At 33.7% G+C, this 57671-nt stretch carries 64 protein-coding genes and 1 other RNA gene (1 of these 65 running past the window's edge); 35 read left to right on the top strand and 30 right to left on the bottom strand.

What is annotated here, in order from left to right; all coding sequences use genetic code 11:
• The 4 genes in view from HGK31_RS10720 to HGK31_RS10705 are tightly spaced (at most 3 nt apart) and all read right to left on the bottom strand, a layout consistent with a single transcriptional unit that may run on beyond the window.
• On the bottom strand, positions 1-197 hold the beginning of the coding sequence (locus HGK31_RS10720) for a GNAT family N-acetyltransferase (protein ID WP_191859828.1). 373 nt of this gene lie to the left of the window's left edge; only the first 197 of its 570 coding nucleotides appear in the window; the start codon lies at positions 195-197; the stop codon falls past the left edge of the window.
• Between the two features lie 3 nt (positions 198-200).
• Positions 201-629 (bottom strand): DUF4268 domain-containing protein, encoded by a 429-nt coding sequence (locus HGK31_RS10715; protein WP_191859826.1) that lies wholly within the window; start codon positions 627-629, stop codon positions 201-203.
• A 3-nt stretch (positions 630-632) separates the two neighbouring features.
• A complete protein-coding gene (locus HGK31_RS10710; RefSeq protein ID WP_104735978.1) occupies positions 633-1304 on the bottom strand; it encodes a ZIP family metal transporter in 672 nt (223 codons plus the stop codon).
• A gap of 2 nt (positions 1305-1306) precedes the next feature.
• Positions 1307-2038, bottom strand: coding sequence for a class I SAM-dependent methyltransferase (locus tag HGK31_RS10705; protein ID WP_191859824.1), 732 nt, complete (start codon positions 2036-2038; stop codon positions 1307-1309).
• Between the two features lie 93 nt (positions 2039-2131).
• Between HGK31_RS10705 and HGK31_RS10700 the strand changes: the two genes are divergently transcribed.
• A complete protein-coding gene (locus HGK31_RS10700) occupies positions 2132-3289 on the top strand; it encodes a THUMP domain-containing class I SAM-dependent RNA methyltransferase (protein ID WP_191859822.1) in 1158 nt (385 codons plus the stop codon).
• 152 nt (positions 3290-3441) lie between these two features.
• Here the strand turns inward: HGK31_RS10700 and HGK31_RS10695 are convergent, their stop codons facing one another.
• From HGK31_RS10695 to rlmD, 5 genes are all read right to left on the bottom strand, one after another.
• The gene (locus tag HGK31_RS10695; RefSeq protein WP_191859821.1) at positions 3442-4014 is read right to left on the bottom strand and encodes a hypothetical protein; all 573 of its coding nucleotides are present in this window, start codon (positions 4012-4014) and stop codon (positions 3442-3444) included.
• Between the two features lie 683 nt (positions 4015-4697).
• Positions 4698-4925, bottom strand: coding sequence for a hypothetical protein (locus HGK31_RS14740; protein WP_394368042.1), 228 nt, complete (start codon positions 4923-4925; stop codon positions 4698-4700).
• 87 nt (positions 4926-5012) lie between these two features.
• Positions 5013-5744: a DUF6048 family protein gene (locus HGK31_RS10690; protein ID WP_191859819.1), complete on the bottom strand. Its 732-nt coding sequence runs from the start codon at positions 5742-5744 to the stop codon at positions 5013-5015.
• Positions 5716-6255 carry a DUF6452 family protein gene (locus HGK31_RS10685; RefSeq protein WP_162919981.1) on the bottom strand — a complete coding sequence of 180 codons (540 nt, stop codon included), beginning with the start codon at positions 6253-6255 and terminating at the stop codon, positions 5716-5718. The genes HGK31_RS10690 and HGK31_RS10685 overlap by 29 nt, the downstream gene beginning before the upstream one ends.
• Before the next feature lie 5 nt (positions 6256-6260).
• Positions 6261-7670, bottom strand: coding sequence for a 23S rRNA (uracil(1939)-C(5))-methyltransferase RlmD (gene rlmD, locus HGK31_RS10680; RefSeq protein WP_191859817.1), 1410 nt, complete (start codon positions 7668-7670; stop codon positions 6261-6263).
• 117 nt (positions 7671-7787) lie between these two features.
• On the opposite strand from rlmD, the gene HGK31_RS10675 reads away from it, so the two are divergent.
• The 4 genes from HGK31_RS10675 to rocD all read left to right on the top strand — a co-directional run bounded on the left by HGK31_RS10675 (position 7788) and on the right by rocD (position 10642).
• On the top strand, positions 7788-8297 hold the full coding sequence (locus HGK31_RS10675; RefSeq protein WP_191859816.1) for a hypothetical protein: 510 nt from the start codon (positions 7788-7790) through the stop codon (positions 8295-8297).
• The gene (locus HGK31_RS10670; RefSeq protein ID WP_191859814.1) at positions 8298-8849 is read left to right on the top strand and encodes an RNA polymerase sigma factor; all 552 of its coding nucleotides are present in this window, start codon (positions 8298-8300) and stop codon (positions 8847-8849) included.
• Positions 8839-9225, top strand: a complete 387-nt coding sequence (locus tag HGK31_RS10665; protein ID WP_191859812.1) for a DUF6768 family protein — start codon at positions 8839-8841, stop codon at positions 9223-9225. The genes HGK31_RS10670 and HGK31_RS10665 overlap by 11 nt, the downstream gene beginning before the upstream one ends.
• Before the next feature lie 136 nt (positions 9226-9361).
• Entirely contained in the window at positions 9362-10642 is a 1281-nt protein-coding gene (gene rocD / locus HGK31_RS10660) for an ornithine--oxo-acid transaminase (protein ID WP_191859810.1), read from the top strand.
• Between the two features lie 83 nt (positions 10643-10725).
• On the opposite strand, the gene HGK31_RS10655 is transcribed toward rocD, so the two are convergent.
• The 4 genes from HGK31_RS10655 to HGK31_RS10640 form a co-directional block, all read right to left on the bottom strand.
• Entirely contained in the window at positions 10726-11058 is a 333-nt protein-coding gene (locus tag HGK31_RS10655) for a CCC motif membrane protein (RefSeq protein WP_104735963.1), read from the bottom strand.
• A gap of 5 nt (positions 11059-11063) precedes the next feature.
• Positions 11064-11285, bottom strand: a complete 222-nt coding sequence (locus HGK31_RS10650; RefSeq protein ID WP_394368041.1) for a DUF2752 domain-containing protein — start codon at positions 11283-11285, stop codon at positions 11064-11066.
• Between the two features lie 116 nt (positions 11286-11401).
• On the bottom strand, positions 11402-13183 hold the full coding sequence (locus HGK31_RS10645; RefSeq protein WP_191859806.1) for a T9SS type A sorting domain-containing protein: 1782 nt from the start codon (positions 13181-13183) through the stop codon (positions 11402-11404).
• A gap of 34 nt (positions 13184-13217) precedes the next feature.
• Entirely contained in the window at positions 13218-14234 is a 1017-nt protein-coding gene (locus HGK31_RS10640; protein WP_191859804.1) for a tail fiber domain-containing protein, read from the bottom strand.
• Between the two features lie 197 nt (positions 14235-14431).
• Here HGK31_RS10640 and HGK31_RS10635 point away from each other — a divergent pair, with 197 nt between their 5' ends.
• Positions 14432-14632, top strand: coding sequence for a hypothetical protein (locus HGK31_RS10635; protein ID WP_191859802.1), 201 nt, complete (start codon positions 14432-14434; stop codon positions 14630-14632).
• On the top strand, positions 14622-15176 hold the full coding sequence (locus HGK31_RS10630; protein ID WP_191859800.1) for a Smr/MutS family protein: 555 nt from the start codon (positions 14622-14624) through the stop codon (positions 15174-15176). Before HGK31_RS10635 ends, HGK31_RS10630 begins: the two co-directional genes overlap by 11 nt.
• 3 nt (positions 15177-15179) lie before the next feature.
• Here HGK31_RS10630 and HGK31_RS10625 read toward each other — a convergent pair whose 3' ends face one another.
• Positions 15180-16160: a hypothetical protein gene (locus HGK31_RS10625; RefSeq protein ID WP_233451076.1), complete on the bottom strand. Its 981-nt coding sequence runs from the start codon at positions 16158-16160 to the stop codon at positions 15180-15182.
• A 136-nt stretch (positions 16161-16296) separates the two neighbouring features.
• On the opposite strand from HGK31_RS10625, the gene HGK31_RS10620 reads away from it, so the two are divergent.
• Positions 16297-17436 (top strand): cysteine desulfurase family protein, encoded by a 1140-nt coding sequence (locus tag HGK31_RS10620; RefSeq protein WP_191859798.1) that lies wholly within the window; start codon positions 16297-16299, stop codon positions 17434-17436.
• A 27-nt stretch (positions 17437-17463) separates the two neighbouring features.
• Positions 17464-18330 (top strand): receptor L domain-containing protein, encoded by an 867-nt coding sequence (locus HGK31_RS10615; RefSeq protein ID WP_191859796.1) that lies wholly within the window; start codon positions 17464-17466, stop codon positions 18328-18330.
• Position 18331: 1 nt separating this feature from the next.
• Here the strand turns inward: HGK31_RS10615 and HGK31_RS10610 are convergent, their stop codons facing one another.
• Both HGK31_RS10610 and HGK31_RS10605 read right to left on the bottom strand, forming a co-directional pair.
• On the bottom strand, positions 18332-20848 hold the full coding sequence (locus HGK31_RS10610) for a TonB-dependent receptor (protein WP_191859794.1): 2517 nt from the start codon (positions 20846-20848) through the stop codon (positions 18332-18334).
• Positions 20802-22493, bottom strand: a complete 1692-nt coding sequence (locus tag HGK31_RS10605; protein WP_191859792.1) for a M23 family metallopeptidase — start codon at positions 22491-22493, stop codon at positions 20802-20804. The genes HGK31_RS10610 and HGK31_RS10605 overlap by 47 nt, the downstream gene beginning before the upstream one ends.
• A 176-nt stretch (positions 22494-22669) precedes the next feature.
• Here HGK31_RS10605 and HGK31_RS10600 point away from each other — a divergent pair, with 176 nt between their 5' ends.
• The 4 genes from HGK31_RS10600 to rny all read left to right on the top strand — a co-directional run bounded on the left by HGK31_RS10600 (position 22670) and on the right by rny (position 25055).
• Positions 22670-22960 carry a hypothetical protein gene (locus HGK31_RS10600; protein WP_104735955.1) on the top strand — a complete coding sequence of 97 codons (291 nt, stop codon included), beginning with the start codon at positions 22670-22672 and terminating at the stop codon, positions 22958-22960.
• Between the two features lie 14 nt (positions 22961-22974).
• Complete coding sequence (locus tag HGK31_RS10595) at positions 22975-23268, top strand: cell division protein ZapA (RefSeq protein WP_104736149.1); 294 nt, start codon at positions 22975-22977, stop codon at positions 23266-23268.
• Between the two features lie 53 nt (positions 23269-23321).
• A non-coding RNA gene (gene ssrS, locus HGK31_RS10590) (6S RNA) lies at positions 23322-23428 on the top strand.
• Positions 23429-23480: 52 nt separating this feature from the next.
• Positions 23481-25055, top strand: coding sequence for a ribonuclease Y (gene rny / locus HGK31_RS10585; protein ID WP_104735954.1), 1575 nt, complete (start codon positions 23481-23483; stop codon positions 25053-25055).
• 60 nt (positions 25056-25115) lie between these two features.
• Here the strand turns inward: rny and xerD are convergent, their stop codons facing one another.
• Positions 25116-26012, bottom strand: coding sequence for a site-specific tyrosine recombinase XerD (xerD, locus tag HGK31_RS10580; RefSeq protein WP_191859791.1), 897 nt, complete (start codon positions 26010-26012; stop codon positions 25116-25118).
• Positions 26013-26228: 216 nt separating this feature from the next.
• Here xerD and HGK31_RS10575 point away from each other — a divergent pair, with 216 nt between their 5' ends.
• The 8 genes from HGK31_RS10575 (at position 26229) to HGK31_RS10540 (ending at position 31148) form a co-directional block, all read left to right on the top strand.
• Positions 26229-26816 carry a porin family protein gene (locus tag HGK31_RS10575; RefSeq protein ID WP_191859789.1) on the top strand — a complete coding sequence of 196 codons (588 nt, stop codon included), beginning with the start codon at positions 26229-26231 and terminating at the stop codon, positions 26814-26816.
• 109 nt (positions 26817-26925) lie between these two features.
• On the top strand, positions 26926-27471 hold the full coding sequence (locus HGK31_RS10570; RefSeq protein WP_104735951.1) for a hypothetical protein: 546 nt from the start codon (positions 26926-26928) through the stop codon (positions 27469-27471).
• Positions 27472-27546: 75 nt separating this feature from the next.
• Positions 27547-28074 (top strand): outer membrane beta-barrel protein, encoded by a 528-nt coding sequence (locus tag HGK31_RS10565; RefSeq protein ID WP_191859787.1) that lies wholly within the window; start codon positions 27547-27549, stop codon positions 28072-28074.
• Between the two features lie 65 nt (positions 28075-28139).
• The gene (gene aroQ, locus HGK31_RS10560) at positions 28140-28559 is read left to right on the top strand and encodes a type II 3-dehydroquinate dehydratase (RefSeq protein ID WP_191859785.1); all 420 of its coding nucleotides are present in this window, start codon (positions 28140-28142) and stop codon (positions 28557-28559) included.
• Positions 28560-28683: 124 nt separating this feature from the next.
• Positions 28684-29265: an RNA polymerase sigma factor gene (locus HGK31_RS10555; RefSeq protein ID WP_104735948.1), complete on the top strand. Its 582-nt coding sequence runs from the start codon at positions 28684-28686 to the stop codon at positions 29263-29265.
• Between the two features lie 2 nt (positions 29266-29267).
• Entirely contained in the window at positions 29268-29447 is a 180-nt protein-coding gene (locus tag HGK31_RS10550) for a hypothetical protein (RefSeq protein ID WP_104735947.1), read from the top strand.
• A gap of 22 nt (positions 29448-29469) precedes the next feature.
• Positions 29470-30279 (top strand): mechanosensitive ion channel family protein, encoded by an 810-nt coding sequence (locus HGK31_RS10545; RefSeq protein WP_191859783.1) that lies wholly within the window; start codon positions 29470-29472, stop codon positions 30277-30279.
• A gap of 386 nt (positions 30280-30665) precedes the next feature.
• Positions 30666-31148 carry an outer membrane beta-barrel protein gene (locus tag HGK31_RS10540; protein WP_191859782.1) on the top strand — a complete coding sequence of 161 codons (483 nt, stop codon included), beginning with the start codon at positions 30666-30668 and terminating at the stop codon, positions 31146-31148.
• A gap of 56 nt (positions 31149-31204) precedes the next feature.
• On the opposite strand, the gene lpdA is transcribed toward HGK31_RS10540, so the two are convergent.
• From lpdA to msrB, 3 genes are all read right to left on the bottom strand, one after another.
• Entirely contained in the window at positions 31205-32581 is a 1377-nt protein-coding gene (lpdA, locus tag HGK31_RS10535) for a dihydrolipoyl dehydrogenase (protein ID WP_104735943.1), read from the bottom strand.
• Positions 32582-32659: 78 nt separating this feature from the next.
• Positions 32660-33214 (bottom strand): DUF1572 family protein, encoded by a 555-nt coding sequence (locus HGK31_RS10530; RefSeq protein WP_191859780.1) that lies wholly within the window; start codon positions 33212-33214, stop codon positions 32660-32662.
• Positions 33215-33290: 76 nt separating this feature from the next.
• Positions 33291-33770, bottom strand: a complete 480-nt coding sequence (msrB, locus tag HGK31_RS10525) for a peptide-methionine (R)-S-oxide reductase MsrB (RefSeq protein ID WP_104735940.1) — start codon at positions 33768-33770, stop codon at positions 33291-33293.
• A 242-nt stretch (positions 33771-34012) separates the two neighbouring features.
• Here msrB and HGK31_RS10520 point away from each other — a divergent pair, with 242 nt between their 5' ends.
• The 3 genes from HGK31_RS10520 to HGK31_RS10510 are packed head-to-tail and all read left to right on the top strand — an operon-like array spanning position 34013 to position 36740.
• Complete coding sequence (locus tag HGK31_RS10520; protein WP_104735939.1) at positions 34013-34843, top strand: M48 family metallopeptidase; 831 nt, start codon at positions 34013-34015, stop codon at positions 34841-34843.
• Positions 34844-34899: 56 nt separating this feature from the next.
• Complete coding sequence (locus HGK31_RS10515) at positions 34900-36255, top strand: MFS transporter (protein ID WP_191859779.1); 1356 nt, start codon at positions 34900-34902, stop codon at positions 36253-36255.
• A gap of 29 nt (positions 36256-36284) precedes the next feature.
• A complete protein-coding gene (locus HGK31_RS10510) occupies positions 36285-36740 on the top strand; it encodes a hypothetical protein (protein WP_191859777.1) in 456 nt (151 codons plus the stop codon).
• 92 nt (positions 36741-36832) lie between these two features.
• Here the strand turns inward: HGK31_RS10510 and HGK31_RS10505 are convergent, their stop codons facing one another.
• The 4 genes from HGK31_RS10505 to HGK31_RS10490 are packed head-to-tail and all read right to left on the bottom strand — an operon-like array spanning position 36833 to position 39784.
• Complete coding sequence (locus HGK31_RS10505; protein ID WP_191859775.1) at positions 36833-37558, bottom strand: head GIN domain-containing protein; 726 nt, start codon at positions 37556-37558, stop codon at positions 36833-36835.
• A gap of 22 nt (positions 37559-37580) precedes the next feature.
• On the bottom strand, positions 37581-38675 hold the full coding sequence (locus HGK31_RS10500; protein WP_191859773.1) for a hypothetical protein: 1095 nt from the start codon (positions 38673-38675) through the stop codon (positions 37581-37583).
• Positions 38653-39210, bottom strand: a complete 558-nt coding sequence (locus HGK31_RS10495) for a hypothetical protein (RefSeq protein ID WP_223115337.1) — start codon at positions 39208-39210, stop codon at positions 38653-38655. Before HGK31_RS10495 ends, HGK31_RS10500 begins: the two co-directional genes overlap by 23 nt.
• 10 nt (positions 39211-39220) lie before the next feature.
• Positions 39221-39784 (bottom strand): RNA polymerase sigma factor, encoded by a 564-nt coding sequence (locus HGK31_RS10490; protein WP_191859771.1) that lies wholly within the window; start codon positions 39782-39784, stop codon positions 39221-39223.
• 227 nt (positions 39785-40011) lie between these two features.
• On the opposite strand from HGK31_RS10490, the gene lon reads away from it, so the two are divergent.
• The 8 genes from lon to HGK31_RS10450 all read left to right on the top strand — a co-directional run bounded on the left by lon (position 40012) and on the right by HGK31_RS10450 (position 49128).
• Positions 40012-42462, top strand: coding sequence for an endopeptidase La (gene lon / locus HGK31_RS10485; protein WP_191859769.1), 2451 nt, complete (start codon positions 40012-40014; stop codon positions 42460-42462).
• Positions 42463-42569: 107 nt separating this feature from the next.
• Positions 42570-43589, top strand: coding sequence for a type IX secretion system protein PorQ (porQ, locus tag HGK31_RS10480; protein WP_104735932.1), 1020 nt, complete (start codon positions 42570-42572; stop codon positions 43587-43589).
• Entirely contained in the window at positions 43590-44285 is a 696-nt protein-coding gene (cmk, locus tag HGK31_RS10475; protein WP_191859768.1) for a (d)CMP kinase, read from the top strand.
• A gap of 177 nt (positions 44286-44462) precedes the next feature.
• Complete coding sequence (gene rpsA / locus HGK31_RS10470; RefSeq protein WP_191859766.1) at positions 44463-46313, top strand: 30S ribosomal protein S1; 1851 nt, start codon at positions 44463-44465, stop codon at positions 46311-46313.
• A gap of 97 nt (positions 46314-46410) precedes the next feature.
• Entirely contained in the window at positions 46411-46950 is a 540-nt protein-coding gene (gene pyrR / locus HGK31_RS10465) for a bifunctional pyr operon transcriptional regulator/uracil phosphoribosyltransferase PyrR (RefSeq protein WP_191859765.1), read from the top strand.
• A gap of 4 nt (positions 46951-46954) precedes the next feature.
• Entirely contained in the window at positions 46955-47884 is a 930-nt protein-coding gene (locus HGK31_RS10460) for an aspartate carbamoyltransferase catalytic subunit (protein WP_191859763.1), read from the top strand.
• A gap of 4 nt (positions 47885-47888) precedes the next feature.
• Complete coding sequence (locus HGK31_RS10455) at positions 47889-48221, top strand: ribonuclease Z (protein WP_104735927.1); 333 nt, start codon at positions 47889-47891, stop codon at positions 48219-48221.
• 1 nt (position 48222) lies between these two features.
• A complete protein-coding gene (locus tag HGK31_RS10450; protein ID WP_191859761.1) occupies positions 48223-49128 on the top strand; it encodes a ribonuclease Z in 906 nt (301 codons plus the stop codon).
• Here the strand turns inward: HGK31_RS10450 and HGK31_RS10445 are convergent.
• Positions 49118-49534: a hypothetical protein gene (locus HGK31_RS10445; RefSeq protein ID WP_191859760.1), complete on the bottom strand. Its 417-nt coding sequence runs from the start codon at positions 49532-49534 to the stop codon at positions 49118-49120. The genes HGK31_RS10450 and HGK31_RS10445 overlap by 11 nt on opposite strands.
• 92 nt (positions 49535-49626) lie before the next feature.
• Here HGK31_RS10445 and pdxH point away from each other — a divergent pair, with 92 nt between their 5' ends.
• Both pdxH and HGK31_RS10435 read left to right on the top strand, forming a co-directional pair.
• Positions 49627-50274, top strand: a complete 648-nt coding sequence (pdxH, locus tag HGK31_RS10440) for a pyridoxamine 5'-phosphate oxidase (RefSeq protein WP_191859758.1) — start codon at positions 49627-49629, stop codon at positions 50272-50274.
• 165 nt (positions 50275-50439) lie between these two features.
• On the top strand, positions 50440-50934 hold the full coding sequence (locus HGK31_RS10435; protein WP_230401641.1) for a CAP domain-containing protein: 495 nt from the start codon (positions 50440-50442) through the stop codon (positions 50932-50934).
• Positions 50935-51171: 237 nt separating this feature from the next.
• Here the strand turns inward: HGK31_RS10435 and HGK31_RS10430 are convergent, their stop codons facing one another.
• Positions 51172-51564, bottom strand: a complete 393-nt coding sequence (locus HGK31_RS10430; protein WP_191859756.1) for a hypothetical protein — start codon at positions 51562-51564, stop codon at positions 51172-51174.
• 286 nt (positions 51565-51850) lie between these two features.
• Here HGK31_RS10430 and HGK31_RS10425 point away from each other — a divergent pair, with 286 nt between their 5' ends.
• Positions 51851-52363: a fasciclin domain-containing protein gene (locus tag HGK31_RS10425; protein WP_191859754.1), complete on the top strand. Its 513-nt coding sequence runs from the start codon at positions 51851-51853 to the stop codon at positions 52361-52363.
• A 183-nt stretch (positions 52364-52546) separates the two neighbouring features.
• Here HGK31_RS10425 and HGK31_RS10420 read toward each other — a convergent pair whose 3' ends face one another.
• The 4 genes from HGK31_RS10420 to HGK31_RS10405 form a co-directional block, all read right to left on the bottom strand.
• Entirely contained in the window at positions 52547-53275 is a 729-nt protein-coding gene (locus HGK31_RS10420; RefSeq protein ID WP_191859752.1) for a hypothetical protein, read from the bottom strand.
• A gap of 258 nt (positions 53276-53533) precedes the next feature.
• Complete coding sequence (locus tag HGK31_RS10415; protein WP_191859750.1) at positions 53534-55447, bottom strand: OmpA family protein; 1914 nt, start codon at positions 55445-55447, stop codon at positions 53534-53536.
• 12 nt (positions 55448-55459) lie between these two features.
• Positions 55460-56389 (bottom strand): PorP/SprF family type IX secretion system membrane protein, encoded by a 930-nt coding sequence (locus HGK31_RS10410; protein WP_191859748.1) that lies wholly within the window; start codon positions 56387-56389, stop codon positions 55460-55462.
• Positions 56390-56400: 11 nt separating this feature from the next.
• Positions 56401-57671: gliding motility-associated C-terminal domain-containing protein (locus tag HGK31_RS10405; protein WP_191859746.1), on the bottom strand; the 1271-nt coding region annotated here is incomplete at its 5' end.

Raw genomic sequence — 57671 nt, 5'->3', positions numbered from 1 at the left:
TGATTGTTACGAATCAGCTCTAAACTGTCCTCAAGGCTTTGATGCCTTTTGGAATCCATATGCGCCATAACCCGATCATCTGTTTTCAGAAAGAACAAATCTTCAGCATCACGCGCTTGAAAATCACGAAAAAGGAGTCTCTCGCTTTCCAATTCGGGAAACGCTTCAAAAACCGATGCATTAATTTCCGTAGGCATAAATTATGATTTTATAACATCTTGATATTCCTCAAAAAAGGCCTCAAACAGATTCATGGTTTCATTAAAAAATACCATCACCTGTTGCCAACTATTTTTATTGTGAATACTCACGTTGTCCTCCAGTGGCACATAAATACGTGATATTTCTTTGCCGTTTTCCAAATAATAGGTTTCCTTAAATAGGGCAGTGGGTAGGTAATCAGCTTTAAGAATACTTTTAAGTGCCAGTAGTTTTTCCCAATAATTAATACGGTTTTCCAAATCACTTTCTACATCCAAAGCCACCAAAGCCTCTTTGGTATCAAAATGAAACTTAAAACTAAAGCCCTTTATTTTGGTATTGTATAACAGCCACTTTCTCGGGAATGATTTTCCAAAGCTTATCCAAAACGTTTCACGTAATTTCCGACTTTCTTCTTTACTAAACATGATTTAGATAAAATAGGCAATAATGATCGCTGATATAATGGTTAGAATTTTGGTTAAATTAAATTTATGTCCTTCACTGCTTTCAAATAGTATGGTTGTAGAGATATGCAAAAAGATACCAATCACAATGGCCGAAATCTCATTGTAGTAATCTTTTATAAAACCAATGGAATCTGACATATAAACACCCAGAGGCGTCATCAATGCAAATAAGATTAAAAACAAGGCTATTTTAAGCTTTGATAGTTGCGATTGCATAAAAAACGTTGCCAATATAATAGCAACAGGAAGCTTATGTACTATAATACCATACACCAAATTGTCATGCGCTTCAATAGGAATGCCTTCTAAAATGGCATGAATACTCAAACTAATGAATAATACCCAAGGGAAAATAGTTTTAGACTTATCCAGATGCATATGCCCATGTTCGGCACCTTTTGAGAAAAACTCCAGAATAATTTGGAACAAAATACCCATCATGATAAAAATACCCACGTTGGAATCCTTGTGTTCGTAAACTTCCGGTAAAAAACTAAATACTGTAATGGATAATAAAAAGGCACCACTAAAGGCTAATAACAATTTTAAATGCCTAACATCTGAAGGCTTTAAAACAAGCACCACAAAAAAGCCTAAAAGCACCGAAATAATGGGTAGTAAGTAATTGAGCATGCTTATTTAAAAATCATGATTAGGCGTTCAGAAGTTTTCCTGTCAAACTTACGCAATTTATAATCGCCAAAAACATCCAGCAAATAAACGTTTGCTTGCTCAAATAAAGCTTCAAAGTCATCTAGTGTAAAGGCTCTCACACGTTCTTGAAAATGAAATGCTTCACCATCATGTATAAATGAAATATCCTTAATAATATAGCTGTTTTCAACAGTTCGCTTCAGATTAAAATCAATGCCATCAACCGTTTTAGTTTCGTTTGGTACCAGGTTGTCAATAACAAAATCCGTATTCATAAAATCAATCACGCCAAATCCAAAAGGTTTCAAATTGGCTTGAATAGCCTGAATAGTCTTCAAATTATCTACTTCGTTTTCAAAATACCCAAAACTGGTAAACAAATTAAAAACCGCATCAAAGCGTTTACCAAACGGTTTGCACATGTCATGAACCTGAAAGTGTAAGCTCTCATTCTCATATTGTTTGGCGTGAGCTATACTGTTTTCAGACAAGTCAACACCAGTAACATCATAACCTAATGAATTGAGATACACCGAGTGACGCCCTTTACCACAAGCCAAATCCATGATAGAGCCCTGTTCAGGAATGTTCAGGTATTCCGTAAGATTGTCCATAAACAATTGCGCCTCTTCATAATCCCTATCTTTATAAAGAATGTGATAAAAAGGTGTGTCAAACCAAGAGGCAAACCAAGCTGTTGTGTCTTTTGTCATAGTATGTCCCACAAAAATGAGAATCTTTTAATTTTAGATACTCTAAAGTTGCAACAAAAATACTGTATTTTTGCAATCTATTTAATAGTCGTGATGGAGAATAATTTTAAAATGGTGGCAAAAACCTTATTTGGTTTTGAAGAATTGTTAGAAAAAGAACTCTTGCAGTTAGGTGCTCAAGACATTCAAAAAGGGGTCAGAAATGTGAGCTTTGTAGGAGACAAAGGCTTTATGTACAAAGCCAATTTAGGCCTGCGTACAGCCATTAAAATTCTAAAACCTATTGAATCCTTTCGGGTTAACAACGAACAGGATTTATATGACAAGGTCTATAAAATGGACTGGTCACAATACCTGAAACCAACAGGGTCTTTGGCTATTGATGCTACGGTACATTCCAAACTATTTACCCACTCCAAATACATAGCCCTTAAAACCAAAGACGCTATTGTCGATAAGTTTCGGGATACCACCAAAGAACGACCTAATATAGATTTACGCTTCCCCGATTTAAAAATCAATGTGCATATTGATAGGCAACAATGCACCATTTCATTAGATAGTTCTGGTGAGTCCTTACACAAACGTGGGTATAAAACAGCCACCAACATAGCACCAATAAACGAAGTATTGGCAGCAGGTTTGGTCATGCTGTCGGGTTGGGATGGTCAGTGCGATTTTATGGATCCCATGTGTGGTAGTGGCACCATTTTAGCCGAAGCCGCCATGATAGCCTGTAACATTCCACCAAACCTCATGCGTAAAGAATTTGCTTTTGAACGCTGGCAAGATTGGGATGTCGAATTATTTGAAACCATTGAAGAATCCCTCTTAAAGAAAACACGCGATTTCCATCATAAAATGATAGGCTATGACAAATCACCATCTGCGGTGTCCAAAGCCAAAGCCAATATTAAAAACGCCCATTTAGACGAGTTTATCACCATCCAGCACGAAGACTTCTTTAAAACCCAGAAAGCAGGCGAGGGGAAGCTGCACATGCTGTTTAACCCACCCTATGGCGAGCGTCTGGATATTGATATGGAAAAGTTCTATGCCGCTATTGGTGACACCCTCAAACAAGGCTACCCAGGCACCGATGCCTGGTTTATTACCTCCAATCTGGATGCCCTAAAACATGTGGGTTTACGACCCTCCCGAAAAATACATTTGTTTAATGCCAAACTGGAATCCCGCTTGGTTAAATACGTCATGTATGAAGGCAGTAAAAAGGCGAAGTTTAATGAGTAATTTTTGGTAGTACGCTTATCGTGTTTGTATATGAGCTGTGGCGTGATTTAGCACGAAACTCTCCAATAAAAACCGATTTTGGGAAATCCGCAGGATTTTCCAAGTGAGCACCGACCAAGCCATAGCTTATATACGGTGTTACCACACGTTTTTTATTTTTCAATCGGTGGTGGTGGTATCGGCATATCAATTCGCATGTATGGATAATCATTTAATTTAATTTTCAATGAAAGACTATCCCCATTTCTCTTATTCAGCTCATTAAATTCAGTTGCTAATTTTATAAATTGTTTTTTAATTTCTTCTTTTCCAAACAGACTATCTTGATAATAAAAAATAATTGCTTTGTCAATATTTTGAGAGTAATCTGATTGCTTTTCTGGATTTAATATGTGATTCTTTAAAATTTCTTTTAAACTATCTAAAGGCTTTTCAATTAGGTCATTTATAATTACAGTATTGTTTTCGATAAAGATTACATTTCGTTGAGAATAATCCGCTATAATATTCGATTCCGAGCACATTTTAAAAACTAAAAAATTGAAGTCAGTTTTGTTAGAGTTAAATTTCAAAACAGGCAATTTTCCGTTGCACGCAATTCTATCCGCAATTTTTATCAGTTCACCATAATTTTTGATAGATTCCAATTCAATTTTGGTCAGGATTGAGTCATTCTCAAAACTTGTAATTCGTGGATAATAAAATTCAGCATTTTTTTGTTCCATATTTCTCTTGTCAGTTTTACAATTGTAAAACAAACTCATTATTGTCAATATGAATACGATTTTTCTCAAATGTGTGGTAACGTAGTGATATAATTCGTTTTAATGATTTATATCTATTGATAAGCGAAGTTAGTTTTTTAAGCCCAAAAAGTCAATACGTACATATACGTAATTTTGCTTAAAAGCCCCGTAAGGTCTACGTCAGGTTTTATTAAGGTCTAATTAAGGTCTCCTTCAGGTCAACCCGTTGCATTCCTGCGCAGGCAGGAATCTCAAAGCGTAAGTAATGAAGTAGATCCTGAATCAAGTTCAGGATGACAGGTTGTTTAAATAGGTTTCCCATAGAGCTACTTCGGGTTCCCTAGGTGCTCCTTGCGGTCTCCTTCAGGTGTCCTTCGGATCTCCTTCGGGTTTCCTTCGGGTCAGCTATCGAAAACTCCTACAAAACACCAAACTAAACCCTTTGTCATTACGAGGAGCCTGTGACGAAGTAATCTGTTTATTCAACCTATCCCAATGAGATTGCTTCCCACTTCGTGCCTCATGGTCGCAATGACGTGGTCGCAGGCTTATTATGTGTTGTCACCGTCATATTATGTGTTGTCGCAGAGTTATTATGTGTAGTCACCGTCATATTATGCGTCGTCACCGTTATATTGTGTGTTGTCACCGTGTACCTTGATTTAGTATCCGTGTACTTTGATGTAGTATCCGTATACTTTGCTGTAGTATCCGTGTACTTTGACGTCGTCACCGTGTACAATGGCATCGTCACCGTATACAATGGCTTCGTCACCGTTTACAATGGCATCGTCACCGCGTACAATGGCGTCGTCACCGTGTACAATGGCTTCGTCACCGTTTACAATGGCTTCGTCACCGTTTACAATGGCATCGTCATCGAGTACAATGGCGTCGTCACCGTTAACAATGCCGTCGTCACCGTGTACAACGCTATATCAAAGGTATGACAGACCTAGGTCATTAAAATTAAGATATTATTTATCCTTTTTAAACAAAGGAATTAAATAGGAAATATTGTAGCCATAACCAAACCCAAAGTTACCACTGTCGTAGGTTTTATTATAACCAGGAATGTACAGGTTTTCAAAATTATCAGGTTGGTCTTGTGTAACGATATACTTGAACTGTAAGTTGGCACCTAAATACAGGTTATTTAAAACCTCTACTTTGATACCTGTAATTACTTCGGCCCAAATAGCACTCAAACCACTGAATTCTATAGATTCACTTGTGGCAAATTGCGGTGTCCAGTATTGGGTATCAGAATACACACCATAGCTGTTTAAAGTTTGGTTAAAGGTACTGGCACCAACTCGCAAACCACCGTAAATCATGTTTTCCATGCCGTACCAGTTTTCATAGGCGTTATAATCAGCACCTACTTTAAAATAGGTGCCTTGGGTTGTGGCATTTATAAACTCGGCATCAGTTGTTTTTTCTTCAACACCTATTTCACCAGCCAAATACCATTTTTTAGTAAGTCTGTAATCACCATTTACCTCAAAACCTTTGTAATCATCATCAATAAATGAACGGACTAATTTACTTAAATCACCACCAATACGAATACCGTATTTTTGTTTGATTTTAAGGGTATCAACGGTTTGTTTTACTTCAGGAATACTATCATTTTGAGCATAGGAAACAACACTCAAAAAAAAGCATAATAGTAGTGTCTTAATGGAATAATCTGAAATGTGGTGCATCTTCGTTTTCTACTATTTGATTATCATCTACTGATCTATAATTTTGAATCCAACGGTCACCATCATCAGCAACAGTTATCCTTATATTTTTAAATACGGTTTTAAATCCACATGCTCGTGACACATAAACTTCTTCTCTTACATATTCTATAGTAATAATGTCTTCATTGCCACGCAAGGTGTCATCACTAGGGTCATTTGGAGTACCATTATCATTAACGCTGTAATTTTTATGGAGTTTGTATTCTGTAATGTTTTCAGTGGTCTTTAGTGGTAATAATATTTCTTGTCTTTGTTTTGTACCGTCCAAATCTGGTAAGGTTTCGTCATTATCAACACCTTGAACTCTAAATTTAACGACATTTTTAGGATTTAAATCTTCAGGGTTTTCAATATTATAGAAAGCCAAAACCAATCTTGGCGTTGTATTATCGCTATCACAAATGTCATCGCGTTCGCAGCTAAAGGCGATACATGATATTAAAATGAAAGCTATAAGTCTTTTTTTCATAAACATTATCTTCTTTCCAAAAGTACAACATTTTCAACATGATGCGTTTGCGGGAACATGTCTACAGGCTGTACCTTGGTTACTTTATATATATGATCCATTAACGCTAAATCACGTGCTTGCGTAGCACTGTTGCAACTTACATAAACTATTTTTTCTGGCGCTATGTTTAATATTTGATTAACAACATCTTTATGCATACCATCTCGAGGTGGATCGGTAATAATCACATCTGGATTACCATGGTCATTAATAAAATCTTGGTTAAAGACGGTTTTCATATCACCCACAAAAAACTCGCAATTGGTAATATTATTGCGTTCGGCATTTTCTTTAGCCGCAGTTATGGCATCAGGAACCGCTTCAACACCAATTACTTTTTTAGCTTGTTTAGATACAAATTGAGCAATGGTTCCGGTTCCGGTATATAAATCGTAAACCAATTCGTTTCCGGTTAATCCTGCAAATTCACGAGTAATTTTATACAACTCGTAGGCTTGCTCCGAGTTGGTTTGGTAAAAGGATTTGGCATTAATTTTAAAACGTAAGCCTTCCATATCTTCAAAAATATGATCTTCGCCCTTATAACAAATAACCTTTTGGTCGTAAATGGTATCATTGGCCTTGCCGTTTATAACGTATTGCAATGAGGTTATTTCTGGGAAGGTATCAGCAATAAAATCGAGCAATAATTCGCGCTTGTGTTGGTCTTCTTTAAAAAACTGAATTAAAACCATAATCTCGCCAGTTGTAGCCGTACGAATCATCATAGTCCGTAACAAACCGCTTTGGTTTCTGGTATTGAAGAAATCTAAATCATTATCAATTGCAAATTGCTTTACAGCATTACGGATGGCATTAGACGGATCCGCTTGTAGGTGACATTTTTTGACATCCAAAATTTTGTCCCACATACCCGGTATATGAAACCCTAGAGCATTTTTATCTCCTAAGTCCTTATCCGACTGAATTTCTTCTAATGTAAGCCATCGACTGTCACTAAAAGAAAACTCCATTTTATTACGGTAGAAATACTGTTTTTCTGAACCTAGAATAGGTGTGGTTTCAGGTAATTCAATATGCCCAAGTCGCGTAAGGTTATTAATGACTTCTTTTTCTTTATAAAACAATTGGTATTTGTAGTCCATATCTTGCCATTTACAACCACCACACGTACCAAAATGTTCACAAACGGGTTCTGTACGTTTGTCTGAAAGCTTATGAAAAACGGTGGCTTTGCCTTCATAATAGGCCTTACGTTTCTTAAACGTTTGAACGTCTACAACATCGCCAGGAACAGCGTTGGGTAAAAAAATAACTTTTCCATCTGGTGCCTTGGCAATAGTCTTGCCTTTAGCACCTGCATCGATCACTTCAAGGTTTGTGAATACCTGTTTTTTGTTTCTTCTTGACATGATGCAAAAATAATAATAGCTAAAGATTATAACCACCTAATTTCAATTATCTTTATTTTGATTTTCAATTTTATTTAAATGGAATGAACCTTTTCAACTTTTTTACGTCTATTTAATATGAGAGTCACAAATATTCATAAACGGAAATTACCGCAATCCCTAATTAAAGTATCACCTTTATTGCATACACTTGGTACAGGTAATGATGCCATTTGGCCCAATGAAAACTGGCCTTCTATATATTTTAAAGAAGGATTGAAAAAGGGTAGTCCAGGTGGTCACGGTATCATTAAATACACAATCGCAGATTATGACAAAGCAGGTAACATTATATTTAACTTTACAAAACCAAAGGGGTTCGAAGGTATACATCAGTTTAAACTAGAAGCTACTTCCGAAAACGAAACGCTCATTACGCATGACATTCAAATGCATACCACTACAATTAAATCGACATGGTTTTGGATTGTTGCCATAAGATGGTTACATGATGCCTTAATTGAAGAGGCATTTGACAAGATGGAAAGTCAATTCTCTGAAGTTAAAATAAAACCAAAGTATACGCTTTGGGTGAAGTTTTTACGGTGCTTATTTAAAAGAAAAGCATTGAAACTTAAATATGTATAATTGAAAAGGGACAAATCTTTAGACGCAACATTGGTTGAGGCTTATCAATCCGGAGATAAAGAAGCCCTCGTGTTATTGGTAAAACGATGGCATGTTACATTTTGTGAAAAAGCATTTTGGTTGGTAAAAGATGTGGATGCGTCTAAAGATATTGCTCAAGATACCTGGCAGACCATCATGACTAAAATGGCAACACTTAAAAACCCGAGACGTTTTGGAGCATGGGCCATTAGGATTGTTTATCATAAATCTATTGACGTCTTAAACCAGCGTAATAGAGAACAATTAGATTTAATAAACTATAAATATGAGCAAGAGAACCCTAGTCAATCTAAAATTGATGATTCAGTAATAAAAGATGAATTATTAAAGGCCATGATGGTATTACCAAAAAATCAAAGGCAAGTCTTAAGCTTATTTTATTTAGAATCGTACTCGTTGAAACAAATATCAGAATTACTCAATATATCGATTGGCACAGCAAAATCACGTTTGTTTTATGCACGTGAAAAATTAAAATCAGTAATTAAAATTACAAATTATGAAAAATAATATGGAAGACATTGACAAATTAATTAAGGATACCTTAACTCAAGAAGAGGCTAAATTCTATGATGAACTCGAAGAACAAAATGTTTTGGGTATGATTTTTGGCCTATTTAAAGGAAAAAACAAATGGCTATTGGTCATGATGAATATAGTCACTGTGGTCTTTTTTGTTTTGTTTATTTATTGTTTAGTTCAATTTTTTAAGATGGAAGACACCAGAGACATGTTAGCTTGGGGACTGGGTGCAGTTTTATTTATGCTTGGTGTAAGCATGCTTAAGGTTTTTGCTTGGATGCAAATGGACAAAAATGCTATTATGCGTGAATTAAAACGTTTAGAGCTACAGATTTCGTCTTTATCTGGAAAATTGTCAGACTAACATTTTAAGAAGCAGCAGATATTTAGTATTTTGCAATCCCTAGGGATGATTTCTTTCCCACGCTGAATTTTCGAATCTTTTCGAAAGGATAAAGGTAGATAAGGAATGGTTATTTATTAATTTAAAACAAATTAAAATGGCTGTTTTAGACCAATTAAATTCGCAACAGGCGATAGATTTAGAAAACAAGTATGGCGCACACAATTACCATCCATTACCAGTAGTATTAAGTAGAGGAGAAGGTGTACACGTTTGGGATGTTGAAGGAAAACAATATTATGATTTTCTTTCGGCTTACTCGGCAGTTAATCAAGGGCATTGTCATCCTAAAATTGTAGGTGCTATGACCGGTCAGGCTCAAACATTGACATTAACATCACGAGCATTTTACAATGATATGCTTGGCAAATATGAAAAATTTGCCTGTGAATTTTTTGGATTTGATAAATTGTTACCTATGAATACAGGTGCCGAAGCTGTAGAAACAGCTTTGAAACTTTGTAGAAAATGGGCATATGAAGTAAAAGGTATAGAAGAAAATGAAGCAGAAATAATTGTTTGCGAAAACAATTTTCATGGGCGTACAACAACTATTATTTCTTTTTCAAATGATCCTGTAGCAAGAAAAAACTTTGGTCCTTATACCAAAGGTTTTATAAAAATTGAGTACGATAATTTAGTTGCTTTGGAAGAGGCGTTAAAAAACAACCCCAATGTAGCTGGATTTATGGTTGAACCTATTCAAGGTGAAGCTGGGGTTTATGTGCCTAGTGAAGATTATTTAAGTAAAGCAAAAGCATTATGTGAGCAGTTTAATGTTTTGTTTATTGCTGATGAAGTACAAACAGGTATAGCGCGAACAGGTCGCTTATTAGCTACTTGCGGAAATTGTAGTTGTGCCAATAAAAATTGTTCTAATGAACCAGAAGTAAAACCAGATATTCTAATTTTAGGAAAAGCCTTGAGTGGTGGTGCTTACCCTGTGAGTGCTGTTTTGGCTGATGACCCTATTATGAAGGTTATTAGACCAGGAAATCACGGCAGTACCTTTGGAGGTAATCCTATAGCTGCAGCTGTGGCTATTGCTGCTTTAGAAGTTGTAAGAGATGAAAAATTAGCTGAAAACGCGTTTAGACTTGGTGAACTGTTTAGAAGTGAAATTAATAAGTATATTGAATCAAGTTCAATTGTAAATTTGGTAAGAGGTAAAGGCTTATTGAATGCCATTGTAATAAACGATGACGAAGAAAGTGATACGGCATGGAATATTTGTTTGGCACTGCGTGATAATGGGTTGTTGGCAAAACCAACACATGGTAATATCATTCGATTTGCACCACCATTAGTAATGACAGAAGACCAGCTGTTAGATTGCGTGCGAATTATTACTGAAACGCTTAAACAATTTGAAGATTAATCTGTAATTTAATTATAAAGAAAAAGCGACTGCACTAAAAGAACTTCAGTGACCAGTCGCTTTTTTTATATAGGATTCTTTGATTATTGATTCTCCTGCATCTCTTCCAGCATTTTCATATATTCATTTTGCATATCGTCATACTGACCTGTTGCTTGTAAGTAAATATAAACACCAACAATTATTAAACTTAAAACCAGTCCAATAATAGAAATAATTCTCGCTGTATTCAGTTGGCCGTAATTATCGTAAAGTTCAGGGTTTTCAATATATTTCTTTTTGTCTTTATTAATTAAAAATAGCGCAATTCCTGAGAGTAATACACCACCAAAACCGCTTGTGCAACAACAGCCAATAAATGATAATATTCCTAATATAAGTCCGACTGTTGCATTGGGTAGTTTCTGTTTTTCCATTTGAGTTAGTTTAAAAATTTAAGGATGAAATTAATAATAATTATAGAGATTGAAAGTATGGCTAATAAATTAATTATTTTGTTTAAGCGTTTAACTTTCAAGAATACATTAAGGCCTATGAGTAAAAACAAAGGGATTAGGGTATAAACTGCAGGATACATATAAAAAGCTGAAACAAATTCACCTTGGTAAATAAGCAGTAAGGATCTTTGGAGTCCACATCCCATACAATCAAAACCCAACAGTTTTTTGTTTAAACACGGTAACATGTAATCTTCCAATGAAGACATGAAAGGCTGTTTTTGAAATTAATTACTCAAAAGTAAAAAAGAAAATAGAAAGTTTATTGCTTATTTGCAATGATTATTTTTTTGCTTAAATCTTGACCAGACTCAAATGTTATTTTCACAATATATACACCATCACTCAAGCCTTTGGTAGAATACATGTAGCTGGAATCAATAGGTAAATCAATTTTATTAAAAATTTGCTTGCCATTGGCATCAAAAAGGTTAACATTCTTGATTTCTAACTGATTAGGATTAAGAATATGAAGTTCAGATAAATTGTTGTTTTGAAATACCGAAAAATCATCTAGTATAGTCACATCTTCAGTGCTTAAGGCGTTTGAAGTGAAAGTGATTTCGAAACGGTTAGTATAATTCCCAGGTTCCAAGTTCAACTCATAATTTTGAGATCGTAAATCAACATACAAATCGTTTTCAATGTCATGAATAAAGATTGGTTGCGAATCATCAAAATTCTGTACATCAAAAATTCTAAAACGAACCAATTGCTGATTTTCAATTATCACATGAAGTGGAATAGTCAAATCAACATTAAAATTAAACGCTTGAGCTGAATAAGCTTCACCATCTTGTATCCAATGCGCATCAGATTCAATTAATTCAGGACTTTTACTTTCAAGACCATAATCTTTTTCAGCGGATGCTGTGTGATGAAAATTTTGTAAAAGTTGTCTAGTATAAGTGTCGTTGAAATCAACATTTATTCTAAAACGTTTATAGTCATCAGGTACAACTTGTAAACCTTCGTCGTTGTATTGAATATAATCAGTACGGCTGTTGTTTTGCTGTTGTCTGAAAAATTCACTAACATTTGGTGCTTCTTTTTCAAACTTTCGCATTGAATTTGTGGTTCTTAGATTTCCGCTCCCAGAACCTTTTACCATAAATCCTTGACCAACTGGTATATATCTGAATACAGCTTTGCCACTTGTACTGGATGAGCCTCCTGTATTTAGCGTGCCATCATAATTATAAGAATCAAATGTTGCAGGGATGAATGTTTCAACCGTACCTGCTGAATTTATGGTGTATGTTGCATAGCCGCCTCTGTAATTGATTATTACATGGGATGTTATGGTTAAATCTTGTTCCCAAAAATAAAGTGTACCAGAATCTAATAGTGATGCATTATTAGAGTCATGGATATAATCTCTAGCATCAAGAGCAGAAGGATAGGGGTTACCCACTAAAGTTTCTTGACCATTAAGAACACTTGTAAAAATCGTACCATTATTAGGTTTTCCTCTAAAATCGTACAATTGGTTGTTGCTAGATCCTAGAGTGCCTTTCATGGTAAACCCATAACCAGGAGCAACGTCACCTGTAGATAAAACATGATCCCATTCACTGTATTGCGTTCCTGGGTTATATGACCATAACCAATAATCGGCAATAACCAAAGGGGCTGTTGTTCCGTTGTAGTTTGGTGCTTGCATGTAAGTAGCTAAATTACTGGTAATTGGTGATGAAACAACATCATATATATTATTATTAGCTCTAAATGGTCTGTTGTTATTATCATCACCTAATACATTACCCACTGGAGAGCACCAATAATTGTATGCTGCAGCACTCGCTTTACCGTTTTGATAAATACTTAATTTTCCAACACCTGAATTTCCTGTGGTCCCTGATCCTTGTATTAATTGTGATTCATTTCGCAGATAAACATGAGCCGTGCTTTCTTCAATATTGACATCATCTTCAACGTAAAGGACTAAATCATTTACATAAACGTAGGCATTGTTACGTACTGAAAGTTGTGCAAATGAAATTTCAAAACAGAGAAGCGTAAAAAATAATAAAATTTTATTCATGTCATTATTGTTTTTACATCATAAAGTTAGTCAATTAATTCTGACTATCAATTAGTTGATTTAAACGACTTTCTAAAAGATTCACCTTGTCCTCTAAAGTTTGAATTCTATTTTCTTGAGATTGGATGATGGTTTGTTGCTCTTTAATAGCTTGCGTTAAAATAGGCACTAACAAAGTGTAATTTACAACTTTAAACAAATCCGTTTCTCTCTCAGATACCGTATTTAAATCTTTTTTTCTATTAGAATTTGTTACTAATAATTTTTCCTTTACCATTTCTGGGAAAATAAGTTCAAGATCTTGAGCTATAAAACCAAAAGATTTTCTGTTTTCATCTAAACCAATTTCTGGGTAGGTTTCAGTATCGTAAAAGTATGAAACTGGCTCCAATTCATTAATTGCATCTAAAGCGTTAGTGATAGGTAATATGTCTCTTTTAAGTCTTCTGTCTGACCCATAGAATGTTCCAGCACAATACAAATCAGCATTAAAGTAACCAGCCCATCCCCAATAACTTCCTGAAAAGTATAATTGACCTTCAAAAGCATTTCCACGTTCATTATTGGCAGAACCTAAAACGCCAATACCACCTCTTCCGGTTGTAGTTCCATTTAAGCTCATACCTAAAATCCCTGGTGCTTCAAAAGAGCTACCTTGATAATTGGTCGCTCCTAGCACAACACGTTGACCATTATTGGCATTTGTATTTTGAAACAAAGCAACAGCTCCCAAAGTAGTGTTGTTGTTCTCGTAATAGCTATGCCAACCTCCTAATAAAAACGCTTTATAATGAATGGGGTACGTAGGATTGTCATTATTTATTCCTATACGATTATCACTTCCTTTGACCAGAAACATATTTTCAGAGTCAGCAGATTCAACCCTAAAATCAAATGAACCACCGGATTCATTAAAAATAGCATCTTCAGTAACGGTTAATAAAGCAGTAGGGTTTAGCGTACCAATACCAACTTGGGCAAAATTTGGTAAGCACACTAAAAAAAATATAATTAAGATTTGAGACTGAATTATTTCGTTAATTTTCAACATAATACAGCATTTAGGTAGCACTAAAAATAAGGATTTAATCAACTTATTTGCTAATTTTATAAAACCAAATTTTTGATTATTCGATTAAAAGTAAATTCAGACGGTTGAACACATAATTTTATAGGTTTTTTCTTTGCTCATAAATAAAGAAATTGCATTTTGCATAAAAATCATAAAATGAATTCAACCATTTTTTAATGAAGAATCTGCTCAATTATTTGTTAATTCTTATTGGAGGTATTGTTGCTATCTATGCACAAGCGACTGAAGAACAAAACACTGTAGTCTTAATTCTAGGAATGGTAATCCTAATGTTTGGTATCTACAGAATTGCAAGTCAAATACCAAGTAAGAGCGAAAAACAACAAGACAACGAGGAAGATAATCATGATGTATAAAATTGGAGATAAGGTATCAGTTTTAGATGAAGACATAACAGGAACTATTGTAAGGATTGAAGGAGCTGCTGTTATTATTGAAACAGACGATGGTTTTGAACTGGATTTTAACAAGCGTGAATTGGTTCTTGTAAACACTTCAGAATTATCAGGTGATATTTTTTCTAAATCTTCCATTGTTGAAATTGTTCATGAAAAAGATCGTCCCAAACGAAATCCTCAAAAGAAAACAAAAAGCAAAGAACGCCTTCAGCCACCAATGGAAGTTGATTTACATATCCATCAATTAACGAATCAAAAAGGTATGAGTAATTACGATATGCTTTCTTTACAACTGGAAACGGCTCAAAGGCAATTAGATTTTGCTATAAAAAAGCGTATTCAAAAAGTGGTTTTTATCCATGGAGTAGGAGCTGGTGTACTTAAAACAGAACTGGAGTACTTATTTGGCAGGTATAACAATGTGAAATATTATGATGCCAACTATCAAAAATATGGTTTAGGCGCCACAGAAGTATATATTTATCAAAATGCTAATCCCTAAATTTTAAAATTCAGGTGTAACCAATCTTGTTGCGTTTAACCTAGAATCTTCTAGCGTACCGAAATCAAAAAAATCCTGATTTATCGTAGAGAAGGATAGACCTGTTACAGTCATTTCTACTGTGAACACTTGCCCAATAGTGTGCTCTCGATATGCTGTTGCAGCTACTAAAACTGACCAATCAGAATTAAGATAGTTGGGAGTAGTTGGGTTGTCGGGATCTGAATAATCATTATGTGGATTATTGTCAGTTTCCCCATTATTATTTTCTTCTTCTTCATCTATAGTATCAACTAAATCACCGTCATCATCAGTATCTAAATAATTTGGGATTCCATCACCATCAGTATCTAATGGGTTGGTTAATGGGTTGTCATCACCATCGGCATCATCAGTGTCAATTTCAACTCGGGTTAAGACATTATCACCATCGTCATCAACATCTATATAGTCTGGAATACCATCACCATCGGTATCGTCATCGGTCAAATCGCCATTTCCGTTGCGGTCTTCCAATCCTGCAGGAATACCATCGTTGTCATCTTCAATAAGTGAAACTTCTATTAGGGCTTGACCGCCTGCACTAACTAAATTTTCTTGAACAATGACATCAGCTGGAGGAACATCAGTACAGAAAAAACCAGTAGGATTTGTATTGTATGAACGATAATTAAAGCGGTTATCAGAATCATCAATATCTATAATCCATTCGGTAGTGACTAGTTGCACCCGCATCGTATCTCCTTCAATTTGCTCAACTTCCAATAAGTCTTCAAATGTTATGCTCGGATCACCTATAAGTAATGACAAAGATTCCGGTGGGTCAGTCTTGATTTTGTAAAAAACGAGTTCACCACATGCTGAAAACGTATCATCAAAATCAAACTCAACGGTTATGATATCACCATCATCACAAGATGACACACAAATTAACAGAAAAAGGGCAATCAGTTTACGCATAATACTTGGTGTATTCATATTCATAACAAAAGTAAAAGATTTGCTAAATATACAACGTGAGCCCTGATAAATAATTTTATTTCAAGTATTTTTGCACCAAATTAACAGTTGTCTTTTTAATAGAAATAAAGCTACTTGTTTTAGAAGTTATAGTTTGAATATGAAACCAATTTATTTTGATAGTGCAGCCACGACACAAGTACGTGATGAGGTGATTGATAGTATGATTGAAGTTATGAAAAATGAATACGGAAACGCTTCATCAACACATAGTTTTGGCAGGTCATCTAAAGTTTTAATTGAACAGTCAAGAAAAACTATTGCGCGTTATTTAAATGCTTCAGCAAGTGAAATTATTTTTACTTCAGGTGGTACCGAAGCTGATAATTTGGCTATTCAATGTGCTGTTCGTGATTTAGGTGTCAAACATATAATCACTTCCAAAATTGAACACCATGCAGTTTTGCATACTGTACAGCAGTTAAACAAGGCGCATAATGTAAAATTAAGTTTTGTTCAACTAAATAAGCACGGTGAAATAGACTATGACGATTTAGAGCGATTACTTGGGTCAGAGAGCAAAACTTTGGTGAGTCTTATGCACGTCAATAACGAAATAGGCAATATTTTAGACGTGAAACGTGTTGGCGATTTGTGTCAATCTTATAAAGCATTATTTCACTGCGATGCTGTACAATCAATTGGGCATTTTGAATGGGATTTACAAGATATTCACATTGATTTCCTCGCTGCTAGTGCTCATAAATTTCATGGGCCAAAAGGTATTGGGTTTTCGTTTATTAGAAAAAATACGGGCTTAAAACCTTTGATATTTGGTGGCGAGCAAGAACGTGGTGTACGTGCAGGAACTGAAGCTGTTCATAATATTGTTGGACTTGAAACAGCCTTTAAATTGGCTTATGATAACTTGAAAGATGAGCGTAATTATGTTTTTGGTTTGAAAGCCTATTTTATTGAGCAATTGAATAAAAGCATCCCTGAAGTGTCTTATAATGGTCTGTCTGGTGATTTGGAAAAAAGCACTTATACGTTAGTGAATGTATGCTTACCAATATCAGCTGAAAAAGCGTTGATGCTGATGTTTCAATTGGATTTAAAAGGCATAGCTTGCTCTAAAGGAAGTGCTTGTCAAAGTGGAAGCGCTAAAGGGTCTCATGTTTTAGCGGAAATTTTAGAGACAGATGCTTTGACTAGGCCTTCAGTAAGGTTTTCATTTAGTAAATATAACACCAAAGCAGAAATTGATTATTTGATTAAAGTATTAAAAGAATTTGTTTAGCTTTACCTAAATAAATTCTTTTAAACCATGACCTGTAAAACCAAATTCTTTTTTTTCGGAAAACTATTATTAATAGTTACATTATTTTTTAATTGTAGTAATGATGATGATAATAATTCGGTAGCTCCTCAAACACCAGCTAAAGTTTTTGAAGGTAATGTGGTACTTTCTTCTCAAGCAGCAGTGGAAGATTTTGGTTCAGAGAATTATGATGAAATTGATGGTAGTGTATTCATTGGTTTTAGTAATCAAAATGAATCCGATATTACCAATTTAGATGCACTCATAAGTATAGAGTCAATTCAATATGGATTAACAATTCAAAATAACCCATTACTTAATAGCTTGAGTGGTTTAAATGGACTAACTTTTATTAATGGAGGTGCGCTAACTATTAAAAATAATGAATCGCTTACAACTACCGGAGCCTTAAGTGGTTTGCTGTCATTTAAGTCACTGCTAATTGAAGATAATCCCGTGTTATTAAATGTAAATGGTTTGGAAGGTGTAAGATTGTCGAGGGAATCAATAATTATCACCAATAATGTGGCATTAACAAATATCGATGGCTTGGCTGGGTTGGTTTCGGTTGAAGGAGAAATTTTGTTTATTGCAGGAAACACGTCACTATCTAGTATAAATGGCTTAAGTAATTTGCAGTTTGTAACAGGAGATTTAGTTATAAGAAATAGCCTAGTAACAAATTTAAATGCTTTAGAAAGTCTTGAAGAGGTAGATGGCGGGATATTTGTGTCATACAATGAATCTCTGACAAATTTCTGTGGCTTGTTACCATTAATCGATTCAGGAGGATTAGGTGGTAGTTTTTCTACTAAAGGAAATGGATACGATCCAACTATTGATGACTTAAATACTGATTCTTGTAGTATTTAAGCTAGAACTTCATGGTAGTTCTTATATTAAATACACGAGGTGTTAAATAGTTTGGTATAGCATATTGACGCTTGCTGTAAACATCTCTTACCCAAGTATTGGTAATTGAATTTTGGTTGTCGAAAATGTTGTAAATCTCAACCCCTAGTGACAAGTATTTGAAAGGTTTTCGCCAGCCACTTTGATAATCATCTTTATCATCAACAATGACATATTGGAAACCAACATCAGCTCTACGATAATCAGGAAGCCTATTTTGATATTGATAAGGATCAGCATAACTAGGAGAACCACCTGGTAATCCTGTGTTGTAAACCAAATTTAAATACATTTTAAGTTTGGGTAAATTGGGCACATAATCCTGAAATAAGGCTGCAAATTTTAATCGCTGGTCAGTTGGTCTTGAAATATAACCTCGATTATCAATGTTTTCTTCTGTTTTAAGGTATCCAAAACTAAACCAAGATTCAGTTCCAGGAACAAATTCACCATTTAAGCGCATATCTAAACCATATGCATAAGCTGTAGCATTATTTCTTGCACGATAGCGAATACGTACATTTTCAATGGTGTAAGGGTTTACATCATCTAACTTCTTGTAGTAAACTTCTGTAGTCAATTTAAAAGGCCGTTCCCACATTTTAAAACTGTAATCATTACCTAATATAATGTGAGTGGATTTTTGCGCTTTTACGTCAGGTCTAACGGTTCCAGATGAATCACGCAATTCTCTATAAAAAGGCGGTTGGTAGTATAAGCCAGCACCAATTCTAAAGAGCATATCATGCTTCCAGTTAGGTTTGATGGCAAATTGTGCTCTGGGACTTATCACAGTTTGATTAACACTTTCTATTCCGACACCACTTACGGTCCAATTATGAACACGACCACCAACATTAAACCATGCTTCATGTTCGCCAATATCAGCACGTTTGCTCCATTGAATATATGCTTGAACCCTGTCTATTTGTGTTTGGTTTTTTGCTCTAACATTTTGAAAGGGTACAAGAGGGCCTTCATAAGGTGTGTAGGGTTGCTCATTAAAGGCATCACTACTTGGTGGATTAATTGAGAATCCAGCGGAATCAATAACTTCCCACTCAACAAGACGATCTCTTATGTCTTCATTTGTATATTTTATTGACCATGCAAAATCATGATCTTCTAGGGTGTAATTTCCTTGATGTTCTATGGTTGTGATTAAAGCATCCAAATCATTTCTACCATGATTTAATTGACCGCCAATTCCTTCGCTGAACTCCACCTCACCTAAATCTTCGTCACCAATATTAGTATTTACTTCCCCAAGTCGGTATTGTGCTAAAATATCAAAATGTTCTTCTTCAATGGTATGATATGCTGAAGCCACTAGGTTTAGTGTTAGATCATCATTAGCAAAATAAGTGCCTTTTAAAGCTCCAAAATAGGTTTGGTAAGAATCACGCTCTTGACCCTCATAAAAAACTAAAAGTGCTAACGGGTTTTGTAGTGTTCCAAAATTAGTCTGTCGGGTCTTGGGTTGGTAATTATATTTGTTTATGGAGGCATTTCCCAAAAAACTCAATTGGAATTTATCTGTAAATTTATACGTTAAGTAGGTTTGTATATCAGCAAATTTAGGGTCGTAGTTAACTTCAGTCTCTTGAGCGTCAACCAATAAACTATTATCACGATATCTAACGCCAACAATGCCTGTAAAACGCGTGTCCTTGCTTGCTGTTTCAATAGATAAACTACCACCTAATAAGCTTAAATCAGCATTTACACCAAAACGATAAGGTTTGCGATAGGTAATGTCTAAAACAGACGATAATTTATCACCATATTTTGCTTGAAAACCACCTGCTGAAAAATCAACATTTTGAACCATATCTGTATTTACAAAACTTAAACCTTCTTGCTGACCAGATCGAATAAGAAATGGGCGATACACTTCTATGCCATTAACATAGACCAAATTTTCATCGTAATTGCCGCCACGTACTGAATATTGTGTGCTTAATTCGTTATTACTACTAACACCTGGGAGCGTTTTTAGGAGGTTCTCAACACCTGCATTCGCTCCAGGTATTTTTCTAATAGTTTCGGGTTCAAGGGTTGTAATGCCTTCAACATCTTTTCGTTTTTTACTGGTTATAACTACTGTAGCTATTTGTTCAACAGATTCATCCATCACGGGATGAAACTCAACTTCTTCACCGTTCTTTAAATTGAAAGTAGCTACAATACGTTCATGAGATAAATGGGTAAAAACAACAGTAACTTCTTGATTTGCTGGAATTTTTAATGTAAAAAAACCATTTTCATTGGTTGTGGTTCCACTATCATTTGTGGAAATATTAACATCGGCAATAGGTACATTGGATTGATCCAAAACAACACCTTTTAGTGTTCCCGTTTGCGCTACAACTAGTAATGGTAACCAAAACAATAAGAACAAGCAAAAATTTAACTTTGTAATCAAGGTATTTTTATTTTCTGTAGAATAGTGTTTCAAAAGTAGAACTATTTCCAACATTATCGGTTACAATTATCTTTAAATTATTTTCGGTTTCTTGAGATATGGCATCGTTAAAATCATAAGTCAACTCATTTTTCTTATAGTCATATTCCATAAGAATCCACTTCCCATTAATAGTAGCCCTATAATTTGATATGCCAGATTCATCATCTTCAATCTTTACTTTTAAAAAACGATACTTGCTTAACCACTTTCCTTTAGAAAAATTTAAAGGCTTAATTTTTGGACCTATAGTATCCATAACCAAAGCATAAGTACCCAACGTTTTGGTATAAGTTGTTAAAACATTTTCCTTTTTATAGGTTTGAGAATATAATGCATATTGATTTCTATAACCGACCAATCTGGCAATGTAGAGTTTCTCGGCTTCAGGGTTTTTATAGCCTGTTATGTCGTAGGATATTGAGAAATTATCTCTTACTGGAATGATATCATCATGGAGCGAAAGCGTATCATTACTTACTTTAAAATCTATGAAAAAATCATCATAAAACGTATTTTCAGGGAAATTGACAGAGATGTGTTTGTTAATTAATTCGTTGTTTTTTTTGGCATAAATAAAATAAGGTGTTACTGAATCTGGTTTTGCTTTCATTTCTGAAGCTTGTTTCCCTTCAATATTAATGGTAAGCCACGAGTTGTTATTATGGAAGTCACCAACCTTTATTTTGTAAACCGAACTTGTGCTGTCTTCCACATTAATAAAACCATTATTATCCAAATTTGTATACATGCTCAACGGATTTTCAGGCTCAACAAAAAGTTTTTGAATTCGCTCTTTTTTATTCTTAAAATGCTCGTAATCAATAAAACGATTTAAATGCCGAGTTTCATCAAATGAAAAACGTTTAAAATCCATTTCAAATTTTAAATTACCATTATAAATACCTTGAATATTGCTGACACCGTTTTGATTAGTTGCTAAATCTTGCCTGTCAATAGCTTCTATTCCAAAACCAATTTTACCATACGCTTCAATATTTTCAACAGTGTAATCACCATTTTGTAGAGCGACCAATCGTAATTTTTGTTTCTCCCTAGATTTATTCACATGAGCATCTTTGGATATTGGATATGCATAAACATTTTTAATAGTTGGGTTAACACCATCTTGTATGTCTAGTCCAAATAACAAAGGATTAATAGGTCTTTCCTCATTATCCCTTATTTCAAAGTGCAAATGTGGACCACCAGAACCACCTGTATTACCGCTAAAGGCTACGATATCATTTTTTGAAAGTGGTAATTCAGCAGCGGTTGGAAATACTTCAATCTCAAATGTTTCCTGCTCGTATTGAAGTTTTTTAATATAAGCCTCAATAGTTGGTGAAAATTTCTGCAAATGGCCGTAAACCGACACGTAGCCATTTGGATGGGTAATATATAAAGCCTTACCATAGCCATAGTGTGATACCTTTATGCGACTTACATAACCATCAGCAACAGCATAAACATTCAAACCCTCTCGTTGTTGAGTTTTTATATCTAAACCGGAATGAAAATGATTTGAGCGTAGTTCGCCAAATGTGCCAGAAGGAATTAAAGTGATATCTAATGGTGCCCTAAAATAATCTTGCGGATAAGGGTTTTGCGAAAAACAAAAAGATGAAATTAAAAATAGTAGAAATAGGTTTTTTTGCATAAAAATGTTGTTGATGCTAAAGTATTAATTTGAATTAAATTTCCAAAAGCAAATGCAGTTTCTGTGCTAGCGCATTGATTATGAATAATAACGTCTAGATATTAATTTTTATTGAAAAACTATTGTTATTTATCTTTAGGTATGTTAACTTTGTGAGATAAGTATTGATATTGTAAATGAGTAATATTGAAGAAATTGTAGATGCTTTAGAGAATAAAATCAGCAAAGTTTTACACAAACAGGAAGTTTTAAAACAAGCTAATCTAAAATTAGAGCAAGAATTACAATTAACTCAAAAATCGCTTCAAGAACAGAAACAAGATTTAGTTTCTTGGCAAGAAAAGTATGAAGCGCTTAAATTTGCAAATACCATGCTTGGCAGTGATAATAATAAAAGAGAAACAAAGCTTAAAATAAACGCATTAATTAGGGAAATTGATCATTGTATTGCCCAACTTTCTGAATAATGCACATAGATTACATGTCAGACAAGCTTAAAATAAGGCTTTCTATAGCCAATAGAGTATATCCGTTGACTATTACACCTAGTCAGGAAGAAGGTTTACGAAAAGCGGCTAAAAATATTGAATCTATGATTAAACAATTTGAGCGAAGTTATTCTGTTCAAGATAAACAAGATGTTTTAGCTATGTGCGCTTTACAATTTGCGTCACAAGTTGAACAGAAATCAATAGATAAAGAAAATGTGAATGAACATGTTGAACAAAAGCTAAATGCTTTAAACAGCCTGTTAAAAGATCATTTAAACTCTTAACGTTCTTTAAATAGACTAAGGTTACTGCCTGCATTAGTTATTTTTTTTGATAAACTCAACACTAATTCTTTAAAAAGGGTGAGTTTAAGTTGTAAAAGCGAGCTGTCTTTGAGCAGATACTTGATCAGCTTGGTATCCCTAAACTTGTTTTAAGGAGTTTATACAAAACTTTATACTGGTGCAGGCTTTTTTTATAAATTAATAAAGTGAATATGGATAACACAATTATATTAATTGTAGGAGGAATATTATTAGGAATAATCATAGGATTTATTGTTGCAAAAGTTTTAGAAAGAAACAATGCATCAAAATTGGTGAAAAGTGCCAAGAAAACAGCAGCTTCAATAATTAAGGAAGCCAATAGTGAAGGAGAATCAATAAAGAAGGATAAAATTCTTCAAGCAAAAGAAAAGTTTATTGAATTAAAGTCTGAGCACGAGAAGGTTATTTTGTCAAGAGACAAAAAAATGGCTGAAGCTGAAAAACGTACAAGAGACAAAGAATCACAAGTTTCAGGTGAGTTGTCTAAAAACAAAAAGCTCAACGATAATCTAGAGGCTAAAATAAAAGATTACAATCATAGGCTTGATTTAATAGAGAAGAAAAAAGATGAGCTAGAGAAGCTTCACAGAAGTCAAGTAGAACAACTAGAAGTTATTTCTAGTCTTTCCGCTGAAGATGCTAAAGCCCAATTGGTTGAATCTCTTAAAGGGGAAGCCAAGAATGATGCCATGGCTTATGTTCAAAGTACTTTGGAAGAAGCGAAGCTTACAGCACAACAAGAGGCTAAAAAAGTAATTATAAATACCATACAGCGAATTGGAACAGAAGAAGCTGTAGATAACTGCGTGTCTGTTTTCAACATTGAGTCAGATGATGTTAAAGGTCGTATTATTGGTAGAGAGGGACGAAACATTAGAGCGATTGAGGCGGCAACAGGTGTAGAAATAATTGTTGATGATACTCCAGAGGCAATTATATTGTCTTGTTTTGATTCCGTAAGACGTGAAATAGCTAGATTATCATTACACAAATTAGTTACAGATGGTCGTATTCATCCTGCTAGAATTGAAGAGGTTGTTAAGAAAACAACTAAACAAATAGAGCAGGAGATAATTGAGGTAGGTAAGCGTACCGTTATTGATTTGGGTATTCATAATCTACATCCTGAATTGGTAAAAGTTGTTGGACGTATGAAGTATCGTTCTTCATATGGACAGAACTTACTGCAACACTCACGTGAGGTAGCAAAACTTTGTGGTGTTATGGCAGCCGAATTGGGCTTAAATCCAAAATTGGCCAAACGAGCTGGACTCTTACATGACATTGGAAAAGTACCAGATGCTGAAGCAGATATGGAAACACCACACGCTATATTAGGAATGCAATGGGCTGAAAAATATGGTGAAAAAGATGATGTGTGTAATGCTATTGGTGCTCACCATGATGAGATAGAAATGAAATCACTATTGGCACCAATTGTACAAGTTTGTGATGCCATTTCTGGCGCGAGACCAGGTGCAAGACGTCAAGTGCTTGATAGCTATATCCAACGTTTAAAAGATTTAGAAGATATAGCCTTTGGTTTTGGAGGTGTTAAAAAAGCTTATGCCATTCAAGCAGGTAGGGAGTTGCGTGTTATAGTTGAAAGTGAAAAAGTTGATGATCAAAAAGCAGCCGATCTTTCTTTCAGTATTTCCCAAAAAATTCAAACCGATATGACATATCCAGGACAGGTTAAAGTCACAGTAATTAGAGAAACCAGAGCAGTAAATATTGCAAAATAATATTTGTCATTTTTACGAATGCAGCACTCTATTGAGAAGCCCACTAAATGTGGGCTTTTTTTATTTTCTAGGATGATAAGTCTCCACGGTTTTGGTCAGTTGGCTTCTATCTATATGCATATAAATTTCAGTAGTAGTAATGCTTTCATGACCAAGCATTAATTGGATGGCTCTTAAATCAGCACCATTTTCTAAAAGATGTGTTGCAAAGGAATGTCTGAAAGTATGTGGCGATACAGTCTTTTTTAAGCCTATTTTTTCAACTAATTGTTTTATAATAGTAAATATCATAGCGCGAGTGAGTTGTCTGCCTCTTCGGTTTAAAAAAAGCGTGTCTTCATAGTCCTTTTTAATAGGCATTAACCGTCGTATATCATTGATATAAATAGTAATGTATTTTTGGGTAGATTTTACAATTGGTACAAAGCGCTGTTTATCACCTTTTCCAGTGACTTTTATAAAGCCTTCATCAAAAAATAAATCTGAAATTTTAAGATTGGTCAACTCGCTTACACGTAAACCACAACTGTATAAGGTCTCTAAAATCGCTCTATTGCGTTCACCCTCAGGCTTACTTAAATCAATTGCTGCAATGATGTTGTTTATATCTTCTTCACTTAGGGTGTCAGGTAGTTTTCTGCCAATTTTAGGTGATTCTATAAGATCTAGTGGATTATCTTGTCTATAATCTTCAAAAACCAAATAATTAAAAAAACTGCGTAGCCCAGAAATAATGCGTGCTCTTGATCGGGCATTCAAATGCTTTGCAGCTTCATAAATAAACTGTTGGATAACTTCAGCGTCTATTTTTAAAGGACTTTCAGTAATCTTTTTGGCATCAAGAAATTCAATGAGCTTTTCAATATCAAGTGAGTAACTACTTATAGTATTAGAAGAAAGTCCACGCTCAATTTTTAAGTACATTTGATAATCTTTGATGGCATTATTCCAATTCATTCAGCAGTAATTATAAATAGCATATAAATGTATGAAAATGCTGATGAATAGTATGACATCTTTTAAATTGTTAATAACTATAATTTTTAAAATATTATAAATCAATAGTTTGAACTTAATTGTTTATAAAAATGTTAATAAACTTAAAATCGGTTGTTAATAATTCAAAAAAAAGTATTTAGTTTGCATCAAATCAATTATAAAAACTTAACGATTATGAAAAAATTAATTTTATGTGCTGCTTTGACAGCATTTGTTTTTAACAGTACCAATGCACAAATGGATGTATCTTTTGGTGTAAAAGGTGGTGTGAATTTCGCAAATTTAAATGGCGATATTGAGGATAACGATATGAAAGTGGGATTCCATGTTGGTGGTGTTGCAGAAATAATGTTTAATGAAAAAATGGGTTTTCAACCAGAAATATTGTATTCAAGTCAAGGAACTAAATTTGAAGAAGGAGGCGCTAAACTAAAATATAATCTCGATTATATTAATGTTCCTTTAATGGCTAAATTTTATCCAACTAAAGGCTTTAATATAGAGGCTGGTCCACAAGTTGGTTTTTTAGTTAGTTCGAAAGCAAAATATGAGTTTAATGGAGATTCTGAAACAACAGATATTGAAGATCTTAAAAGCATCGATTTTGGATTAAATTTTGGTTTAGGATATAAAATGGATAATGGCTTAAATTTTGGAGCACGTTATAATTTAGGATTATCTAACGTTAATGATGCAGACAATTCTGATGACTTTAAAGTGTCTAATGGAGTCATTCAAGTTTCTGTTGGATTTATGTTCTAATATTCTTATAATAAAACAAAAAAAACCGAAGTTAATCACTTCGGTTTTTTTTGTTTTAACTTTTAAATCTTATATTTAGTAATATTAATCAATTAAAACTAAAACAATTATGAAAAAATTATTACTATTTGTAGCTCTTGTAATATTTAGTTTGAATGCTAAAGCACAAGATATTGAAGAAAAAATAAAAGGCGGTGGCTTTTACGTTGGTGCAAACATTGGGTTACCAATAAGTGGTGCAAGTGATATTTCTACGTTTAATTTTGGTTTTGATGTTGCTTACTTGTTTGAGCTTATTGATAATTTAGAAGTGGGTGGTTTACTTGGCTATACCCATTTTGTTGGTGACGACTTTTTTGGCACCAAATATGAAGATGCATCATTCATTCCTATTGCAGCTTCTGCGAGGTACTATTTTGCTAACCATCGATTTTTTGGTGGTGTCGATTTAGGTGTCGGAATCAATGCTGCTGGTGATGCTAAATCTGGTTTCTATGCACGTCCAAAGTTTGGATTTGATTTAGGAACTGTAGCATTAATTGCCTCTTTTCAAAGTATATCAGGTGGTACAGATTATAGAAACAACGGAACTTACTATTACAGATCTTATAGTAGTTTTACATCATTTAATTTTGGTGTTGAATTCGGATTTTAATAAATAAAAGTTTAATCATAAAAAGAGTAATCAAATTTTTGAGTTTACTCTTTTTTTTAATTAAAATTGAAAATCATGAAAAAACATGTTATTACAATAGTAGCCGCATTATTATTAAGTTTAAGTACGTATGCTCAATCTGGATTGAATTTAGGTGTGAGTATAGGCTTTCCATACGAGAATTATGAAGGATATGATTATTCTTTTGCCTTTAATATTGATGCTAATTATTTATTTGAAGTCAATTCTGCCTTCAATTTGGGTTTCGCAACGGGTTATGGTCAAGCCTTTGGTGAAGACTTCTTTTTTGGACCAATAAATTTTGAAACACCAGACTACCAATACGTACCATTAGCCGCAGCAGCACGTTTTAACATAAATAATCGCCTTGTTTTTGGTGCTGATGTAGGTTATGCCTTATCAGTTTCAAGTGCCAAAGATGGCTTTAACAGAGATTATTATACTGGTGGTTTTTATTGGAGACCTATGGTAGGCTTCAATTTAAATGATAAGATGCAGCTGAATATCAATTATATTGGAATAAGTGATGATTATTTTTACTATTCAGCCTTTAACCTAGGCTTTATGGTTAATCTTAACTAATAATAGAATGTATATAATTCATCAAGCCGAAGTTTATGCTTCGGTTTTTTTTATACCTTTACTTTATGAAGAAACTCATGATTATTAATGGTCCAAATTTAAACCTATTGGGTAAGCGCGAACCTGAAATTTATGGTAATTTATCTTTCACAGAGTTTTTAGACGAAGTTAAAAACAAATATAAAAACGTATCTATTAGTCATTTTCAGTCTAATATTGAAGGTGAACTAATTGATAAATTACATAAAGTTGGCTTTGAATATGATGGCATTATCTTAAATGCTGCGGCTTATACACATACTTCAGTAGGAATTGGCGATGCCGTAGCTGCTATTCAAACACCTGTTGTTGAGGTTCATATATCCAATACTTTTGATAGAGAAGAATTTCGACATCAATCTTATGTGGCACCACATACCAAAGGTGTAATTGTTGGCTTTGGTTTACAAAGCTACGAATTGGCCATTCAAAGTTTTCTTGGTTAATTCATTTCTACACAATTCAATTTCATGTCAAATCATTAATTTAGTATAAGGACATAACTTTTAATACATACCTGTGACTTTATTTTATGTTTTGTGTCTAAATGAATGATTATAATTTTCATATTTGGAAGATTTAAAAATAGACAACTCAATTTCCGACGAAAAACTTGTAGAACTTATAGTAAAAACTAAAAGTTCAGAGTTATTTTCAATTATATATGACAGGTACGCTCATTTGGTCTATAATAAGTGCATAAGTTTTGTGCAGAATAAGGAAGAGGCTCAAGATTTAACACATGATATCTTTGTCAAACTTTTTATAAAGATTAAAACTTTTGGACATAAATCTAAATTTTCTACCTGGCTTTATTCCTTTACATACAATCACTGTGTAAATTATGTACAACGTGATTTGAACAAGCGCAAAAGTAAATTTATATATACTGATAGCGAAACGGAACAAGATTACCTCAATGCGGTACAAAATAAAATTAATGATGAAATAATAAGTAATATGGATTCGGAAAAGTTAACCAAAGCTCTTGAGTTAATTGATCCAAATGATAAATCCATTTTATTTATGAAATACCAAGACGAAATGAGTATTGAAGATATTCAAGAAGTTTTAGACTTGGGTAAGAGCGCTGTAAAAATGCGATTGAGTAGAGCTAAAAATAGACTGGTTAAAGTTTATGAAAACATTTGATTATGGAAAATCCGTTTAAAAAAGTAATAAACAGCGAAAAACTGCCAGACATTATTAAGGAAAAGGTAATGGATGACATCAATGTGGTTAAATTGGCTCTTGATGTTACGGATTTACTGACTATTAAATATCCAGAAGCGATTAATGATATTTTTAACCTTTCTAGAAAAAACAAAAAGTAATTTCCAACTAAATTAGTATACCATGAAGACCGATTTAAATTTTAATCTTTTAGATGAATTATTGAGAAATACCTATGAGTTTTTACCAAAAATAATTTTTGGAGTACTGTTTGTAGTTCTAGCATGGCTCTTATTAAAACTCATACTGTTAATAGTAAAAAAATCGCTGAAGTTTACGAGGATTAGTTTTTTGACAGAAAAGTTAAATAACGTATCATTTTTGAATGCTGATTTCAAAATAGATCCAGAAAAAATCATACTCGTTTTTGTTAAATGGTTTTTAATATTAATTTTTATCATAGTAGGAGCCGAAATATTAAACTTTAATTTAATATCTAATGAAGTAGGTAAGCTTATTCATTATTTACCAAAATTCTTTAGTGCATTATTAATTTTTGTGCTGGGAATATATGGAGCCAATTATTTAAAAAAGACGCTACGTACCTTATTGAAAGCTATTGATATTAATGGCTCTAAAGTAATTAGTAATATTCTTTTTCTAATTTTGGTTGTAATGGTGTCAATAATGGCCTTAAATCAGGCAGGTTTTAATACGGACATTATAACGAATAACCTATTTTTAATTCTTGGAGCCATTCTGGCTTCTTTTACAATTGCATTTGGATTTGGATCACGCGATATTGTATATAGATTATTGTTAGGCTTTTATTCGAAACGTAATTTTTCGGTGGGACAAAAAATAGTACTGGATGATAAAGAAGGTGTTATTGATGCTATTGATAACATAAGTATGGTAGTTGTTTTTAATGATGCAAAAGTGGTTTACCCAATTAAGTATATAAGCAATAAAAAAATTGAAATTATCGATTAAAATGTGACTTTGGAGATTGATGGGTGTCTAAAAATTATAACCAATCTTTAAAGCATTTATGGCTGTAAATACAATTATTAAAATCGTTATTATTTTTTTATTGATAACCGTTTTGATAATGTTACTTGTTTTAACCTTTAAAGTTTTTAAAGACCATAAATCATCTTTTAAATTTTATAAATCTATTATCGAAGAAAAGGATAAGAAACTACCAAATAAATCAAAGAAAAAAGGAAAATAACTATCTGAATGAAGATGTTATGTTATGGCGATATCTTATGGATGTTATTAAATAAAAAGAGCCCAAACCAGGCTCTTTTTTTATTTTAAATCATCATTTTTTAAAATAAAACATTACTTTAATAAAAAAGTAATTTGCTTCGATTATGAAATCATTTGTTTATTTGCTAGTAATAAGTGTGTGTTTTTGTCATTTCAGTTATTCACAATCAACGACAGATTTTGGAATAAAAGGTGGTTTAAACCTTACGTTTATAAAAGTACAAGAAGCAAATTTTGGCGATAATATTGAAGTGAAAGCTGGATATTATGGAGGTGTGTTTGTGGATGTACCTATTGAGAATAACTTGTCAATTCAGCCCGAAGTATTATATATTGGTCTCAATGATTTTAGGTTTATCAATGCACCTATTTATTTAAATTATCAAGCAGCTAATAAGTTTTATATTTTAATAGGACCTAGTCTGAATTATTTTTTCGATTTCTTCTCAAATAAGTTTAAAGTCCGAGCCGATTTAAGTGTTGCTTATCAATTCACAAAAGCTTTAGATGTGCATATGAAATATACATTAGGTTTTGAAGAGGTCACACCTAATGGTTTATTTATAGGGTTAGGTTTTAGATTATAAAAAAAGTGGCTCAACTATCTTGAACCACTTTTATATTATTTATATGTATCTTTCCTTTATAAGTGAATAACTTCACCATAGGCATCTGCTACAGCTTCCATAACCGCTTCACTCATAGTAGGGTGAGGGTGAACTGCTTTAAGCACCTCATGACCAGTTGTTTCAAGTTTTCTTCCTAAAACAGCTTCGGCAATCATATCAGTAACACCAGCACCAATCATGTGGCAACCTAACCATTCACCATACTTGGCATCGAATATAACTTTTACAAATCCATCTTTATTTCCTCCAGCACTAGCTTTTCCAGATGCAGAGAACGGGAATTTACCAACTTTTATATCTAAACCTTGTTCTTTAGCTTGTTTTTCAGTTAAACCAACTGAAGCAATTTCCGGTGAGCAATAGGTGCAACCAGGAATATTTCCATAATCTAATGCTTCAACATGTTGTCCAGCAATTTTTTCAACACATAAGATACCTTCAGCAGAAGCCACATGTGCTAATGCTTGTCCTGGCGTTACATCGCCAATAGCATAGTAACCAGGTATATTTGTTTGATAGTAGTCGTTTACAAGAATTTTATCACGATCTACAGCAATACCAACATCTTCTAAACCAATATTTTCGATATTTGATTTAATACCAACTGCCGATAAAATAATATCTGCTTCAAGTGTTTCTTCACCTTTTTTAGTCTTAACAGTCGCTTTTACACCACTACCAGAAGTATCTACTTTGGTTACTTCAGATGACGTCATGATTTTGATGCCGCTTTTCTTGAAAGAACGTTCTAATTGTTTAGACACATCTTCATCTTCAACAGGAACAACATTAGGTAAGAATTCTACAATAGTTACTTCGGTACCCATAGAGTTATAGAAGTAAGCAAACTCAACACCAATAGCACCAGAACCCACAACAATCATTTTTTTAGGTTGTTTTGGTAGCGTCATGGCTTCTCTATAGCCAATTACTTTTTTGCCATCTTGAGGTAAGCTAGGTAATTCACGAGAACGCGCTCCAGTAGCTATAATAATATGGTCGGCACTATATTCCTTACCATCAACATCAATTTTCTTTCCAGTTTTTAGTTTTCCAAAACCTTCAATGACATCAATTTTGTTCTTTTTCATTAAAAACTTAACACCATTGCTCATGCCATCTGCAACGCCACGACTACGCTTTACAACAGCATCAAAATCCTTGTCAGCATCTTTTACAGATAAGCCATAATCTTCAGCATGTTTTAAATACTCAAATACTTGAGCCGATTTTAAAAGGGCTTTAGTAGGAATACAACCCCAATTCAGACATACACCGCCTAAACTCTCTTTCTCTACAACAGCTGTTTTAAAACCTAATTGTGATGCGCGTATGGCAGTCACGTAGCCTCCAGGACCACTTCCAAGAACAATAATATCGTATTTACTCATTCGTCTATTTTTAATCGTTTTTTGAAGCTACGAATTTACGAAATCGTAATTGAATAATAAATGATAGCCTTAAATTTATTACAAGTCGTCTGTAAAATGACGTTTGCCTTTTGGTTTACTAAATTTTTCTTGGTTATAGTTTGTCGATTTTCCTTTGGGAATCGACAATGATTGCCATTGGGAACCTTTAATGAGTTTTCCTAAAAACACTATTTGTCCTACATGGTAGGAGTAGTGTGCCAATTGCCTGTTAATAGCTTCGGTAACAGTGTGACCTTGATTTCGTATAAATATTATTTTTTCTAAATCTATTTCATTTAAAGGCATGATTGCTTCAAAAAGACAATCCCAACCATTATGCCATGCTTCTAGAAGTTCATCTTTTGAATTATAGGAATCTACAAATTCATCATCGCGGTTTCTCCAAGATTTTTCACCATCTTCAGTCAAAAAATGAGTCCATCTACTTAACATATTTCCTACAAGATGCTTGACCATAATGGCAATGCTGTTGGACTCAACATGAGGTGACCACTGAAGTTCACTAAAAGAGAGTTGTGAAATGGTTTTTTCACCTAAAGACTTGTAATATTTAAACTGTTTGACAGTACTGGCAATATAGGCTTCTTCCATATTATAAATATACGTAGAGATAGTTTATGAAATAATGCAATTTTATAAATACATTTTATCACATAATTAGCAACTGTTATTTTTCACTGGGAACAAAATCCAATGCAACTCCATTAATGCAGTGCCTTTTTCCGGTTGTATCTCTAGGACCATCATTAAACACATGACCTAAATGTCCTCCGCAGGTAGCGCAATGTTCTTCAATACCATAAAACTCTGAAGAACCTTCTTTGGTGTAGGCAACATTACCTTGAATTTCTCTATCAAAACTTGGCCAGCCTGTACCAGAATCAAACTTGTGTTCACTTTTAAATAAAGGTGTTTGGCATGCAGCACAAACATATGTGCCTTTTTCATAATTTTTGTTCAATGGACTTGAAAAGGATCGTTCTGTACCTGATTCACGCAACACGTAATATTCTTCAGGGGTTAATTCGCTACGCCATTCGGCTTCTGTTTTTGAAATAGGAAATTCTTCTTTGGCTTCTTTTTTTTGAGCTGATGAATTACAACTAAAAAATACCGTCGTTATTGCTATCAGGAATATTTTCTTCATAACATTCAATTTTTGTATTAAGTCGAAACGATTAGTAAATGATTACAAAGTCCTAATTAATAGTTTCAACCGTATATTAATTACATATTGTTTTTTGAATTCCTGTATGTGACTAATTATGTTTTATGTGTCTTAAACACAAAGGACTATTTAAATCTTAAATGAAATAAAATATAAATTAAATGTGTTAATCTAAATTACAAATAATTGTAAATTTGAATTACATAAAAACCATTAACTCAATGAAATCTAAAAATATTATTATCACACTAGTTGTAACTGCACTGTTTTTATCTTGTGCAACAAACCCTTTTACAGGAAAACAAACTATGGCTTTTGTTTCCAATGATCAGTTGTTCCCTACGTCTTTTCAGCAATACAATCAAGTTTTGGCAGAAAATAAAGTAATAAAAGGAACGGCTCAATCTGAAATGATAAAAAGAGTGGGACAGCGTATAGCTATAGCTGCAGAACGCTATTTAAATGCTAATGGTTACGAAGGTTATTTGAAAGACTATAAATGGGAATATAACTTAATTGAATCAGAAACTGTAAATGCTTGGTGCATGCCAGGAGGAAAAATTGCTTTTTATACAGGTATTTTGCCTGTTGCTGAAAGCGAAACTGGTGTTGCTGCAATTATGGGTCATGAAGTCGCACATGCATTGGCTAATCATGGGCAACAGCGAATGAGCGCTGGATTGTTACAGCAAGCTGGAGCTATTGGTTTGAATGTGGCTTTGCAAGATTCTGAAAACATTGCACTATACAATCAAGCTTATGGAATAGGTACCACAGTAGGAGGTGTGTTGCCTTTTAGTCGCGCACATGAAACTGAAGCAGACAAAATAGGTGTGTATTTAATGGCTATAGCTGGTTATAATCCAGATGAAGCTGCTGAATTATGGAAACGTATGGAAGCGATGAGTAATGGACAAGCTCCACCAGAAATGTTAAGTACGCACCCTGCCAATGAAAGTAGAATTCAAAACTTATCAGCATTAGCACCTCAAGCTAAAGCCGAAGCCCGAAAATTTGGCGTCAACTCTTTTAGGCCACTTGGAAAATACTAGATTTTAAAAATATTTGTTTACTTTAGAAGCTGCTCAAAAAAGAGCAGCTTTTTTTTATGGCAGAATTACAAAAAGGAAGTAAAAAATTACTAAATGCTTGGGCGTTTTATGATTGGGCAAACTCGGTTTATACATTAACTATAGCATCTTCAATATTCCCTATTTTTTATTCAGCTTTATTTTCTGGTGATAGTAAAACAGTTATGGCATTTGGATTCGAGTTCAAAAGCACCGCTTTGATAACTTTCGTAACTGCTTTTACATTTTTGGTAGTTGCTTTCACATCACCCATTCTATCAGGCATAGCTGATTATGTAGGTAATAAAAAGAATTTTATGAAATTCTTTTGTTATGTTGGTGGTTTGGGTTGCATTGGCTTGTATTGGTTTAGTATAGAACCTGGTCGTATTTATTTGAGCCTTCTATTTTACTTTATGGGTTTAATTGGATATTGGGGTAGTTTGGTGTTTTATAATTCGTATTTGCCAGATATCGCATTCAAGGAACAACAAGACGCTATTAGTGCCAAGGGTTTTAGTCTGGGATATTTGGGAAGTGTTCTTTTGCTAATAATCAATTTGGCTATGGTTATGAAGCCTGAATGGTTTGGTTTTGATATTGGTACTACTGAAGAAGAATTGAATACAGCCAAGTTTGAAGCTATGAAAATTGCATTTATCACAGTTGGCTTATGGTGGATATTATTTAGTCAGTACACATTTTATATTTTGCCAAAAGGCTCCTCATCAGGTCACAAAGTTACGAGAGCAATTATATTTGATGGTTTTAGAGAATTGCGTCAAGTTTGGAAGCAGCTAAAGCAAAACTTAAGATTAAAACGCTATCTATATGCTTTTTTTGTATTCAGTATGGCGGTTCAAACCATAATGCTGGTAGCTGTTTACTTTGGTGAAGAAGAGATTTCTTGGGGAACCGATGGTGAAAAAACCATGGGATTAATCGTTAGTATTTTAGTTATTCAATTAGTAGCTATTGTTGGCGCTATATTAACCTCACGAGCATCTGCAAAATTTGGAAATATAAAAACACTTATAGCCGTTAACTTTATCTGGATGACTCTATGTTTTTACGCCTATTTTATGAAAACACCCATGCAGTTTTATATAGCTGCCAGTTTGGTAGGATTAGTCATGGGAGGCATTCAATCTTTGGCACGATCTACATATTCAAAGTTTTTGCCTGAAACAGATGATACTACATCCTTTTTCAGTTTTTACGATGTTGCAGAAAAAGTAGGTATTGTTATTGGGATGATAATTTATGGTACTATTGATCAGATAACAGGAAGTATGCGTAATGCTATTTTGTTTTTGTTCCTTTTCTTTTTGGTTGGCATTTTATTGTTATTCAGAGTTCCAAAGGATAGGAAAAATGAATTTTTAAAAAATTAGTATGTTTACTTTAATTAATTAATCTAGATATGAAGAATATAAAATTTGTTTCCATTTTCATCATGGCGTTTGTCATGTTTTCAATAACATCTTGTGATAATGAACCTTTAGAAGGTGAGTTTAGTGATGGTACACAAAATGGAGGAGGTAATGGAAATGGGGGAAGTAATAGTAATATTTCTTCGATTTACGATAAGTGGTGGTATGACTCTGAAGATTTTACCGCAGATGTTTATTTTCATTCCAATGGTATGTACGAACAAAAAATTGAATTATTAGGAAATGAATTGGTTTCAACTGGCGATTGGTTTTGGGAAAATGAGAGTGATAGAATTATGAAAATTGAAAATTTGGAAGGGACTGGTCAATCAGCATCAGAAGCTTGGTTTAGGTTTAGCAATATAGAGAGCAGTTCTTTAAACCTTGAGCAATCTCAAAATGGAACGAGTTATGTTGCTGCTAGACTATATCGAGACACGGATTAATCATTTGCCTAATAGCTATATATTAAAAAGCGACTATGTTTTGTTTAATTGAAACAAGCATAGTCGCTTTATTGTTTTAATATTCGATATTACTATCGACTACTTACACTTCCTGAACCCGATACTTTAGTATCTTCTTTATCAGGATTACCTTTGTATTCCACATCACCTGAACCCGAAATACGCGCTTTGATAAATAAATTGCTTACTACTTCGGCATTTCCAGAGCCAGAAATAGATACTTCAGTGTTATCAGCTTCGAGACCAAATCCACTGTAGTCTCCTGATCCGGCAATACTGACCTCCAAATTAGTTGTCTTACCTTTTAAATCAATATCGCCAGAACCAGCTATACTGCTTTCAACAGAGGTCGCTTTGATATCTAATTTCATATCACCTGATCCGGCAAGTGAAACATCTAAACTGGTAGTTGAAATCGTGTCTTCTGTCCATAAATCACCGGAACCAGATAGGGATACGGCATTTATATCCCTAAACGGAATTGTAACAGTTATGGTTTTACCCATGCTCGTTTTAAGGTTAATACCTCTTTCAGTTTTTACCACAAGTTTTCCGTTTTTAACTTCAGTAATAACGTGCTTTAATAAATTTTCTTCACCTTCAATTTTTAATTGACCTTCGGTTCCAGATACCAATATATAGTCAAAAGAGCCAGCACAACTAATAGCATCATAATCACTAGTTGTTCGATTTATAGTTGTTACGTTGCCGTTTCCAGATACTTTCTTCCAAGATTGAGCACAGCTAAACGAAATGGCACTCAATAGGAATACCGTTAATAAAATTTTGTTTTTCATGGTTTAAGTTTTTTGATTGTTATTAGTTTTTGTTGAAAGTCACACTTCCGTAGTCTGAATTAATTTTTACTAGGTTGCCGGAGTTTTGCGAGCCGTGATAACCTGAATAATATTTTCCGCTTGATTCTTCACGTCTTTTGTTAAACTCAAAGCCATCAGCATCTCGCAATGAAGCATAATCTAGATTGATATCAAAATTGAAATTATAACCGCTGTCATAGCCAATGTTAATGCCAACGTAATCAGAATTAATAGTGATGTTTCCTGCATTTGCAGTCATGCGTTTTATTTTAATGGATCCATAGTCAGCATCAATAGTGACGTTCTTATAAATGTCACCTAATACAACAGTTAGGTAATCACCATTTCCAGTTACGCTATTCGCTTTATCAGCTTTAAGTGAACCATAATCGCAGTCATAAGTAATGTCTTCAGCTATCTCAAAAACAGATTTGGTATAATCAGCTGAAAGGGTTATGTTTTTTGCTTTGGCTACGGTAAAACCACTGTAATCAGCATCAATAGTTCCACCATTTATAAATTCAAAATAGCAATTCTGTGTGTAATCAAAGTTTAAAACATTGTTTGTGCCCATTAGCTCCTTGGTAGTAATTTTTCCATAATCACAGCTAATTTTAGCACGACCTTCTAATTTATCCAAATGGATACTTCCATAATCATTATCTAAATCAACGGAATTTGTCATGGGCATTTTTATAACATAGTTAACACTCATACTTGAGTTGTTTCCGCTATTCCAATTCCACCAAGATTTTGATTTATTTTTATTAAATATAGTTTTTGCAGAAACCATATTAGAGCTAGATTCGAAATCAACAGTAATTTCGTCCAATTTCTTTAAAACCTTATCTTCATTGCTGCCTTCAACTGTAATAGTAACTTCAACCTCAATACGATTTTCATTCCAAGTAACTATATCTAGATTGCCGTAACTATTATCTATTTTTAATTCAGCATTGGCATTGACATTAAATGACTTTTTAATAGTTTTTTCCTTTTTGTGTTTGGCAACACTATTTGGATTTGTTGATGCCAAGATAACGGTAGGTATCAGTAAAAGGAGAAAAAGGGTTTTAGATAGTATTGTTGTTTTCATTGTTGCTGTTTTTTAATTGTTCTACAATTTCAATTTGCTTTATAGTATTTTGTAATACTTCTATTCGGTTTTGAAAATTTGATATCATGGCATAAATCACACGTTGATCATTACCACTTTGCGATAAATCATTGATAAGGGATTCATATTCAATTTCTAATCGTTTTAATTGGGTTAGTGCATCCTGAATCAATAATTTGGTTTCTGGGTTTTTTGCATCCTCTAATTTTTTCAACTCAACAGAAATAGTTGATGTAAAGAAATCTTGTGTTTTTGCCATTTCGGGTGAAACACTTGCCAGGCCTTTGGCATTAACTTCATGACTGTTGCCAAGGACTAACACTATGATGAGAACTATTGATGCGGCAATCCCAACTAGAGGCTTCCAATTAAAACTAGGTTTAGCTTTTGTACGAATTACATAGTTTTGATTGTTCAATTTTGATGCAAACCTTTGTTTATGGTCAGCAGCTGGTTCTTCAATATCAAAATTGTCATTCAGCTTTTTAAATATGTTTTCTAAATTATCACTCATAATGCTACAATTAATTGTTAACCATAGGTTGTAATTTTTGTCTCAAGCTTTCTTTTGCTCTAGAAATTGTTGTTCTACAATTAGCATAGGATATCTTCATAAATGAACTAATCTCCTCATAATCAAAACCCTCTATTAAATGTAATGTTAATGCAATACGGTAATTGTCTTTTAATTGACTCATAGTACTTAATACTAATTTCGCTTTTTCGTTGGAGGTTGATGTTTCAGAGTCTATTCCCTGATTATCATCTTCAACTTTATACATAACATTTTCATAAGGAACGTTTTGGTATTTACTATTTTTGTTAAAATGATAAATACTGTTATTAACAACAATTCGTTTTAACCATGAACCAAAAGTCACTGTATCGTGTAAGCTGTCAAGTTTTGTAAAGGCAGACAAGAATGAATCTTGCATGATATCTTCAGCCTCAAAACTGTCTTTTACAATCCTTAAAGCTGTGTTATACATAGCTTTATAGTATCGGTTGTAAACTTCCAATTGCGCGGATTGGTTTCCAGCTTTACACAACTCAACGAGTTCTTCGATATTTTTGGTGGTTAGTGTCAAAAATTCAAATTGTTATTATAAAGATTATATATTTATTTAATTGTTACACTTTTCGATAAAAAAGTTTTAAGTCATGGCACATTAATTGAACTAATAGAGTGGCTATTTGAATTGTTTTTAGTTTAAATTATTGAAAATCAAACTTATAGCTATATTGATAATTAATAAAAATACAATAGAAATTTTGTTATTACGTACATTAATGACAGAATGACCTAAATAGAACTATGAAGAAATCTAATTTTTTAAGCCTTGACAGTTTGTCATTACAAGATTTTGATGAAAATTCGGAGTTAATTCCTTTAATGACTCCTGAAGATGAAGAAGAAATCAGAAAAGAAGACTTACCAAATTCTTTACCAATATTATCTTTGAGAAATACGGTATTATTTCCTGGAGTTGTAATCCCTATAACTGCTGGTCGTGATAAATCTATCAAACTCATAAAGGATGCAAACAACGGCAGTAAGGTTGTTGGTGTTGTTTCACAAAAAGACGAATCTGTTGAGGATCCAACAGGAAAAGATATTTACAAAACAGGTACTGTAGCGCGTATTTTAAAAGTGCTAAAAATGCCAGATGGTAACACTACAGTTATTATACAAGGTAAAAAGCGTTTTCAAATCAACGATGTTGTTTCAGAAGAACCTTATTTAAAGGCTACAATAAGTGAAGTACCCGAAGCCAGACCTGCAGAAAAAAACAAAGAGTTTAATGCCATTATCGATTCTATCAAGGAATTATCGCTGCAGATAATCAAGGATAGTCCAAATATTCCTAGTGAAGCATCATTTGCTATAAAGAATATACAAAGTGATTCGTTTTTAATCAATTTTGTGTCTTCAAACATGAATCTTTCAGTAACTGAAAAACAACAGTTATTAGAGATAAATGATTTGAAAGAACGTGCGATGGAAACGTTAAGGTATATGAATATTGAGTTCCAGAAATTGGAGCTAAAAAACGATATACAGTTAAAGGTTCAAAGTGATATGAACCAGCAACAACGTGAGTATTTCTTACATCAACAAATGAAAACTATCCAAGAAGAATTGGGTGGCGTGAGTCATGACGAAGAGTTGGAGGAAATGAAGCAACGAGCCAAAAAGAAAAAATGGCCAGAGAAAGTTGGTAAACATTTTGAAAAAGAATTGGCCAAAATGCAACGTATGAATCCACAAGTTGCAGAATACTCGATTCAAAGAAATTATTTAGACTTATTTTTAGATCTACCATGGCATAAGTACAGTAAGGATAGATTTGATTTAAAACGTGCAAAACGAATTCTCGATCGTGATCATTACGGATTGGATGATGTGAAACGCAGAATTATTGAACATTTAGCAGTTATTAAACTGCGTAATGATATGAAGTCGCCAATTCTTTGCTTGTATGGACCTCCAGGAGTTGGTAAAACATCTTTAGGGAAGTCAATTGCTGAAGCTTTAGGTAGAGAGTATGTGCGCATGTCTTTGGGTGGTTTACGTGATGAAGCTGAAATACGAGGACATCGTAAAACCTATATTGGTGCCATGCCAGGACGTATATTGCAAAATTTGAAAAAAGCTGGAACCTCAAACCCAGTATTTGTTTTGGATGAAATTGATAAATTGTCAAATTCGCATCAAGGAGATCCATCTTCAGCAATGTTAGAGGTTTTAGATCCAGAACAGAATAGTGAATTTTATGATAATTTCTTGGAAATGGGCTATGACTTATCTAAAGTTATGTTTATAGCAACTTCCAATAGTTTATCTACCATCCAGCCTGCGTTAAGAGATAGAATGGAGATTATTAATGTCACGGGTTATACTATTGAAGAAAAGGTTGAGATTGCTAAACGTCATTTACTACCAAAGCAGTTAAAGGAACATGGTTTGACTGAAAAACACCTTAAAATTGCAAAACCACAATTGGAAAAAATTGTGGAAGGTTATACACGTGAATCAGGAGTTCGTGGTTTGGAAAAGCAGCTTGCCAAGATGGTAAGACATGCAGCCAAAAATATTGCCATGGAAGAAGATTACAACATAAAAGTAACTAATGCTGATATTGTTGAAGTGCTTGGTGGTCCAAAATTAGAGCGTGACAAATATGAAAACAATAATGTGGCTGGTGTTGTCACAGGATTAGCCTGGACAAGAGTAGGAGGTGATATTTTATTTATTGAGTCTATATTATCCAAAGGAAAGGGTAATTTAAATATTACTGGAAACTTGGGTAAAGTCATGAAGGAATCGGCAACCATTGCTATGGAGTTCATAAAATCCAATGCTGATGAACTAGGTATTGATTCAGATATTTTTGATAAATATAATGTACACATTCACGTTCCAGAAGGAGCGACACCAAAAGATGGTCCTAGTGCAGGTATTACCATGTTAACGTCTTTAGTATCCCTATTTACGCAACGAAAAGTGAAGAAAAGTATAGCTATGACGGGTGAAATAACATTAAGAGGTAAAGTATTACCTGTTGGTGGTATTAAAGAAAAAATACTAGCCGCTAAACGCGCTAGAATAAAAGAAATCTTGCTATGTGAGGATAATAGGCGTGATATAGAAGAAATTAAACCTGAATATTTAAAAGGCTTAACCTTTCATTATGTTACTGACATGAGCGACGTAATTAAATTGGCATTGACAAATCAAAAGGTTAAAAACGCCAAAAAATTATAAGATAAATGAATATAAAACCTCGGATATTTTTCGAGGTTTTTTCTTACTCCAAAAATAAATTATTCTTGCATTCGTTTTAATATAGATTTAGTTACTTTGCAGCGTTTATGTTGAAAAGAATTACCACCTTATTTTGCTTACTAATAAGCACATACACGAGTGCGCAACTTGGTGGTGAATCAACCTACCAGTTTTTAAACTTAATTGCATCTCCAAGGCAAGCTGCATTGGGAGGAAAAGTGTTTACCAACATTGATTATGATGTGTCTCAAGCATTGACCAATCCGTCTGCCATAAATGTAGAAATGGATAATCAATTGGCTGTCAATTATTCTAGTTATTTAGGAGGAATTAGCTACGGAACGGCTGCATACGGGTACACTTGGGATAGACGTGTGTTAACTTTTTTTGGTGGAATTTCTTACATCAATTACGGAAGTTTTGACGGTTATGATGAATTAGGGAATTCAACCGGGACTTTCAGCGGAAGCGAAGCATCCTTATCATTTGGACATTCCAGACAAATTGGTTATTCTGATTTTTATCTTGGAGGTACTGTAAAATTGATAACTTCAAAGCTGGAGCAGTATTCATCATTTGGTGGCGCTATTGATGCTGCATTAATGTATGTTGATGAAGATATTGAATTTCAAGCAACACTAGTTGTTAGAAATTTGGGAATGCAAATCACAACCTATGCTGGTCAAAATGAACCGTTACCACTTGAAATAGCTTTTGGTATGTCTCAAACACTAGAAAATGTACCTTTGAGATGGCACTTGACTTTTGAGAATCTTCAACAATGGCCTATAGGTGTTGGTAATCCGGCAAGAGCAGAAACTGATTTAGAAGGTAATCAAACGCAGGAGGAGGTTGGTTTTTTTGGAAATGTATTACGTCATACAATTCTGGGTGCAGAAATTTTTCCTGCTGGAGCTTTTAATATTAGACTGGGTTATAATTTTAGAAGAGGTGAGGAGTTACGAATAGTTGACCAAAGAAATTTTTCAGGAATTTCTGCAGGTATCGGATTAAAACTTAATAAATTTAGATTTAGCTTTACCCATGCACGTTATACGAGTGCATCCAACGCTAATTTTTTTGGAATGCAAATAGATTTGAGATAAATGCGAAAAATTACCATTGCAATTGACGGTTTTTCATCAACAGGTAAAAGTACTGTAGCAAAAGAACTTGCGAGGTTTTTGGGTTACATATATGTGGACTCTGGAGCTATGTATCGCGCAGTAACGTTGTTTGCAATGGAAGAAGGATATATTAATGAGAACAACTTTGATGTTAAAGGGTTGATTTTGAATTTAAATACTATTGAAATTTCTTTTGCCTTAAATCAGGATACGCAAATTGCTGATGTTTATTTAAATAGTATCAACGTTGAGAAGAAGATAAGAACATTAGAAGTCTCAAATTTTGTAAGTCAAGTAGCTGCAGTGTCAGAGGTGAGAAGTATGTTGGTAAAACAACAACAAAAAATGGGAGAGGAGAAAGGAGTTGTTATGGATGGTCGCGATATAGGAACGGTAGTGTTTCCGAATGCAGAATTGAAAATATTTATGACTGCTTCAGCAGAAAAACGAGCGCAAAGACGTTACAACGAATTGATAGATAGAGGTGATAATGTGGACTACCAGGCTGTTTTAAAAAATATTCAAGAACGCGATTACATTGATTCGCATCGTACTGATTCCCCTTTAATCAAGGCAAATGATGCTATTGAAATTGATAATTCAGACATGACTTTAGATGAACAATTTCAAAAAGTGTTGCAGCTTACACTTAAGACTTTAGAGGATTTAGAATAAATAATTAATTTTCAGTAATTAAGCTATTGTTTTATTAAGTAAAAAGTAGTATTTTTGCACTCCTTTTTAGCAATGCGTTGGAAATTGAAAAGGGATAACTAAATAAAACATAACACTTCTGTGTGTTAATTGCTTAAATTTTCCAAAACATAACAGAATACAAATTATTATCAGCACATGGCTGAAAAAGCAAAACAAGCGGAAGTTGAAGCAACTGAAGCACAAGCAGTTGAAACAACTGAAACTGAAACTCAAACAGTTGAAGCTCCAGAGGTATCTGAAGCTCAAAAAAACCCTGAAAAATTCTTAAAAGATTTTAACTGGCACAATTACCAAGAAGGTATTGATGAAGTTGAAGATTCTCAATTAAAAGAATTTGAAAAATTAGTAGCAGAAAATTTCGTTGACACTTTAGATGATGAAGTTGTTGAAGGTGAAGTTATTCACATTACAGATCGTGATGCCATAATTGACATCAACGCTAAGTCTGAAGGTGTTATTTCATTAAACGAATTCCGTTACAATCCTAACTTAAAAGTTGGAGACAAAGTAGAAGTATTAATTGATGTTCGTGAAGACGCTACAGGTCAGCTAGTATTATCACACAGAAAGGCTCGTGTTATCAAAGCATGGGATCGTGTTAATGCTGCGCATGATACTGGAGAAATCGTTAACGGTTTTGTTAAGTGTAGAACTAAAGGAGGTATGATTGTAGATGTTTTTGGAATTGAAGCATTCTTACCTGGTTCACAAATTGATGTTAAGCCAATTCGCGATTACGATCAGTACGTAAATAAAACAATGGAATTCAAAGTGGTTAAAATCAACCACGAATTCAAAAACGTTGTTGTTTCTCATAAAGCGCTTATTGAAGCGGATATTGAAGAGCAAAAGAAAGAAATTATTGGTCAGTTAGAAAAAGGACAAGTATTAGAAGGTATTGTTAAAAACATTACTTCTTATGGTGTGTTTATTGACCTTGGTGGTGTTGATGGTCTTATCCATATTACCGATCTTTCTTGGTCACGTATCAACCATCCAAATGAGATTGTTGAGTTAGATCAAAAATTAAACGTAGTTATCCTTGATTTTGATGAAGATAAATCAAGAATCCAATTAGGTCTTAAGCAATTATCTAAACATCCATGGGATGCATTAGGTGAAGACGTTAAAGTTGGTGACAAAGTAAAAGGTAAAGTAGTTGTTATTGCAGATTACGGTGCATTTATTGAAGTTGTTGACGGCGTTGAGGGATTAATTCACGTTTCTGAAATGTCATGGTCTACGCACTTACGATCAGCACAAGATTTCGTTTCTGTTGGAGATGAAGTTGAAGCTCAAATCTTAACGTTAGATAGAGAAGATCGTAAAATGTCACTTGGTATTAAGCAATTAACACCAGATCCATGGACAGATATTACTAAAAAATATCCTGTAGGTTCTAAACATACTGGAACTGTACGTAACTTCACTAACTTTGGTGTATTTGTAGAGTTAGAAGAAGGTATTGATGGATTAATTTATATTTCAGATTTATCTTGGACGAAGAAAATTAAGCATCCAAGTGAGTTCTGTAACGTAGGTGATAAGTTAGACGTTGTGGTTCTAGAATTAGACGTTGAAGGGCGTAAATTAAGTTTAGGTCACAAACAAACAACTGACAATCCTTGGGATAAATATGAAAAAGAATTCGCTGTAGGTACTGTACACAAAGCTGAATTAACTGAAATAGTTGACAAAGGTGCTACTATTGATTTTAATGAAGATATCGTGGCTTTTGTTCCTTCTCGTCATATGGAAAAAGAAGACGGAAAGAAACTTAAGAAAGGTGAAGAAGCAGAATTCAAAATCATTGAATTTAACAAAGAGTTTAAACGTGTAGTTGCATCGCATACGGCTATCTTTAGAGAAGAAGAAGCTGCCAATGTAAAAGCTGCTGCCAATAATGCTGCTGCTGAAGCAAAACCAACACTTGGTGACGCTAATGACACATTGCAAGCTCTTAAAGATAAAATGGAAGGGAAATAATATCCCATTCTATTATAAAGTAAAAGCCTTCCAATTTTTGGAAGGCTTTTTTATTTTTTTGCATTATCTTTGTACTCCAAACACGTTTGGGTAGTTTATGAGTCAAAAAGTTTTACTTAACGCAAAAGAGGTAAACATCATTCTTCATCGATTGGCTTGTCAACTTATTGAGAATCACAATGACTTTACTAATACGGTTTTAATTGGTATTCAGCCAAGAGGTAAATATTTAGCCAATCGTTTGACGCAAATGCTAAAAACGGATTATAAGGTAAAAAATGTGCAATTGGGCCATTTAGATATCACTTTTTTTAGAGATGATTTTAGAAGAAGTGACAAGCCTTTGGAAGCTAATACCACCAAAATTGATTTTCTTGTAGAAGGTAAAAAAATTGTCTTTATTGATGATGTTCTGTACACCGGAAGAAGTATTAGAGCGGCTTTGACGGCTATTCAATCATTTGGAAGACCAAACGAAATTGAATTATTAACTTTAATTGACAGACGTTTTAGCAGACATTTACCTATCCAGCCAAATTATAAAGGGAGACAGGTAGATGCTATTAACGAAGAAAAAGTAATTGTGCATTGGCAAGAAGAACAAGGAGAAGATGCTGTTTACTTAATTAATAAATAATAGTATGAACGAGTTAAGTGTTAATCACTTATTGGGAATTAAATATCTTAACAATGAGGATATTCAGCTTATTTTTGAAACTGCTGACCATTTTAAAGAGGTTATTAATAGACCAATTAAAAAAGTACCTTCACTTCGTGATATCACCATTGCCAATTTATTTTTCGAAAACTCAACTAGAACCAAGTTATCATTTGAATTAGCTGAAAAGCGACTTTCGGCCGATGTTATTAATTTTTCGGCATCACAATCATCCGTAAAAAAAGGAGAGACTTTAATTGATACTGTTAACAATATCCTATCCATGAAAGTGGATATGGTAGTCATGAGACACCCAAATCCTGGTGCCAGTGTATTTTTGTCTAATCATGTGAATGCAAGTATTATAAATGCAGGAGATGGCGCGCATGAACATCCTACACAGGCTTTATTGGACTCGTATTCCATTCGTGAGAGATTAGGGGATGTAAAGGGTAAAAAAGTTGTTATAGTTGGAGATATATTGCATAGTCGTGTGGCATTATCAAATATATTCGCATTAAAAACGCAAGGCGCACAGGTCATGGTTTGTGGTCCCAAAACTTTAATACCAAAATATATTGATAAACTTGGTGTAACGGTTGAAACCAATTTAAGAAAAGCTTTAAACTGGTGTGATGTAGCCAACATGCTTCGTGTTCAAAATGAACGTATGGCTGTGAGCTATTTTCCATCGGCTAGAGAATATACCCAACAATATGGTGTAAATATGGAATTACTGAATTCTTTGGATAAGGAAATTACCATAATGCATCCAGGACCTATTAATCGTGGTGTTGAAATCACCAGCGATGTTGCAGATTCAGATCAAGCCATTATTTTAGACCAAGTACAAAACGGTGTGGCAATTAGAATGGCTGTTATTTATTTATTAGCATCAAAAATTAAACAATAGTATTATGATTTTTGACAAGAAAGACAATATTACAATTATTACTCAAGAGAAAGCTTCAATTGTAGAATTAGTAAAAAAGCTAGATGTTTTATACAATCGTTTTAAAAATGATAATGTCATCGTTTCTTTAACTAGTTTAAAACCAATTGCGCTAAATGAAATAGTTGAGTTTTTAAAAATTTCAAACATTCACAGGAAAGCCAAAAACTCATTTGTCATTGTTACGGATAAAGTCAATTTAGACGAAATGCCAGATGAATTGGTTGTTGTACCTACCATGCAGGAAGCTTATGATATCATAGAAATGGAGGAAATGGAGCGCGATTTAGGATTTTAAAATGAAGTTAACCATTTTAGGCTGTCATAGTGCAACACCTCGTATTGATACAAACCCAACTTCACAGGTTTTAGAAATTAAAAACCATATCTTTTTAATTGATTGTGGTGAAGGGACTCAAGTGGAACTTCGCAGAAATAAAGTCAAATTCTCCAGGATTAAGCACATTTTTATTTCCCATCTGCATGGAGACCACTTTTTCGGATTGATTGGGCTGATATCTACGTTTAGATTATTGACCAGAGAAACCGATTTACATATCTATGGACCTAAAGGATTAAAAGAAGCCATAACCCTACAGTTAAAGCTTGGCAATTCTTGGACTAATTACCAACTTATTTTTCATGAGTTGACATCTACAGAATCAGAAATCATTTTTGAAGATGACAAAGTTTTAGTCCGCACTATCCCGTTAAAACATAGGATTTATACAAATGGTTTTTTGTTTCAGGAAAAATTGGGAGAACGCAAGTTGGATATCAATGCCGTCTTAAATGCTAATATTGATGTTGCCTACTATAGAAAACTCAAGCAAGGTTTTGATGTAACCAATGAAAATGGTGTGTTAATTAAAAATGCGACTGTTACCAAAGAGCCAAATACTCCTAAAAGTTATGCTTATTGCAGTGACACGGCTTATACAGAAACCATTCTACCTGTAATTGAAAAGGCTCATGTTTTGTATCATGAATCTACATTTTTAGAAAAACACGCACATTTATCAAACCCAACAAAGCACAGCAGTGCCATTGAAGCAGCCACTATTGCAAAAAAGGCAGAAGTTGGTACTTTAATACTGGGACACTATTCCACACGGTATGACGATATCTCAAGTTTTAAAGAAGAAGCAAAAACCGTTTTTGAAAATGTTGAACTAGCAAAAGCTGGAAAAGTGTTTAAATTTTAAACTCTTCAATATTTTGCATCCAATAAATAGCTTCCTCTAGGCTAGAGCAACGTTTTAAACTATTGCTTGTAAACTGCTTTTCTAAAGTAGCATTCATATAGCTTATATCATCATAAACAACTGCAGCACTGGCTATAATAAATCCAAACTCTTGATTAAATTGTGTCCATAAATGCGGATCAAGCGAGTAAGGGTTTATTCTATTTGATATATACCCAATTTTCAGTCCGTAGCCATAATGTCTAATGAGCTCGGCAGCTAAAACTTGAATTTTATCCCAATCAAAGTGAATACCTTCATGTAATTCTGAAATAATAAATCTATTCATTAAATAAAAATCACCAAAAGAAAGCGCTAATTTCTTGTGATTTAAAAGCTTAAAATAATTACTCTTTTCAAAATTCATTTCATCAAATATTGCTTAAATTTATAAGAAATTTCAGTAGTTAAAAAATATAGACCTTAATTAATTATTAATTTAAATAACCAGTATTCCTAATGGATGCAGACTTAAGCAATTACAGAAAATCTTACGAAAAAGGAGAACTATCACTGGAGCAATCACCTGATAATCCATTAGAGTTGTTTAGAACTTGGTTTCATGAGGTTGATACCCATTTTCCAGAAGACGAAACTAACGCTATGACCATATCTACTATTGGTCTAGATGGTTATCCCAAAAATAGAATTGTTTTGCTTAAGCGTTATACTTATGAAGGCTTTATATTTTTTACAAATTACAATAGTGAAAAGGGTAGGGCAATAGCTAATAATCCAAATGTAAGCCTATCCTTTTTTTGGCATGGGGCCGAACGTCAGATTATTATTAAGGGTAAAGCTGAAAAAATTGCTGAAAATTTAAGTGATGGCTATTTTGAGTCACGTCCTAGAGGTAGCCAGTTAGGTGCTATAGTATCTGAACAAAGTGCTGTTATTTCAGACAGAGAAACCCTTGAAAGTGAATTGAAAGCACTTGAAAAGCAGTATGAAGGTAAAACTATTCAACGTCCTGACTTTTGGGGTGGTTACCTTGTTAAACCTGTTGAAATAGAATTTTGGCAAGGGAGACCTAATAGATTGCACGATCGAATTCGCTATAAACTAGATGCAGAATTCAATTGGTCAAAAAATCGATTATCGCCATAAAAAAACCGATTAAAAACACTATTTTCACTTCAAAACGTGCATTTCATCGATTAAAAACATAAACAATCGATAAAAAGCATGTCTTTTATCGATTTTAACATTTCTTTAACACTCTCTTTCGGTTAGGAAGTTAATTTTACTATCCCAAATCTAAATAACCTAACAATGAAAAGACCTACTTTATTGCCTGTTATGGTATTGCTTATCATGCTCGCAACCTCGTGTTCATCAGAATCATTAGATGAAAATGCAAACAACGCACATGCTGAATTAATTGTTCCTGAAACCAAAGCTATTGAAGTGGAGATTATGGAACTTATTAATGATCACAGATTAAGTCTTGGATTAAACCCGCTAGATAATATGAACGTTATAAAGGCCCAAGCTTATAGTCATACGGATTATATGATTGCTCAAAATAACGTCTCACACGATAATTTTTTCCAACGTAAAAACTATTTGGTAAATAGTGTAGGAGCCAATAGAGTATCGGAGAATGTGGCCTATGGCTATACATCTGCACAGTCTGTTGTAAATGCCTGGTTAAATAGTGATGGTCACCGAGAAAACATTGAAGGAAATTACACAGATTTTGAAATATCTGCCGAGCAGAATAGTGAAGGTAGATGGTATTATACCAATATTTTTGTAAAGAAATAACCGACTCATAATTGTTAGTATATAGATAGATTAATAGCAACCTAAATCAATTTACTTAACTGAAAAAGACTACCGTTCTGGTAGTCTTTTTTTATGTTTTCTCAACGATATATTGTATGGCACTTTTTAGAAAATGTCTAGCGGACTTTTCAGTCGTAAAATACAATTAGTAAATACGCAGGATATCCGAGAAGAAATTTTTACACAACGAACTGAACGTGTTATTGAACGCTCGTTTTAATCTCTGGTCGCTGTCCAAGGAGCGGTAAATTCTCGATTTGGACAATATGTTATTCCATAGAGCTTACCATTTTCGAGATAACCGGAGTGATAATAGTCATTACTTTGATCTGATGTAGAAAATGCGAAATAAAGTTTTGACCAATTTTCATTTATCAGGGCATTTTTTATGTCACTACCATAGAATGTTCCTGTAAACGTATTATTATTTATAGATTTTACTAAAAAGGGTTGATAATATTCATCAGAATTCGGTGTAGGTCGCAAATCAACTTTCCATTTTCCAGTTAAAAGATCATTTTGATTAGATGAATTAGTACTTGGTTCTTGTGCAACTAAATAAATTGGCAGTAGTAAAAGTAAACAGATAATTTTAAGTTTTCTTATCATAATTTGAATTTCTCTAAATGAATCAAGAAGTATTTGTGTATGATTTCGTCGTGTGTTGATCTTCTAAAGTTAATAAATAAATCACAGATAGTAAGTTCGCTAAATAAGCGTATTGCAAGCTGACGCTATAAATTTCGTAAGTAGGAGACTAGTAGAATTAAATAATAAACGTTTATGACTGAAGTTTTAATTAAGTCATTTATTTTTTTGTCTAAATTAAAAGTTAAAAAGTTAGACAAACAATTATATTAGTTATATCTTTACATGAATTTTAAAAAAAAATATTATGAAAAAATTAGTTCTTATTTTAACAATTGCTCTGACATTAGGTGTTACTGCCAATGCTAGTGCCCAAGAATCGATAGTCGAAGTTGCTGTTGGTAATGAAGATTTTACAACATTAGTGACAGCTTTAAAGGCTGCGAATTTAGTTAGTGCCTTACAAGGAGATGGACCCTTTACAGTTTTTGCACCAACAAACGATGCGTTCGCCAAAATTGATTCAAAAACATTAAATTCTCTTTTAGAACAAAAAAATCAAAAAGCATTAGCTAATATCTTAACTTATCATGTAATACCTGGTAAAATTACTGCGACTGATGTAGTTGCTGCGTTGAAGAAAGGTAATGGCATGGTTGAACTAAAAGCTTTAAATGGGCAGATGCTTACTGTTTTGGAAAAAGACGGCAAAATTTGGCTAAAAGACTCAAATGGAAATTTTAGTGAAATTACTGCCACAGATGTTATGGGTAGCAATGGTGTCATTCATGTAATAAATACAGTGGTAATGCCAAAATAATCAGCAATACATTGATATTAATAAAAGAACCTCGATAATTCGAGGTTTTTTTTAACTTTTTTTAAAAAACATAGCCAACGGCTTGGCCATATTTTCGTTAGGTGGGTTAGCACTTAACTTTGCAAATAAAGACCAAAGTAGGCTAGAAGAAGAATTACTTATTGCCATTGTTGTTCAATGTTTTTATTTAATATTTTTTTTAGAAATCAGATGTTTCTTCACTTTTGGATTAGTCATTATAGATTTCTTGAAGTCTTTAAAAGTTTCATAGTTATTTGGTGAATCTTTTATTTGATCATATAGGAATGATTTGTCTGTTTGGGGATAAATTATGATTGTTTCTCCAAATCTTAAATCAAAAAGTTTCATATTTATAAGCAATGTAGAATATCCATCTGGACTTGCGGAAAACACCCAATCAAATTCATTGTTTTTTACTTTAAATATTCCTTGTGCTGTTAAATACGGATAATTACGTGAATCAACCAATGTGGTTTCTTCTGCATCCTTGTCATTTGTTAAAATAATTAAGGTTAGTTTATCGATTATTATTTCACTTTCTGGGTTTTCAAATTCTCCAATTCTTACACCTTTAAAAACTGTAGAGTCCATATCCATTACAAACGGATTACTGGATACAGCATAATTATATTCAGCTACTGGAAAAGGCGATTTGTTTAATGGATAACTCTGAAAAATTTTAGAATACTTATTATATGTTTCAATGTCTTGATTAAATAGCTTTATATCCCATTTAGTAGTATCTAGGTGTTGAACAGCTCTATTGTTTAACTTTTCAATATCCCAATTCTTTTCTTTAACTGTTTGAACAAGCGAATTGGATTGTTCTTTCTCTTGACAAGAATGAAATAGAATTCCCGAAATTATTATTATCAGTAACTTTTTTGTCATTTTCTAATGTTGTAAAACACATAAATAACATTACTCGTAATGTTATATTTATTCCATGTACCTACAAATCTAATATTTTTAAAATTCAAAAGCCACTCGCTAGGAGTGGCTTTTTAGTTAATAAGATCATTGTTAGGAAGGTTTTAATATTGTAAGCATATTAAATCAATTTACTTAAATCTTATGTAACTAGTATTGTAATTGAAGGCACCAGCTAAACTGCTTGTAGCAGCTTAACTAGCGTTTCATAAGGGTATGTTATTGATTATCACTTAAGATGATAAATTTAGATCGTCTATTAGCTTGGTGCTGTTCTTTAGAACATGATACACCATTAGAACATTCGTTAACCAATTGCGTTTCACCATAACCAATGGCACTTTCAATGCGTTCCTCTTCAATTCCTCTAGAGTATAAATACTTTTGAGTTGATTTGGCACGTCTGTCAGACAACTTCATGTTGTAGCGGTCACTACCACGACTATCAGTATGCGATTCAATTTTAATAACCATATTTGGATGTGCACGCATTACAGATACGATATTTTCAAGTTCGTAGGCTGCATCTGGACGTATATTCCACTTATCAAAGTCAAAGAATATTGGGTTGATTACTATTTCACCACCAATAATTAATGGTATTAAGTTTAAATCAACTTCATTTTCTTCACCATTAACATCAGAAGTCGTTACATCTTTCTTGTCATCTTTGTAATCTGCCATACTACCAAGAACGGTGTATATCTGATCACAATCGGCTTCAATTTCGTATTCGCCTTCTTCATTGGTTTCAGTTTCAGAAACAATTTTACCAGCTTCGTCAATAAGTTGAACTTTAGCACCAACCAATGGCATTAGGGTTAAACTATCTCTTACAACACCTTTAATCATTTGTTTACAAGGCATTTCTTTTAAACTGTAAATGTCGTCACCACCTTTACCGCCTGGTCTATTTGATGTAAAATAACCTTCTTTAGTATCACTATTGATATAGAAAGCAAAATCATCGTAACCACTGTTATATGGTGCACCAAGGTTTTCTGTTTCCGCAGAGTCGTCTTTAATAATATTAGATTTAAAAATATCTAATAATCCTAAATTTAAGAATCCGTCAGAAGAGAAGTATAAGGTACTATCTTTAGCAACAAATGGGAACATTTCACGTCCTTCTGTATTTACTGACTCTCCTAAATTTTCTGGAGTGCCATAGCTGTCACCATCAATGGATACTTTGTAGATATCTGTTTGTCCATAACCACCTTCACGGTCAGAAACAAAATAAAGCGTTTTATTATCTGGACTCAATGTTGGATGACCTGTAGAAAACACCTCGTCATTGAATGGTAATTCTACACTTTCTCCCCAACCTTCGTCGGTTTTTGTGGCTTTGTAAATTTTTAAGTGAGAAGTTCCTTTTTTGTCATATCGAGGCTTATTTCTTTTATCAACATTATCTCTTGTAAAGTACATGGTGTTACCATCATTCGTAATACAAACACTAGCTTCGTGAATATCATCACGCTTTACTTCGTCAAACTCTACGCCTGTAACATCGCCAAGTTCGTATTTGTTTTCTTCATCATTACTTATTTCACCTGAATAGATATCTAAATACGGCTCTCCATTCCATTTATAAATGTCATTTTCAGTATTTCTAGCTGAAGCAAAGTATAGTTTGTTTTCATGTACAAAACCACCAAAATCTGAATAACTGGAATTAGCGTCTAGGTTTTTAGTTTCAACAACAATACCTTTTTTAGATTCTAATTCTTTGTATAAGTGAATGTTACTGCCATCTAATTCTTCAGCACGACTATCATCATCCTGTATTTCTTTAAATGTTACCAACCACTTGTCAGCTTCTTCATAGTTTCCTAAACTACGTTGGGATTGAATATATTTATAAATGTATTCTGGGTTAACCTTTTCATACTTTCGTAGAGCCAGGTTGTACCACTTTGAAGCTTGTTGCGTTAACGAATTGTTATAGTAACAGTCTCCTAATCTAGTCAAAACGTGTTCTGAACTATCACCTTTCATGACTGCTTCTTCGTACAACTCGGCCGCTTTTAGGTAAGCGTAGTTGTCAAAAAATCTGTCAGCTACTTTTTTTTGCGAAAATAGAAAAGTACTACTTAATGCAATTATTGTGAATATTACTTTAGTTTTCATACGATTTTATTTTTAGAAATATCTAGGTGATTTAATTCGTTTTGTTTTAAATAATTCAAACATTATTAAAACTTCATGGGTTCCTCCAGTGTAATCATTTAAGTCAGACAAAGGATATTCATATGAGTATCCAATACGTAACTGTTTTGATACTTGGAAGTCAGCAATACCAGCTAAAGCTGAAGTATTTTGATCAATTCTGTAACCAGCACCTAACCAGAACTTTTCGTAAAACAAAAAGTTAGCAGTGATGTCAAATGATAGCGGAGCACCATTGGTTGCTTTTAATAAATAAGCGGGTTTTAATTTTGTATTTTCACCTAGGTCAAACACATATCCACCTGTAAAATAATAACCTACACGTTCTAAAGCTTGGTATTCTTGTCCATCAGGTGATTCATTACTATAATCATTAGTTAAAAGTCTTGGTGCTGAAAGTCCTAAATACCAACGTTGGCTGTGCCAGTACAAACCAGCACCAATGTTAAAGTTCATGCGATCTTCAACTCCAAAAACCAAAGGATCTTGTCCCGTTGGATCTGTATTAGCTCTGTCAAGACTATAACTCGTAAGACCAGCTTTAGCACCAAATGCTAATTCAGTTTTCTCACCTGTTTTAATAGTATATGAGAAATCACCATAAAAATAGCTGAATCGCTCATCACCCAATTTGTCATTGATAAATGAAGCTCCTATACCAATCTTATCATTTCTTAAAGGTGAATGAACAGAAAGGGTTTGGGTTATTGGACCACCATCAAAGCCAACCCATTGACTTCTATGTAGACCAACTACACTTAAAGTTTCTCTACTACCAGCGTAGGCTGGGTTAATCGAGATGGTATTATACATGTATTGAGTGAATTGCGGTAACTGTTGTGCAATTCCAACCGTACAACTTAATAATGCCAATGCAATTATATAATGTTTTATAAGTTTCATAGGTCTAAGTTTTATTTGGTTCCTACGTAGAAGTAACCTGTGAAAGGTTTCAATCCACTATTCTTTAGATTAATAATATAGTAGTATGTTCCTGTTGGGACTTTATCTGAATTTCCAAACGATGAGTTATGAGCCGTACCGTTCCAGTCATTTTGATAGCTGTTGGCTTCAAAGATGACAGCTCCCCAACGGTTAAATATCTTAATATCTATAGCAAATCCACAATCTTCAGCACCAAATACTTCAAAGTATTCATTCCACTGGTCACCGTTTGGTGTTACAGCTGTTGATACAGTAATGTCATCACATGCTAAAGGAATACACTCGTCATTTACATTTATTGTTACTTCTGTTGTACTTAAACAACCATTGTCTTCAACAGAATAGCTGAATATATAATCTCCAAGCTCAACTTCTAACGGATCAAATATGCTTCCGTCTAATACTGTGTCACCAGAAATCACTTCCCATGTGCCAGAGGTGTCATTACCAGAGTAATAGCCAAATAAATCTATTGCTCCGTCATCTGTACATCTATCATCTGTAACCGTTGTCACAAAATCTTGTAGAGTTACAAAAACATTTTGTACGAATACTGCTTTTAAGTTACAATTGTCAATAACATTCCAGGTCCAAGTTATTTGATAATCACCAGGATTGTTTGGATCAAAATTACTTGTTACTTGAGGGTTATCACCAACTATAACAACATTTGTAGAGCATTCATCAAATTCAAGAACAGGAGGTTCTGGAATAGCATCACAACTTACTGTAATATCAGATAAATCATTTGTCACCGATGGAGGCGTCGTATCAATCACATTAATAGTTTGTGATACACTTGTCATGTTGTTACATGAGTCAACAAATTCCCATGTACGTGTAATTACGACATTACATAAATCGGAATTATCCATAGTTTCAACACCTTGCGATGTTAATTCACCATCACAGTTATCAGTTGTTGATAAAGGCATCATATCTGGTACATCAACTATACAACTATATGTAGCATCTGCAGGTACATCAGGTTCAGCAGGCGCGATTGTATCACCAACAATAATAGTTTGCGTTACGTTAATCGAGTTGTTACAATCATCTGTAACACTATAAGTTCTCGTAATCGTTTCAGGACAAGATTGACCATCCGAGCTATCGCTAACAAAAGCAACAACAGGTACTGAACAGTTATCGGCAGCATCTGTTACTACTGAAATATCAGCAGCAGGCACATCACCAATACACTCAACTGTAATACCAGCTGGGTTAGATGCTGTAGGCG

Origin of the sequence: Hanstruepera ponticola (assembly GCF_012931685.1) — a bacterium.
Classification (GTDB): Bacteria; Bacteroidota; Bacteroidia; order Flavobacteriales; family Flavobacteriaceae; genus Hanstruepera; species Hanstruepera ponticola.
This window is presented reverse-complemented; position numbering and strand designations above follow the sequence as displayed.

Excerpts from the sequence above, each read along its gene's own strand:
- HGK31_RS10715 (WP_191859826.1), bottom strand. The coding sequence starts at position 629 with ATGTTTAGTAAAGAAGAAAGTCGGAAATTACGTGAAACGTTTTGGATA.
- HGK31_RS10710 (WP_104735978.1), bottom strand. The coding sequence starts at position 1,304 with ATGCTCAATTACTTACTACCCATTATTTCGGTGCTTTTAGGCTTTTTT.
- HGK31_RS10705 (WP_191859824.1), bottom strand. The coding sequence starts at position 2,038 with ATGACAAAAGACACAACAGCTTGGTTTGCCTCTTGGTTTGACACACCT.
- HGK31_RS10700 (WP_191859822.1), top strand. The coding sequence starts at position 2,132 with ATGGAGAATAATTTTAAAATGGTGGCAAAAACCTTATTTGGTTTTGAA.
- HGK31_RS10695 (WP_191859821.1), bottom strand. The coding sequence starts at position 4,014 with ATGGAACAAAAAAATGCTGAATTTTATTATCCACGAATTACAAGTTTT.
- HGK31_RS10690 (WP_191859819.1), bottom strand. The coding sequence starts at position 5,744 with ATGCACCACATTTCAGATTATTCCATTAAGACACTACTATTATGCTTT.
- HGK31_RS10685 (WP_162919981.1), bottom strand. The coding sequence starts at position 6,255 with ATGAAAAAAAGACTTATAGCTTTCATTTTAATATCATGTATCGCCTTT.
- rlmD (WP_191859817.1), bottom strand. The coding sequence starts at position 7,670 with ATGTCAAGAAGAAACAAAAAACAGGTATTCACAAACCTTGAAGTGATC.
- HGK31_RS10675 (WP_191859816.1), top strand. The coding sequence starts at position 7,788 with ATGAGAGTCACAAATATTCATAAACGGAAATTACCGCAATCCCTAATT.
- HGK31_RS10665 (WP_191859812.1), top strand. The coding sequence starts at position 8,839 with ATGAAAAATAATATGGAAGACATTGACAAATTAATTAAGGATACCTTA.
- rocD (WP_191859810.1), top strand. The coding sequence starts at position 9,362 with ATGGCTGTTTTAGACCAATTAAATTCGCAACAGGCGATAGATTTAGAA.
- HGK31_RS10655 (WP_104735963.1), bottom strand. The coding sequence starts at position 11,058 with ATGGAAAAACAGAAACTACCCAATGCAACAGTCGGACTTATATTAGGA.
- HGK31_RS10650 (WP_394368041.1), bottom strand. The coding sequence starts at position 11,285 with ATGGGATGTGGACTCCAAAGATCCTTACTGCTTATTTACCAAGGTGAA.
- HGK31_RS10645 (WP_191859806.1), bottom strand. The coding sequence starts at position 13,183 with ATGAATAAAATTTTATTATTTTTTACGCTTCTCTGTTTTGAAATTTCA.
- HGK31_RS10640 (WP_191859804.1), bottom strand. The coding sequence starts at position 14,234 with ATGTTGAAAATTAACGAAATAATTCAGTCTCAAATCTTAATTATATTT.
- HGK31_RS10635 (WP_191859802.1), top strand. The coding sequence starts at position 14,432 with ATGAAGAATCTGCTCAATTATTTGTTAATTCTTATTGGAGGTATTGTT.
- HGK31_RS10630 (WP_191859800.1), top strand. The coding sequence starts at position 14,622 with ATGATGTATAAAATTGGAGATAAGGTATCAGTTTTAGATGAAGACATA.
- HGK31_RS10625 (WP_233451076.1), bottom strand. The coding sequence starts at position 16,160 with ATGAATATGAATACACCAAGTATTATGCGTAAACTGATTGCCCTTTTT.
- HGK31_RS10620 (WP_191859798.1), top strand. The coding sequence starts at position 16,297 with ATGAAACCAATTTATTTTGATAGTGCAGCCACGACACAAGTACGTGAT.
- HGK31_RS10615 (WP_191859796.1), top strand. The coding sequence starts at position 17,464 with ATGACCTGTAAAACCAAATTCTTTTTTTTCGGAAAACTATTATTAATA.
- HGK31_RS10610 (WP_191859794.1), bottom strand. The coding sequence starts at position 20,848 with ATGTTGGAAATAGTTCTACTTTTGAAACACTATTCTACAGAAAATAAA.
- HGK31_RS10605 (WP_191859792.1), bottom strand. The coding sequence starts at position 22,493 with ATGCAAAAAAACCTATTTCTACTATTTTTAATTTCATCTTTTTGTTTT.
- HGK31_RS10600 (WP_104735955.1), top strand. The coding sequence starts at position 22,670 with ATGAGTAATATTGAAGAAATTGTAGATGCTTTAGAGAATAAAATCAGC.
- HGK31_RS10595 (WP_104736149.1), top strand. The coding sequence starts at position 22,975 with ATGTCAGACAAGCTTAAAATAAGGCTTTCTATAGCCAATAGAGTATAT.
- rny (WP_104735954.1), top strand. The coding sequence starts at position 23,481 with ATGGATAACACAATTATATTAATTGTAGGAGGAATATTATTAGGAATA.
- xerD (WP_191859791.1), bottom strand. The coding sequence starts at position 26,012 with ATGAATTGGAATAATGCCATCAAAGATTATCAAATGTACTTAAAAATT.
- HGK31_RS10575 (WP_191859789.1), top strand. The coding sequence starts at position 26,229 with ATGAAAAAATTAATTTTATGTGCTGCTTTGACAGCATTTGTTTTTAAC.
- HGK31_RS10570 (WP_104735951.1), top strand. The coding sequence starts at position 26,926 with ATGAAAAAATTATTACTATTTGTAGCTCTTGTAATATTTAGTTTGAAT.
- HGK31_RS10565 (WP_191859787.1), top strand. The coding sequence starts at position 27,547 with ATGAAAAAACATGTTATTACAATAGTAGCCGCATTATTATTAAGTTTA.
- aroQ (WP_191859785.1), top strand. The coding sequence starts at position 28,140 with ATGAAGAAACTCATGATTATTAATGGTCCAAATTTAAACCTATTGGGT.
- HGK31_RS10550 (WP_104735947.1), top strand. The coding sequence starts at position 29,268 with ATGGAAAATCCGTTTAAAAAAGTAATAAACAGCGAAAAACTGCCAGAC.
- HGK31_RS10545 (WP_191859783.1), top strand. The coding sequence starts at position 29,470 with ATGAAGACCGATTTAAATTTTAATCTTTTAGATGAATTATTGAGAAAT.
- HGK31_RS10540 (WP_191859782.1), top strand. The coding sequence starts at position 30,666 with ATGAAATCATTTGTTTATTTGCTAGTAATAAGTGTGTGTTTTTGTCAT.
- lpdA (WP_104735943.1), bottom strand. The coding sequence starts at position 32,581 with ATGAGTAAATACGATATTATTGTTCTTGGAAGTGGTCCTGGAGGCTAC.
- HGK31_RS10530 (WP_191859780.1), bottom strand. The coding sequence starts at position 33,214 with ATGGAAGAAGCCTATATTGCCAGTACTGTCAAACAGTTTAAATATTAC.
- msrB (WP_104735940.1), bottom strand. The coding sequence starts at position 33,770 with ATGAAGAAAATATTCCTGATAGCAATAACGACGGTATTTTTTAGTTGT.
- HGK31_RS10520 (WP_104735939.1), top strand. The coding sequence starts at position 34,013 with ATGAAATCTAAAAATATTATTATCACACTAGTTGTAACTGCACTGTTT.
- HGK31_RS10515 (WP_191859779.1), top strand. The coding sequence starts at position 34,900 with ATGGCAGAATTACAAAAAGGAAGTAAAAAATTACTAAATGCTTGGGCG.
- HGK31_RS10510 (WP_191859777.1), top strand. The coding sequence starts at position 36,285 with ATGAAGAATATAAAATTTGTTTCCATTTTCATCATGGCGTTTGTCATG.
- HGK31_RS10505 (WP_191859775.1), bottom strand. The coding sequence starts at position 37,558 with ATGAAAAACAAAATTTTATTAACGGTATTCCTATTGAGTGCCATTTCG.
- HGK31_RS10500 (WP_191859773.1), bottom strand. The coding sequence starts at position 38,675 with ATGAAAACAACAATACTATCTAAAACCCTTTTTCTCCTTTTACTGATA.
- HGK31_RS10495 (WP_223115337.1), bottom strand. The coding sequence starts at position 39,210 with ATGAGTGATAATTTAGAAAACATATTTAAAAAGCTGAATGACAATTTT.
- lon (WP_191859769.1), top strand. The coding sequence starts at position 40,012 with ATGAAGAAATCTAATTTTTTAAGCCTTGACAGTTTGTCATTACAAGAT.
- porQ (WP_104735932.1), top strand. The coding sequence starts at position 42,570 with ATGTTGAAAAGAATTACCACCTTATTTTGCTTACTAATAAGCACATAC.
- cmk (WP_191859768.1), top strand. The coding sequence starts at position 43,590 with ATGCGAAAAATTACCATTGCAATTGACGGTTTTTCATCAACAGGTAAA.
- rpsA (WP_191859766.1), top strand. The coding sequence starts at position 44,463 with ATGGCTGAAAAAGCAAAACAAGCGGAAGTTGAAGCAACTGAAGCACAA.
- pyrR (WP_191859765.1), top strand. The coding sequence starts at position 46,411 with ATGAGTCAAAAAGTTTTACTTAACGCAAAAGAGGTAAACATCATTCTT.
- HGK31_RS10460 (WP_191859763.1), top strand. The coding sequence starts at position 46,955 with ATGAACGAGTTAAGTGTTAATCACTTATTGGGAATTAAATATCTTAAC.
- HGK31_RS10455 (WP_104735927.1), top strand. The coding sequence starts at position 47,889 with ATGATTTTTGACAAGAAAGACAATATTACAATTATTACTCAAGAGAAA.
- HGK31_RS10450 (WP_191859761.1), top strand. The coding sequence starts at position 48,223 with ATGAAGTTAACCATTTTAGGCTGTCATAGTGCAACACCTCGTATTGAT.
- HGK31_RS10445 (WP_191859760.1), bottom strand. The coding sequence starts at position 49,534 with ATGAATTTTGAAAAGAGTAATTATTTTAAGCTTTTAAATCACAAGAAA.
- pdxH (WP_191859758.1), top strand. The coding sequence starts at position 49,627 with ATGGATGCAGACTTAAGCAATTACAGAAAATCTTACGAAAAAGGAGAA.
- HGK31_RS10435 (WP_230401641.1), top strand. The coding sequence starts at position 50,440 with ATGAAAAGACCTACTTTATTGCCTGTTATGGTATTGCTTATCATGCTC.
- HGK31_RS10430 (WP_191859756.1), bottom strand. The coding sequence starts at position 51,564 with ATGATAAGAAAACTTAAAATTATCTGTTTACTTTTACTACTGCCAATT.
- HGK31_RS10425 (WP_191859754.1), top strand. The coding sequence starts at position 51,851 with ATGAAAAAATTAGTTCTTATTTTAACAATTGCTCTGACATTAGGTGTT.
- HGK31_RS10420 (WP_191859752.1), bottom strand. The coding sequence starts at position 53,275 with ATGACAAAAAAGTTACTGATAATAATAATTTCGGGAATTCTATTTCAT.
- HGK31_RS10415 (WP_191859750.1), bottom strand. The coding sequence starts at position 55,447 with ATGAAAACTAAAGTAATATTCACAATAATTGCATTAAGTAGTACTTTT.
- HGK31_RS10410 (WP_191859748.1), bottom strand. The coding sequence starts at position 56,389 with ATGAAACTTATAAAACATTATATAATTGCATTGGCATTATTAAGTTGT.